Consider the following 46,798-nt stretch of genomic DNA (forward strand, 5'->3'; position numbering starts at 1 on the left):
CAATTGAATCACCAGTTGTCCGGATCAACTGGAAATTCTATCGGAAAGAGCTCTTACTACTAATATACGAGGAGATTAATTATGTCAAAAACTGAACCAAAATATTCTTATCTAGAGCCACCAAATGAGACAGAGGTACCAGAAGAATTGCAAAAAGAATTTGATGTAACAATTGAAACACAATTGAGTCAACAAGGTTTCTTCAATAATTTGTTTAAAATTCTTCCATTAAATGCGAAACAATTTAAAGGATTTTTAGACTTTAAACAGTCCTTATTTGATTCTCAAACGTGTTATCTGAGCAATATTGACAAAGAGATGATAGGGCTCGTCGTTTCCTCTACAAATTCATGTACTTTTTGTCTAACAACACATGGTGATATCCTTCGAGGGTTGACACAAGATCCTGTTTGGGTAGATAAACTAACTTATAATTATCGTTCAGCAGATTTAACCGAAAAGCAAAGAGCGCTGTGTGATTATGCATATCGTGCAACAAAAAATGTCGCTGAATTAACGACAGATGAAGTGGATAAACTTCGAGCAGTTGGTTTCAATGATCATGAAATATTAGAAGCAGCATTCGTTGTAGGATTCTTCAATTATACGAACCGCTGGGTAAGTACAATTGGTGCGATACCTAATCCAGGGCATTATTCACATAATCGATAAAGCTTTAAAAAGTAAATGGGATTAAACTTAAACTGTTATTAAGAAAAGGCGACTTTCGTTCGATGTTGAACTTAAAGTCACCTTTTTTTATTTTTCAGAGGTCTCTTTTATTTAGTTGGAATTTTTTGGGGAATTTCATATTCATCACAGTTTACTACAAAAATCATTCAAACTTATGTATGATTACAAACGAAGGAGTGAACAAATTGCAATTTCATACAACAAAATCATTCGTCTTAGCATCATCCTCACCAAGAAGAAAAGAGCTATTTTCTAGATTACATATCCCTTTTGAAATCATGTCATCTGATGTAGAAGAAACAAGTGTACAAGCATCCACCGTTGATCAATATGTGACAGGAGTCGCGTTATTAAAAGCTCGCGATATTGCCAAAAAAGCACCTGGAAAAGTAATTATTGGTGCCGACACAATTGTAGTAAAAGATAATGTCCTTTTACACAAACCTAAAAACCGTGAAGAAGCACGATCACATCTTTATTCACTTCGTGGAAATTCACACCAAGTATTAACTGCTGTTGCCATTATCGATGAAAATGGCTCAGAAACTACATTCGTAGAGTCAACTAAGGTTATTTTTAAGAATGTTTCAGATCAACTGATCGAAGCCTATATCGCAACTAAAGATCCATTTGACAAGGCAGGCGGTTACGGTATTCAAACGGATGGCGTTTTTCTTGTCGATCGTATTGAAGGGGATTATTTAAATGTTGTGGGCTTACCATTAGCACGTGTTTGTGAAGAACTTTTGAATCAGGAACTTATAACGTTATAATAACAAAGCTAAAAATTCTCTAAAAATTAGCCCTTCCTATAGCCCTATATTGACATACGTTAAATCATAAAGAAGCTACATCTTTCATATGTTTAGTTAGCTGAGAATAATCTATTTATTTAAATCATTTTCTAATAGTTGATTATTATCGAAATATAGTTTTAAATAAATCATCTTTGTAGCTAGGTCATCCACAAAAATAGATTATTTATAGACTAATTGAAGGTAGGTGTATCAATATAATGGATAAATCTCCAAACAATGCTGAAAAGTTAGTGATTGTAGGTGCTGGGGAGTTAGCTGAAATTGCATACGAATATTTTACCTATGATTCCAAATATGAAGTAGTCGCATTTACTGCTGAGAAAGACTACATCAATAGAGACAAGCTTTATGAATTACCAGTTGTTCCTTTTGAAGAGGTACAACAAATTTATCCAGCAAATGAATATAAAGCTTTTGTTGCAATTCCGTATACAAATTTCAATCGATTAAGAACGAGATTATATTATGAAACAAAAAATAAGGGATATGAATTTGTATCTTATGTTAGCTCTAAAGCTTTTGTCTGGAAAAACGTAACAGTTGGAGAAAATTGCTTTATCTTTGAAAACAACGTATTACAACATCATGTTCATGTAGGGAATAACGTTATTTTATGGAGTGGTAACCATATAGGACATCGATCTGTAATTAAGGATCATTGCTTCATATCTTCACATGCAGTTATTGCAGGAAACTGCGAAATTGGCGAAAGCTGTTTTATAGGAATAAATAGTACGATTAATGATGAAATAAAAATAGGAAAGGATTGTTTTATTTCCTCAGGAGCGTTGATCATTAAAAATACTGAAGAAGGAAAAATATATAAAGGCAGCCCCGCAAAGGCATCACCTGTTGATGTTTATAAATATTTTAATATTGACAGAGAGCGTGTCTTTAATAAAAACCATTAAAAATCATCTATTATAATAAAAGGTTACTGTCCATTTGATTAGGATACTGAAATAAACTTTCTAATCATTATTGCGAGCATGAGAACGAATTTTCTCATGCTCGCTTTTTCCGTTTTAAGAAGTAGATTTCCGTTTCAGATAGGCACTACTTCAATACCCTCGTCATTAAAAGATGTGCTCCTATAGAGAGAGAGTTTTTTTAACAAAATAATTTCTTTCTGTAGGGGTTTTTAGCACGAGCTGTTTCTGATGAAGTACTGCCTTCAACTTCAATCAAAATACTTTTTCATAAAGTGAATATTAATCAGTCAAGAAAAGCAAAATCAGGCAGTCCTTATTACCTCCAGTCATTAGGATTCTTTCATAAAAATACTATTTTCATACAACTTTCCTCAGACTAATTAAAAACATCCAAAATCAAAGAATAAAAGAAAAGCTCAAATCATAAGATGCATGTAGATTATCTAATCTTGCCCCAAAAAATCGCGAAAAAATGTAACTTTCTAATCAGAAGTGCATAGCTGCTCACAGGCAAAAGGACTATATTACATATTAAATAACTAACCTTTATTAGCATGTAAAGGATAGTTATCTCCTTTCCGATGGAATATCTTGCAAACTATAGGCGTAACAATTTATATAACTATTTCATCATATATTTAGTCGAATTATCTGAGGTTTAGATAGATTAGTTCAAAATTTATTTAATGATACGACATTTACCACTTTTCAAGTCGATAGAGAATGAACATAAGGGAAAGTATCAATATATATAATCATTTATATCTTAATGTAAAGGATAAAAAGCCGTAAGAGAGAAATTAAAGCAAAGATAAAAATTTCACAACAATGCTTACTGTTGTAGAAATGGTAGGTGTCTGACATAAGGAAGAAGGTTAAGAGATGTATTTGATAATTAAGAGAGTGATTGATATTGTTTTGTCCACTTTAGGTTTAGTTATTCTATCTCCATTATTTATATTGTTAATGATAATGATAAAAATCGATTCAAAAGGGCCGATTCTGTTTAAACAAAATAGAATAGGCATACATCAATCTCAATTCAAAATTTTAAAATTCCGGACAATGAGAATAGATACTCCACAGAATATCCCGACACATCTTTTCGATAATCCTGATCAATATATTACAAGACTAGGTAAGTTCTTAAGAAAAACATCACTTGATGAATTGCCTCAAATTTGGAATATATTTGTTGGACATATGAGCATAATTGGACCGCGTCCAGCACTTTGGAATCAATACGATTTAATTGAAGAAAGAGAAAAATATCGTGCGAATGATATTAAACCGGGTTTAACAGGTTGGGCACAAGTTAATGGAAGAGATGAACTGCCTATTGAACACAAAGCAAAGTTAGATGGGGAATATGTGAGGAAGCTTAATTTTTGGACGGATTGTAAATGTTTTTTCTTAACTATGATAAATGTAGTAAAAAGTGATGGAATTATAGAAGGTGGGCAAGGAGAAAAAGAAGATTTTCAGCATGAAACGAAGAGATTAAAGGCTAAGTAGTTTTAGATATAGGAGGCTTAAGTATAAATGAACTTACTAGTCATTTGCCAATATTACTACCCAGAGCCGTTTCGAATTACTGATATTTGTGAATCACTAGTTGAGAAAGGCCATGATGTGACCGTTTTAACTGGTCTTCCAAATTATCCAGAAGGTAAAATACTTGAAAATTATCGTAGAGGAAAAAAAAGAAATGAAATAATTAATGGTGTAAAAGTTGTTCGAACTTTTGAAATAGGTAGAGGGACCACTAAGTTTCAACTTTTCTTAAACTATATTAGTTATACATTATCAGCCTCTATAAAAGCTTTTAATCTAAAAGAAAAATTTGATGTAGTGTTGGTGAACCAACTTTCGCCAGTCATGATGGCAATTCCGGCAATAGTTTATAAGAAAAAATATAACAGGAAGATTTTACTTTATTGTCTAGATTTATGGCCAGCTAGTTTAATAGCAGGTGGAATAAAAGAAGGTTCAATATTTTATAAGCTATTTTTTATAATATCGAAATGGATTTATAGTTCAGTAGATTCAATAGCAGTTACATCAAGTATGTTTAAAGAATATTTTAAAAGCAAATTATTTATGAATATAGAAAATATACAACATATTCCACAATATGCAGAAGATATATTTGCTGAAATAGAGGAAAAAAAGGAAAATAGAAAATTTAACTTTGTATTTGCTGGAAATATAGGAGAAATGCAAAGTGTAGAAACAATTGTAAAAGCAGCAAATGAAATGAAAGAAAAAAATAACATTATGTTTCATATAGTAGGCGATGGATCAAAATTAGAAGAATGTATTGTACTTAGTAAAAAATTTAAACTGAACAATATTATTTTTTACGGTAGAAAACCTATCAATGAAATGCCCCAATATTACAGCTTTGCAGATGCGATGTTGATAACATTAAAAAATGATAAAACTATTTCGTATACACTACCGGGAAAAGTACAGTCTTATATGGCAGCACATAAACCTATAATTGGTTCGATTAATGGGGAAACGAGACGAGTTATAAAAGAGGCAGGTTGCGGATATTGTTGTGATGCAGATGATTATAAAGAATTATCAAAAATAATCTTGGAATTCTGTGATAGTAATCAACAAAAATTGATGGGGGCAAATGGATACGATTATTACATTAAAAATTATAGCAAAAAGAGTTTTATATCGACTTTAGAAGAATCATTAATAAAATTAGGGGGCTGAAAAATGTTCAAAGGCAAAACATTGTTGATTACGGGTGGTACAGGTTCCTTTGGTAACGCGGTAATGAAACGATTTTTAGAAACTAATATAAAAGAAATCCGTATTTTCTCCAGAGATGAGAAGAAACAAGAGGACATTCGAAAGCAATATAAAAGCGACAAGCTGAAGTTCTACTTAGGTGATGTAAGAGACATAGCGAGTGTGAAAAACGCGATGCATGGAGTAGATTATATTTTTCATGCAGCAGCATTAAAACAAGTACCATCTTGTGAATTTTTCCCTCTTGAAGCAGTAAAAACAAATGTACTAGGAACAGATAATGTTTTGACAGCTGCTATTGAATATGAAGTGGCGAAAGTAATCTGTCTTTCAACAGACAAAGCAGCATATCCCATTAATGCGATGGGAATCTCGAAAGCCATGATGGAAAAAGTATTTGTGGCTAAATCTAAAACAGTAAAACCAGAGAAAACACTCATTTGTGGAACTAGATATGGTAATGTGATGGCTTCGCGAGGATCCGTTATTCCGTTATTTATAGATCAAATTAAAAACGGACAGCCATTAACTTTGACTGACCCTGATATGACAAGATTTTTAATGAACTTAGAGGAGGCAGTCGAACTAGTTGTCTTTGCATTCCAACATGCAGCTGCGGGAGATATCATGGTTCAAAAATCACCAGCGAGTACTATTAGAGATTTAGCACAAGCCATAAAAGAACTTTTTAATGTTGACAACGATATCAAAATAATCGGTACCCGACATGGTGAGAAGCAATACGAAACACTTTTGACCAAGGAAGAATATGTAGTTGCGGAAGACTTAGGGGGATTTTTTAGAGTTCCAGCAGATCAACGAAATTTAAACTATGATAAATACTTTATTGAAGGTAGTAAAAAGCTAACGAAAATAGAAGAATACAACTCTAATAATACACATATTTTAAACATTGAAGAAATAAAAGAAAGACTGTTAAACCTAGACTATGTACAAAATGAACTCAAAAAGTGGAATAATGAAATTCATTTACTCAGATAAAGGTGGAATGATTATATGAAGATTCTTGTCACAGGTGCTAAGGGATTCATAGGAAAAAATCTAATTGCTGAGTTAAAAAATAAGGGCTATAACGATATATTACAAGTTACTAGAGAAAGTGATAGTACTTATCTTGAACAATGTACGAAAGAATGTGATTTTGTTTTCCATCTAGCAGGTGTGAATAGACCCAAAAATAAGCAAGAATTTATAGAAGGAAATTTATATTTAACTGCCCAATTAATAGAATTGTTGAAAAAACATAAAAACAAAGCACCTATTCTTTTCACCTCTTCCATTCAGGCTGAAATAGATAATCTTTATGGCAAAAGTAAGAGAGCTACTGAAGAGCTACTACTAGAATACTCTGAGAATGAAGGAGCGGAAGTTTTTATTTTCCGTTTAGCAAATGTATTCGGTAAATGGAGTAAACCAAACTACAACACAGTGGTTGCAACATTCTGCCATAACATATCTAGAAATATAGATATTGAGATTACGAATCCTGAAGCGGAGCTAACTCTATGTTATATAGATGATGTAATAGATGAATTCTTGAAAATACTAAAAGATACGAATACTGTTCAAGATAATTATTGCGTGATCCCTGTAACGTATAAAGTTAAACTTGGAAAACTAGCAGATCTTATAAGAAGTTTTAAAGAAAGTAGAACGAATTTGACGATTCCTAATATGGAAGACGCATTAACGAAAAAGCTTTACAGTACGTATTTAAGCTTTTTACCAGAAAAAGAATTTTCTTATAATTTAAAGATGAATACGGATCATCGTGGAGCATTTATAGAATTTTTAAGAACACCTGAAAGAGGTCAGGTCTCTGTTAATGTTACAAAACCGGGAATAACAAAAGGCAATCACTGGCATCATACAAAAAACGAAAAATTTTTAGTTGTTAGTGGAAATGGATTGATTCGTTTTAGAAAATTAGATTCACAAGAAATCATTGAATATCGAGTAAGTGGAGAAAAACCAGAAGTTGTAGATATTCCTGTTGGGTATACACATTCAATTGTTAATGTAGGAGACAGTGACTTAGTAACCATTATGTGGGTAAATGAATGCTTTGAACCTGATAAACCTGATACGTATTTTTTGGAGGTTTAGCTGATGAAAAAATTAAAAGTTATGACCGTCGTTGGAACTAGACCTGAAATCATTAGACTATCATCCGTTATTTGTAAATTAAATGAATCAAAAGCAATTGAACATACGCTTATACACACAGGACAAAACTATGATTATGAATTAAATGACGTTTTCTTTCACGATTTCAACTTAAAAAAGCCGGATTTTTTCTTAAATGCTGCTACAGGAACAGCTGTTGAAACAATCGGCAATATATTAGTGAAAATTGATCCCATCTTAGAAGCAGTAAATCCAGATGCTCTTTTGGTATTAGGTGATACCAACAGCTGCTTATGTGCTATAGCAGCAAAAAGAAGACATATCCCAATTTTCCATATGGAAGCAGGAAACAGATGTTTTGACCAAAGAGTACCTGAAGAAACCAATCGGAAAATTGTCGACCATATTGCTGACATTAACCTAACCTACAGTGATATTGCGAGAGAATATTTACTAAGAGAAGGGCTGCCAGCAGATAGAATCATCAAAACAGGAAGTCCTATGTTTGAAGTGCTTCACTCAAGAAAAGAGGATATTGAAAAATCAAATGTCCTCGAAAAGTTAGATATTGAAGAAGGAAAATATTTTGTAGTATCAGCCCACAGAGAAGAAAATATCAATTCAGAAACAAACTTCACGGATTTAGTAGAAACCATCAATGCAGTTGCAGAAAACTATCGCTTACCAATCATCATCAGCACACACCCCAGAACAAGAAATAAGATGCAGGAAAAAGAAATTGAATTTCATCCATTCGTTAAAGTCTTAAAACCACTAGGGTTTAATGATTATGTCAAACTTCAAACAAAAGCAAAAGCAGTACTTAGCGATAGCGGAACCATTAGTGAAGAATCATCCATCTTAGGTTTCAAAGCCCTTAATATAAGACAAGCACATGAAAGACCAGAAGCAATGGAAGAAGCTTCTGTGATGATGGTTGGGCTAAAGAAAGAACGAATCTTACAAGGATTAGAGATACTAGAACAACAAAACATAAATACATTTCGACCAGTTAGTGACTACAGTATGCCGAATGTATCAGAGAAAGTGTTAAGAATCGTTTTATCGTATACAGATTATGTGAATCGGGTTGTATGGGGTAAAAATTTATGAAAGTATTACAGATAAACTCAGTTTGTGGGATAGGGAGTACTGGAAGGATTGCAACGGATATCCATCATATTTTGTTAGAACAAGGACATGAAAGTTATATCGCGTATGGTAGAGGGCAAGCGATAAATTGCGAAAATGCTATTCGAATTGGGACTGAATTTGATAATTATACTCATGTTGCTTTAACACGGTTATCTGATAAACATGGATTTGGATCGAAGAAAGCAACTAAGGAGTTTATAAAGAAGGTTGAAAAAATTAATCCAGATGTAATTCATCTACATAACATTCATGGATATTACATCAATATAGGAGTGTTATTTGATTATCTAAAAAAGGTTGATAAACCTGTTATTTGGACATTACATGATTGTTGGGCATTTACAGGGCACTGCTCTCATTTTGATTTTATTCAATGTGATAAGTGGAAGAAGGGATGTCATTTATGCCCACAAAAAAGCGAATATCCATCTAGTTTTTTATTAGATCGTTCAAATTTGAATTATAAAAAGAAAATGGAGATATTTACAGGTGTAAAAAATCTTACCATCATAACTCCATCTAAATGGCTTGCTAATTTAGCAAAAGGTTCTTTCTTAAAAGAATATCCAGTGAAAGTTATAAATAATGGTATAGATTTGGAGATTTTTAGAAATAGGGATAGTAATTTTAGAGAAAGACATAAGCTAAAAAATAAGTTTGTCATATTGGGGGTAGCAAATATTTGGGAGAAAAAAAAGGGTCTCGATTATTTTATAGAATTATCAAAGAAAATACAAACAAATGAAGCTATTGTTTTAGTTGGATTAACTGAATCACAAAAAAGAAAATGTCCAAATAATATTGTTGGAATTAATAGAACAAACAATATTAAAGAATTAGCTGAAATTTATTCGGCTTCAGATGTTTTTGTTAATCCTACATTGGAAGATACCTTTCCAACTACAAATTTAGAAGCATTAGCTTGTGGGACACCTGTTATTACATTCAACACAGGAGGAAGTATTGAAAGTATAGATGAAAGTTGCGGAATAGTCGTTGAAAAAGGAAATATTTTAGAATTAAGTAATGCTATTAAACTAATTAAAAGGACTAAGAATTCTATAGAAAATTGCCTTACACGTTCAAAAAAATATGAAAAAAGAGAAAAGTATAATGAGTATCTAGGAATTTATAACTATATATAATCGATTGGTGGAAAATAATGAAAAAAAAGGTGCTATATTTGATTTATCAGTTAGTAGGCGGTGGGGCAGAAAAGATTTTAGTTGATATAGTAAATCATATGGATGAACTCCTCTATGATATTACAGTTATGACAATTGTAGATTGTTCAAGAGATGCCCATGTTTTAAATAGCAATATAAAATATAAATATATATTTAATGGAAAGTATAAAGAAGACAGACTTTTTTTTAAGTTCTTTAATAATGCACAGCCACATTTTTTACATGAAAAATTAATCAGGGAAAAATATGATATTGAAATTGCTGCATTGGAAGGTATTCCTGCAAAAATTATTAGTGGTTGCAAAAGTTCCAGTACGAAGAAAATAGCAATTATTCATGCTGATGCAAGTAATATTGCTTGGCCCAAGAAACGATATAAAAATTTCAATCAAGAATATGAAAGTTATAATAATTTCGATAAATTAATATTTGTTTCTAATAATACGCTTAATCGATTTATTGAAAAGTTTAATATAGATTTGGAAAAAACAGTAGTAATGTATAATCCTTTTGATATAAAAAATATAAAAAAGAAATCAAAGGAATCATTGAATGATTTTCATAGAAAGCAAGATATTTTATTCTGTGCTATTGGTAGATTAGAAAAAGTTAAAGGTTTTGATAGATTAATTGAAGCGTTTAATGTAATACAAAAAAAATATAAAGACATAGAGTTATTAATAATTGGTGAAGGTGATGAGAAAAATAAACTTGCTAAAATGATAGCAAATTATGATTTGACTAATAGAATTACACTTTTAGGATATCGTACTAATCCATATAAATACTTGAAGAATTCAGATTGTTATATTTGTTCTTCTAGATCTGAAGGATTAAGCACAACCGTGATTGAATCTATGATATTAGATGTACCTATAATATCTACAGATTGTGGAGGCATGGACGACTTATTAAATAGTTACTCAAAATCAATCATTTGTGCTAATAATATTGAAGGTTTAGTTCGAGGATTGGAAGAATTTCTTTACTTTACTGAAACAGATTTACTAAATAAAGAATTTATAAAAGTTAATCTGGATAAGTTTTCTTTTAGAAATTATTTTGAAAAATTCATAAAAATAATTGAATAATTGTTATGAGGAGGCCAAATGAATATTAGAGTACTAAATTTTAATAGTAGATCTAGTTTTAAAAGAGTAGCGATATTAATATGGCCATTTTTAAGTAGTATATGCTTTTTTTTATATTGGATGGAACACGATAAGATATTCTCATATATAGGCTTATTATTTTATTTTGCTCCTGTATTTTTTTTGAATATATATAATTGTCTTAGTGTATATTATTTCATACTACCAAATATTCCAATGTTCAAACTAAATACTGATTCAATAGCATTATCATCATTTTTTTTAATTATTGTGTTTTTTAAAATGCTATTGCACAAAAATTTAAGAATAAATTTACCCTTTTTATTTTTACTTTTATTATACTTTACTACAAGCATGTTAACTTATTATTTTGCGCAAAATAGCTTAGGAGTATTAACCCAAGAAATTAGGGTAGTAATAGATATTTTTATGGTTATTTGTGTTTTAGAAATATATAAGGATAATCTAAGTGAATTTTATAATTCTGTATCTAATTCGTATATATATGGATGTTTGGTTGCTTCTATAATAAGTTTATTATTCCCACTTTTACAAGGTAATAAGATTAGTGGCTATAGAATCGAAGCTATCAATGGAGACCCTAATTACTTTTCATTGTGTTTAGCTTTTGGAATTTCGCTATTATTATTAGAAATCTATCAAAAAGGATTCACTAGTATTTATTTAATTATATTCATAATGCTTTTATTTTCTGGACTAATGTCTATGTCACGAGGTTTCTTAATGTCTATGGTAGCGAATATTATACTTTTCTGTTATTTATTCTGTTTTAAGATTAAGTACAGTGCTTTCAAAAAACTAATTGTAATTCTAATATTTGTAACCATTATTATTATATTAAATGATTTTTTGAGTTTACTGATTAAAAATTATGAAAATAGAATCTTTTCAGAAGAAACAAGTGGTGGAAGCGGAAGAATTGAAATATGGAAAATGTATTTAAATGATGCTTTTTCAAGTTTAGTAAAGTTATTCTTTGGGTCAGGAGTTCCTGATTTAATTTCTCCAATAACGGGTGAGATCCATGTTCAACATAATATTTATTTAGAATTATTTACTGGAAAGGGTTTTATAGGTACGGTGGTAATAATTTTAATTTATATGAATTTATTTAGAATAACAAAAAAACTTGTTGGAAATAAAATTAATAGTATTGTTTCTTTAATTCCTGTTTTTACATTAGCAATAGGATTCATGTTTCTTAATGGATTAGTCTCTGATGTTGGTATTATGACTATATTTTTAAGCTTTTTTGCAACAAATATAAAGAGTAAAATCTTTGCTCCAATGTCTAATTGAACTAGATAGAGCATTATATTAGATTCGCATAGATTTAATTGGAGGAGTAGGTAAAATGGACATTTTAGTTAGTATTCACTGCATCACCTATAACCATGAAAAATATATATCAGATGCAATCGATAGTTTTTTAATGCAAAAAACAAATTTTAGATATGAAATACTAATTCATGATGATGCATCTACAGATTGTACTGCAAAAATCATTAAAGAATACGAAAAGAAATATCCAGATTTGATCAAGCCAATTTATCAAACCGTAAATCAATATTCTAAAGGAATTCATTTTGAAGATTTTAACTACAATCGAGCCGAAGGAAAATATATTGCATTCTGTGAAGGTGACGACTTTTGGACAGATTCATACAAGTTACAAAAACAAGTAGATTTTATGGAGAGTCATCCTGAATGTAGTCTTTGTGTCCATGCAGGTACAATTGTAAATGCACATGACAAAAATACCCTTTCTTACAACCGTCCACACAAGGGAAGTAAAATATTTAGTGTCTCTGAGGTTATAGAAGGTGGTGGTGGTCTATTCCTTACCAATTCTATGTTGTGTTTGACCAAATATATAAAAAATAGTCCTGATTTTGTGAAGAATTCGCCAGTTTCTGATTATCCCAATGTAATTAATCTTTCACTTTTAGGAAAAGTATATTATTTGGATGAATTTATGTCATCTTACCGAGTTGGGGGTAGTGGTTCATGGACAAATAGAATTTATTTGGATATAGAAAAAAGAAAGCAACATTATAACGAAATCGCAGAAATGCTTAATGAAATTAATATATATACAAATTATGAATATGATGATGTAATTACTAAAACTATATTTCAAAATCAACTTAGTATTTTATTAGAAGAAAGAAAATTTAAAGAAATTAAAACTGGGAAAAATAAAGCTTATTATATGAGATTAGGTTTAAAAAGAAAATTAATTATCATGTTAACTCAGTATTATCCGAATACATTAGAATTCTTGAGATTGGCAAAAAGGAAGCTGGTTAGATGAACAGTGACATAACAAAAACGAAAGTCCTTTCGTCATTAATATGGAAACTAATGGAGCGCGGTGGAACTCAAGGTATCCAATTTATTGTAACTATTGTGTTAGCTAGACTTCTGGTACCGGAAGAATTTGGCTTAATCGTTTTAGCTACAATAGTAATTACCATTGCAAAAATTTTTGTGGAAACAGGATTTAATACAGCGTTAATTCAGAAGAAAGAAGCAGATGAGATTGATTTTTCATCTGTCTTTTATTTGAGTATTTTGGTTGCAGGATTATTATACTTATGTCTTTTTTTATCGGCACCATATATTGCTTTCTTTTTCAATCAACCTGAATTTACAAATGTACTTAAAGTTTTATCATTAATTTTGTTTTTTGGTGCAATAAACTCAATTCAAATAGCGATTATTTCAAGAAACTTGCAGTTTAAGAAATTATTTGTTAGCAGTTTAGGTGCAGTCGTATCATCTGGAATAGTAGGTATTGTTATGGCATATGCTAATTTTGGTATATGGGCTTTAGTAAGTCAGCAACTAACAAATCAAATCGTAATTACGATAATATTGTGGTTTACCGTGAAATGGAGACCATTATTTGTCTTTTCAATCACAAGAGTAAAAAGATTATTTTCCTTTGGATGGAAATTACTGGTTTCCGGAATGCTAGACACACTTACTTCTAATTTAACCAATCTATTAGTAGGTAAAATATACAGTCCAACAGCTCTGGGGTTTTATAATCGAGGGGAGCAATTACCTAGTTTAATCGTAAATAATGTTGATGGATCTATACAATCTGTCATGTTACCGACTTTGTCTAAATATCAAGAGAATACCCAAAGAGTGAAAGAAATTGCACGAAGATCTATTGTAACAAGCTCATTTATTATTTTTCCGATGATGGTAGGATTAGCTGTGATAGCAGAACCCTTAATAGAACTTTTATTTACTGAAAAATGGCTTTCTGCAGTTCCTTTTTTACAAATATCTTGTGCTGTTTATGCATTGTGGCCAATTCATACGATGAACTTACAAGTTATGAATGCTTTAGGTAGAAGTGATCTTTTTTTGAAGTTAGAAATTGTTAAGAAAATACTGAGCGTAGCTATTTTAATAATCAGCTTGCAATTTGGCATTTATGCTTTAGTTTGGGGAGGATTTATAAGTAGTGTTCTTTCAACATTTATTAACGCATATCCTAATAGAAAGTTAATAAAATATAGTTTTGCAGAACAGTGGAGAGACTTAGTTCCTTCTCTTTTGTTATCGCTTGTAATGGGGTTTATCGTTTATACAATTCATTGGTTTGAATTGTATAAATTATTAACACTAATTATTCAAATCGTTTTAGGAATAATTATTTACGTAGGATTAGCTAAGATATTTAAGCTCGAGTGTTATTCATATTTAATAATGACAATTAAAGAGATGAAAAAAAAATCATAAAGGACTGATGATAAATAGTGAGGTGCAATAAATGAAAAAAATATTAATACTTGGAGGATCACATTCACAAATACCAGCTATAAAAACTGCGAAAGAAATGGGACACTACGTTATTACCTGTGACTACTTAGAAAACAATCCAGGCCATCAACTTGCGCACGAATATCATAATGTTAGTACAACAGATAAGGAAGCTGTTTTATCATTAGCAAAGTCATTAAAAGTTGATGGTATTGTATGCTATGCGACAGATTCTTCCGCACCAACTGCAGCCTATGTTTCAGAGAGATTAGGCTTACCTACACATCCATATAAATCTATTGAAATCTTAACAAATAAAGAGCTATTTAGAGATTTTCAAAGAAAGCATAATTTCCATGTTCCGAAGGCTAAAGGATATGAAACAATAGAAGATGCCTATTCTGATTTTAATAATTTTAAAATGCCTGTAATGATCAAACCAGTAGATTCATCTGGAAGCAGAGGGGTAGCGAAAATCAATAGAATTGAAGAACTTAAAGGCAAGGCCGAAAATGCATTAAGATTTTCAAATGTTAGACGATTTATTATCGAAGAATATATAGAAAATTCCGGATATCATGTAGGGGGAGATGGATTTTCTATTGATGGTAGATTAATTTTTAGAGCTTTTTGTAATGAACATTTTCCAAGTAATGAATCCTCAAATCCTTTCGTCCCAATTGGTTCAAGTTGGCCTTGCACAATGTCAGAATCTATACAAACGAAAATTCATGATGAAGTTCAAAGAATATTACGTTTACTTAATATGAAAACAGGTTCTTACAATTTCGATATTCGAGTAGATGACAAGGAAAATATTTATATTATTGAAATTGGTCCAAGAAATGGTGGAGACTTACTACCAGAAGCTATTAACTATGCAACTGGGATTAATTTAATTGAATATACAATTAAAGCTTCATTGGGGGAAGACTGTAATGATTTATTAATGGCTCCTACAGAGGGCTATTGGTCAAGCTATATATTGAATAGTCAAAAAGATGGGGTTTTTAAAGAAGTGGAAATAAAAAAAGAATTACAAGAACTTAATATAGTTGAAGAAGAATTACTAATTAATGTTGGTGAATCAATTACAGCATTAAGTGGTGCAAATGACAAAATAGGAACAATCATTCTGAAATTTGCTTCAATGGATGAGATGCTAGAGAAGATGGAAAATATGGAAGACTGGGTAAATATAATTATAGATGAATCTTATTCTCCCAACGGATTAGGAGTGAAATAGGTGGTCGTTTCAAATTTAAAAATTATACTCATAACAATGGAATTTTCAGAAACAGTAAAGTCTATAATAGATTCTTCTATTAAAATAGTGGGTATTATAGAGTCTAGAAGAAAAAATCCATCAAATAGATCTTTAGAATTAGAAACCTATTGTAATCAAAAGAATGTACCATTTTATTATATGAATAGTGGTTGTGATATCAATTTAGAGAACTGGGTTAAAACTATAAAACCAGATTTAATAATAGTAAATGGAATGTCTGAGTTGTTAAAGAAAAATATTTTAGATATTCCTAAAAAAGGGTGTATAAATCTTCATCCTACTTTGTTGCCCAACTATAGAGGGGGATATCCTATTTTTTGGACTTTTTATGATCAAACAATTCAACCAGGAGTAACAATACATTATCTCGATGAAGGGGAAGATACTGGTGATATTATTTATCAGGAAAGTTTTGAACTACCATTAGGTTCGACAGAGGAAGAATTTATAGATTATTCAGAGAATAAGTTAGGCGTAAAGCTATTATTAAAGGCAATAATGGACATTGAGAATAATTGTGAACCACGAATCAAACAACCAAAAGCAAGCACCACTGTTAGGGCGAGGCAGATTAAGCCTGTTGAATATAAAGAAATTGTCGATTGGAAGGATTGGGAAATAGAACGAATTTGGCATTTGCTAAGGGGGACTCAGAATTGGTTGAATGTATTTGATTTTTCTCAAATTCAAGGGGATGTTAGAAGATGGAGAATATTAGATTATGAAAAAAGCAGAGCTCCAGTAGTATCAGCTAAATTAGGTACAGTATATAAACAAAGAAATGATTACTTTGTCTATTGCTCAAATGGAAAAATTTATATGGAACTAGATTTTGAAACTAAATAATTTTATCTCGCCTTAAATATTAAATCGTAGCAAAAGAAAGGTCTGATAATTTGAAAATCGCATTAATGCAACCATATTTCTTCCCGTATCTAGGTTATTATCAGCTTATTCAATCAGTGGATGAGTTTGTTATTTTTGATCAGGCTCAATTTATTAGGCGAAGTTGGATTACAAGAAATCGTATTTTAAACGCTCATAAAGAAACGGTTTATATTAATGTCCCAGTTTGCAAAGCTCCAAGAGAAACAAGAATAAAAGATATCCGTATTGATCATGAGGCTAATTGGAAAGAAAAAATGGTTCAGCAATTACTTTATTATAAAGCTGCCCCTAATTTTAGAAATGTCGAGAAATTTGTGAAGGAGATATTAAGCGTTAAATTTGATCATATTGGCGAATTAAATACATTCCTTATTAAAGAAACTTGTAAACTTTTCGACATCAAAACTGAAATAACTGTTTTATCAGAAAAATACCCTGAAATTATAGAGGCAAACGAAGCAGATGAATGGGGAATTAAAGTGGCCAATGCATTGAATGCTACGACTTATATTAATGCAATTGGTGGCAAAGAGTTTTATGATCAACAAAAATATGCTGATCATAATTTGGATATTCAATTTGTCAAACCGCAACTAGAATCGTATCAACAATTTAATCATCCATTTGTATCTGGACTCTCAATTATTGATGTAATGATGTTCAATGAAATTGATACTATTAAAGAAATGATAAATGTACACGAACTAATTAAATAGCTATAGTTTTCAATGAACGGGCAGAGCATATTTGTTCGTTTTTTTTGTTATTTATTTTACACGTAGTTTAAACAAAAAAATCGCCACCTTAGTTTAAATTGCTCATATTTAATTTAAGCAAAAATTACTAAGTTACTTGTTCTGATTGTTTACCTCAATACATACTATATGTAAGAATCTATTAAAAGAACGAGGAATATAGAATGAGAGGGAAAAGTATGAGCCAATCAATTCAAGTAACAAAATCCTCAATTCCACCTTTTGAAGAATATATAGAAGAAATTAAAGATTTATGGGAGACCCATTGGCTGACGAATAGGGGCACTAAACACCAAAGACTAGAACAGGAACTGACAAAATATTTAGATACGCCAAATATCTCTCTTTTTTCTAACGGTCATCTAGCATTAGAAACTGCACTTTCCGCATTTAATTTAAAAGGAGAAGTTATCACGACACCTTTCACCTTTGCCTCTACAACACACGCTATCGTAAGAAATGGTTTGCAACCAGTATTTTGTGATATCAACCTCGAAGATTACACAATCCAAACAGATCAACTAGAAAGTTTAATAACTGAAAACACATCAGCAATTGTTCCAGTTCATGTTTATGGGAATATTTGTAATTTTGAGGAGATAGAAAGAATTGCAGGAAAATACAATTTGAAGGTCATCTATGATGCTGCACATGCATTCGGGATTACCGTTAATGGAGAAAGTGTTGCTAATTTTGGTGATGCCTCTATGTTTAGTTTCCATGCAACAAAAGTGTTCAACACCATTGAAGGAGGGGCGTTAACTTTTAAGGACCCTCAATTAGCATCAGTGTTGAATGCATATAAAAACTTTGGAATAACAGGACCAGAATCTGTTGAATATGTTGGCGGCAATGCAAAAATGAATGAATTTCAAGCTGCAATGGGGCTTTGTAATCTCCGGAATATGGACACTGAAATTGAAAAAAGAAAATTAATTTATGAAAGATATATAGAGCAGCTAAGTGAAATAAAAGGAATTAAATTACCTTTTATTCAACAAAGTGTAAAAAGTAATTATGCTTATTTTCCTGTCGTCTTTGACAATTATAAATTTTCTAGAGATGAAGTATGTCAGTTTTTAAATGAACAAAATATTTTTGCTAGAAAATATTTTTACCCACTTACAAATCAATATGAATGTTATCAAAAAAGGTTTAGTTCACAAGAAACACCTATTGCAAAGTATATTGCTCAACGAGTTCTTACATTACCACTTTATGCAGATTTAGCTTTAGAAGATGTTGATCGAATTTGTAGAATCATAAAAGGGGGAAGTACTAGGTGAAAGGGATTATATTAGCAGGCGGATCAGGTACAAGACTTTATCCTTTGACAAAGGCTGTATCGAAACAAATGCTTCCTATATATGATAAACCAATGATTTATTATCCCTTATCGGTTCTTATGTTAGCTGGTATTACAGACATTTTAATTATTTCAACTCCTCGAGATATCGTTAGTTTCCAAGAACTTTTAGGAGATGGCACATCACTAGGTATCAACTTGACTTATGAAGTGCAGACAGAACCAAATGGCTTGGCTGAGGCATTTATTATTGGGGAAAAGTTTATAGGTAATTCACCAGTAGCATTAGTCTTAGGTGACAATATATTTTATGGCTCAGATTTTGGTAATCGACTTCAAAGAGTATCAACATTAACAACTGGTGCCGTTATATTTGGCTGTCATGTAAAAGATCCAAGTGCTTATGGTGTAGTTGAAGTAGATAAAGATAGAAATCCTATTTCAATAGAAGAAAAACCTGAATTTCCAAAATCCTCTTATGCGGTGCCAGGATTATATTTCTTCGATAATGATGTAGTGAGTATTGCAAAAAATGTACAACCATCGGCCAGAGGTGAAAAGGAAATTACGTCAATTATTGAGCATTATTTAAAAAGTCAAAAGTTAAAAGTAGAGGTTTTAGGAAGAGGACTTGCTTGGTTGGATACAGGTACTCACGAATCTCTTCAACAAGCATCTAATTATGTGGAAGCTATTCAAAAAAGACAAGGAATGTACATTGCGTGTATTGAGGAAATTGCTTATAGAAGAGGGTATATTACGCAAGAACAATTACTTGCGCTTGCAAAACCCCTTATGAAAACAGAGTACGGACAATATTTAGAAGAGATTGCACTGCAATCATCTGGAAAAATATTAGCATAAGCATAAGCCGTTTAATCGGAGGTGGATTTGATGAGAAAAAAAATACTCATTACTGGCGGTGCAGGATTTATCGGTGGAAATTTTGTACAATATATGGTTAATAAATATCCTGAATATGAAATCTACAATTTAGATTTAATGACTTATGCAGGAGACTTAACAAAGCATCAATCCATTGAGAAAATGGGAAATTACCATTTTGTTAAAGCTGATATTACAGACGTAGATACAATTATTCCTCTATTTGAAAAAGAGAAATTTGATTATGTCGTTCATTTTGCAGCAGAAAGTCATGTGGACCGGTCGATAAAGAATCCAGGAATTTTTGTTCAAACAAATGTAGTGGGAACTCATGTTTTACTAGAGGCAGCAAAAGAGACAAAAGTTCAGAAATTTGTTCATATATCCACAGATGAAGTATATGGGCAGTTAGACTTGAATCCCACATCATATTTCACAGAAGATACGCCTTTACAACCTAATAGTCCATATAGTGCCAGTAAAGCTTCATCAGATTTGCTAGTACGTTCTTATCACGAAACATATGATTTACCGATAAATATTACACGTTGTTCTAATAATTATGGACCGTTTCATTTCCCAGAAAAGCTTATTCCATTGACAATTACTCGAGTATTGAACGATCAAAAAGTTCCCATATACGGAGTAGGAAATCATATTAGAGATTGGTTACATGTATATGATCATTGTAAAGCGATTGAGCTAGTTTTGCATAAAGGCATCAATGGAGAAGTTTATAATATCGGTGGTCATAATGAACGAACAAATTTAGAAGTGGCAAAAACGATTATCCATAAGCTTGGAAAATCAGAAAAGTTAATAGAATTTGCGCCAGACCGGTTAGGGCACGATCTACGTTATGCAATAGACCCCCAAAAAATAGAAAGACTTGGATGGAAACCGACATATACATTTGAGTCAGGTATACAACAAACGATTAACTGGTATTTAGAACACAAATACTGGTGGCAGAAAATTATAAGTGGAGATTATCGTAACTATTTTGATAGGCAATATTCTTTATAAATGAGTGTGGAATATAGAAAAGTAAGTAATAATACAAATTTCATTTAAAATAGTGTAAAATCATTACATTGCTATATTAGAATAATTAAGGAGAAAAAAGCATGACAGGAAATACTCACATCTTAGGCGGAATTGCATCAAGTCTTGCTTTTGTACAAATTACAAATTATGATCCAATAATATTAGTTGGTGCAAGTGTATTTGGCGCGTTACTTCCAGATATTTGTCATACAGGCAGTAAAATAGGAAGGACATTTCCTATCATTTCAAAAATTGTAAACACACTATTTGGTCACAGATCTATTACGCATAGTTTACTTTTTTTGATTCTTATAATATTGCTGATGACAAGATATATTTCAAACGATTCAATTATAGCGGGGATTTTAATTGGTATGGTCAGTCACTATATTTTAGATATGTTCACCAAAAAAGGGATTATGTTATTGTTCCCACTGAACATAATGGTGCGATTTCCAATAACAACACGTACAGGAAGTAAAACAGAAAATGTTGTTGCTTTTCTATTATCTCTACTTTGTCTATATTTAGGGTTTGAAACGATAAAACATTCAATTTAATCCAGTTTGTTAAAGATTCAAATGAGATTCATCTAAAATAATCAATGAAAAATTGCTAATCAAAAAGACATTTTTACTTAGTTTAAAGTGTCTTGAGATTTAGCTTTTTTTATGGAAACTATTACTCTATTAAAAGTAAGTGAATACTTACTTTTTTATTGACTTTTAAAGGAGAAAATAGTAATAATAAAATTGTAATGATAATATGCGTTCAAAAGGAGATCATTTATATGAATTTCAAAAATGTAACTGTAGCAGGTAGTGGTGTTCTAGGAAGTCAAATTGCTTTTCAAACTGCATTTCATGGCTATAATGTAAGTGTTTATGATATTAATGATGCTGCATTAGAAAAAGCAAAAGAACGTCTAACTGGTTTAAAAGATACTTATGCAACATATTTCAATGATGCAAAAAAAGCAGCAGAAGCACTTGAACGTTTTACATTTAGTTCAAATTTAAAAGAAGCTGTCAAAGATGCAGATTTAATCATCGAAGCAATTCCAGAATTAGAAAAGATTAAAATTAAATTCTATCAAGATTTAGCAACTGTTGCGCCAGAAAAAACAGTCTTTGCTTCTAACTCATCAACAATGGTTCCTAGTCAATTTGCTGAATATACTGGTCGCCCAGAAAAATTCTTAGCATTACATTTTGCGAACGAAGTATGGAAAAACAATACTGCTGAAGTAATGGGACATCCAGGAACAGACAAAAAATACGAACAAGAAGTGATTGATTTTGCAAAATCAATTGGTATGATTCCTCTTCATATTCTTAAAGAACAACCTGGCTATATTTTAAATTCTTTATTGGTTCCATTTTTAAGCGCTGGTCAAGCATTGTTAGCGAAAGGTGTGGCTGATCCTGAAACAATAGATAAGACATGGATGCTAGCAACAGGAGCACCATTAGGACCTTTTGCTATTCTAGATGTTGTTGGATTACAAACTGCATATAATATTGTTGCTACAGAAGCAAAGCATAATCCAGCAGTACAACCTATAGCTGATATGTTGAAAACTCAATTTATCGATAAAGGGAAAATGGGAAAAGCTACAGGGGAAGGTTTCTACAAATATCCAAACCCAGCATATTTAGATCCGGATTTCTTAAAAGCATAAGATTTGAATTTGTTAGAGCATAATATTAGCCATTTGATAAAGTATTTACTTTATTAAATGGCTTTTTTACATAATGGGAGACTGAATTCAGATTCTACTAAAAGATCATTGAAAAATTTCTCTTCGAAATATCGAAAATATTTCCTAGGGAATAATTATTATTAAAATTCAGAAAAATGAAGTATTTTGTCAAAATGCGTACATTGTTGTCGTAAGGGTGTTTGAATACTAAGACACTTCGAAAAACAAATCAATACTCAGCTGTAACTATAAGGGGATAAGACCTGAACTTTATGATTGGTTCAACTGACACACAATGGATGAAGACGAAATATCCACTGTGTGATGTTTTATTCTTAAATATGCATTTATAAGGGGAAATTATTTATTTTAATAAAAGCATTGCTTTAGAACGTGAATTGACACCTAATTTACTATATATATTTGTTAAATATACACGAACAGTACCTTCAGAAAGATAAAGCTGATTGGCGATTTCTTTATTTGTTGCACCTTTAGATAGTAAAGTTAATATTTCCATCTCGCGCGATGTAAGTGATTCAAATCGATGATCTGATGAATCAGAACTTTCAAGCAAATAATTTACGTATGAAAGAGGCACCTTATTCTCATTTATACTTTCCGTTGTTTGTCGCATTTTTAAATATTCTTTTAATATGGGCAAACAGTCTTTTTCATCTAAAAAAGAACGAATATAATTATTAGCTAAACCATATTTTAGCGCTTCATGTATAGCTACGAAAGAAGCTTCAACATTTCCAAGAGCTTTTTCACAAATAGATTCTAGTATAAAGGCTTCAATAATAGTTGAGATTTGTCCTTCTTGCAATGCTTTAGCCTTAACAGGTAATATCATATTCAAAGCATCATTAGTTTGAGATTTGGCCATTAACAAATTTAGAAGTGGCAAGCTCTTTTTCTGCTTGAAGAAGGTTTCCTTCAAGTATAAAACACTTTGCATTCATAGTTTGTAATATATGAATCCAATGTTTTTCTTGTACAAGTTCCATTGCGTTTGTCAATAATAGATGTGCAGAAGAAAAGTTATTGTTCTTTATATATATTTGTGCTTTTAGGAGATACATAGGTATAAATAGTCCAGGATCATTATTGCGAAGACCAGATTCTAGAGCAATTTCTAATTCTTCAGATGCTAATTCAATAGCATTGACTTCATACATAGTCTCAGCTGACAAACCATAGCCAAAAACAGTCATATGCTGATCTTTAAACTCAGATTCTCTCATTAAGTTTGAAAAAGCAATGGCATCGTCATTTATTTGAATCTTTCCTTTTGCACCGATACTTGTTCGTAAAATTTTGTGTTCAAAAGTATTATATTGAATCCGTATATTGTCCCATCTTGAACTTACTAACCCTTTTTTCAATTGCCTTTGAATAATCGCTAACGCTTGTTTAACATCACCTGCTGACGAAATGATCGCATAAGCTTTCACTGTTTCGAAAATACTAGCAACTCCTAGATTTTCTTCTTGTTCCATCCAATTTTCGATTTGTTGTCTCATCTCTAGTTCAATTATTAATATGGCAGCTTCTTCATATTGAAAAGCAGAAATAAGTGCTATTATATCCATTACAAGAATTTCAATCGGAATAGAGTAATTGTTGTTTTTCATAATCCGTACCCAGTTAACAAGAGTAGATGTTTGTCCCAAAGTAAAAATATCAACAAGATATTCTATAATCCACGTTGAAGCTAACGAAAAGTTATTATTTTTTAATAATAATTCAATAGCAGAGATGTAATATCCATTGCGATATAAAATGTCGGCAGCATGTTGAATTATCGTTTGGATTTTTTCTTCAGTATACCTTTTTTTAAACTCTATTTGTAATGCTTCTGCAAATAAATGATGGTATCGAAAAACAGGAGGGTCAGCGTTTAAACGCACGATGAAAAGACCCATCTTTTCTAAATCTGAAAGTATGTTCAAGCTATTCGTTTGATTGGTAAAATTATTACAAACATTCGGGTCTAAAGAATCTAAAATTGAAGTTTGTAAGATAAAATCTTGTAAGTCCTCTGGAAGACTTTTTAAAATATCATCCAATAGATAATCGAATATATATGGATTAGCACCAGTAAAATCATCAAACTTTATTTCATTTGATGAAGAGCTCCTCATTGAAAGTTCAGCTAATTGTATTCCAGCTATCCAGCCTTCTGTCTTTTTTAAAATTATCGGTAAAATAGATGAATTGGTCATCAATAATTTTTTCTTCTCATAAAATTGTTGTAGTTCTTCATAATTAAAACGAAGAAGTTCCATCCCAATTTCTCTGTACCATGGCTTGGTCGTCCATCTAGCTATAGGAAGATGAGGGATCTTTGATCTAGTTGTTATAAAAACATGAACATTTTCAGGCAAATACTCGATGAATTGTGTTAGCATCGAATGAATAGTCTCATTTTTAATTAGATGATAATCATCGAGAATCATGGAGATTTTTTGATTAATATTGCTAATTTCACTTATAAAAGAATCTATTAAGGACTCTAAATTGGATGGATCTTGAGAAGATAATAGTGAGGAGAGTTCTAAATTGATATCAGTTTGTGTAACTTCAGAAAGCGTATTAATAATATATTGCCAAAATCGCATGGGGTCATTATCTGCTGAATCAATCGATAACCACGCTATGGTTGTATTAGTTTTGCGTAACCATTGACTTAATATTGTTGTCTTTCCATATCCTGCAGGTGCGCGTAGTATTGTCAGTTTTTTTGCATAATCATTATTAAGTATTTTATATAATCTATCACGATCAACAGCGTCTTCAAGTGGGGTAGGCATAGTTGTTTTAGACCTTAACCAGATCATCTGCATAAAGGTTCCTCCTAAAATTTGGCTGAGTTATAAATATATATGTTTTTACTATATTCAAATTAATAATATATTTTTTACCACTAAAATACAATAAATTACATATAAATATTTGTAAATTTAGTAGAATGTTGTCGAATAAATGAGGCCTTTATGAGTATGCTAATCTGTTAATAATGTTTGAAATTCTATATTATAATTTTGAATTATTTCATAATTATTGGAGATTTAATACAGCACTATTCTATTTTAGTTTTTCTCTTATAAAATATTTTCATAGGGCGTTCTAGAGGGGTAATGTTGATAATGAAGTAGCTGATGATGAGCAATAATATAACAAATGCATAAAGAAGCATACTTTTTGCATCCGAATGGTCAATAATTACAAGTCGAATCATTGCAGTTATACCGATATAGATGAAATACCGTAGTGGGAAGTGATAGTCCTCTTTGAAGTATTTAACAATCATGGTGATAAACTCAAAGTAGAGAAAGAAGATTAAGATGTTCGCAAAAAAGACCTCATGTTCGTGAGTGGTCTTATGATGACTGAAAAGTATTTCGAAAAAAACAATAAGTTCTTTAACCATTAAAATGGCTAAAAATAAGGCTAATATGATCAAACAAATATTGAGAAACCATTGGAGTATTCTTGGAACTAGATGTTGCATTTTTAACATAATCTCCTTAGACTTTTCCATTCGCATCCCCCGTTTCGATTAATAATCTCTTAGAATCTACTATTGAAGTTATTACCTTATATGTTAATTATACAAAATTATTCTAAAAGGAAAAAGGATTATATATAAATACCACGAAAAATAACCCAAATTTGCTTTTGGCTCATTGGGTTATATAAATAATTAAAAAGATATGCGAAAAAGTGAATTTTTATACTTCTCTATCCCAAAATCGTCCTTTTGCAATACCATTAATAAATGGATTAATCTTTAGGCTGGTTAAATCATAAACGCCTGGGGAATTTAATTTTACACGACTGAATTCGATAGATTTTGGGTGACTTAGTGATAAGGCAATGGGCTTATAATGCTTATATGCAGTATCAATAAATTCTAATGCTCGTGTATCGATATTTGAATCACTACTTATTAATAGCACTGCATCAAATAGGGTTGGGTCTGCAATATCATATGTTTCAGAAATTTTCCCTATTTGATTTAACTCATAAATTTTTTTATCGACTAAACAATAATTTACTTTATTCTCTAATAACTTCATCATCCATTCTCTTAATAAAGTTTCATCTGGTGTTCCGTTAAGTAAAATGGCGACCTTTTTTGTATCCGCTTTAAAAATTGTATTGGCCATGCTAAGGGCAGAAGATTTTTTAGTTGAATCCACTTCATGATTTTCCTTAGGTAAAGGAACACCAATCGTATTGGCCACTTCTTCAGCCATTTGTCGATCAATCTGATTTAAAATAGCTACTGCATTGATCTTTACCATCTCAGTTTTACATTTTCCAATTTCAAAACATAGGGCATTTAATAAATGCTCTTTTTCATACGTAGCAAGAGAATTGTAGAATAATTTTGCTTGGGAGAAGAAATCTAAGAAGCTTTCACTTCTACCTCTAATTTGTCGTCCATCCACTTTTTCTTGATAATGCTCATAGCCACCTTCTTCTGGTGGTACTGGAGCTGGTTGATTGTAGTTTAAGGCATTTCTATGATAGCTAGTTTGACCTTTGTGGATGATCATTTGATGCATTCCGTCGCGCTGATTATTCGTAAATGGACATACAGGTCGGTTAATAGGGATTTGATGAAAGTTTGGTCCACCTAGACGTGAGAGTTGCGTGTCCGTATAAGAAAATAACCGTCCCTGTAAAAGTGGATCATTCGTAAAATCAATCCCTGGAACTACATGCCCTGGATGAAAAGCAATTTGTTCTGTTTCTGCGAAGAAATTATCGACATTTCGATTTAACGTTAATTTTCCAACCAGTTTTACAGGTACATCCTCTTCTGGCCATAATTTTGTTGGATCTAAAATGTCAAAATCAAATTGATGTTCATTTTCTTCAGGAATAATTTGTAATCCTAACTCCCATTCTGGATATTCACCTTGATCGATGGCATCGTACAAATCTTGTCGATGAAAGTCTGGGTTTTTGCCGGATATTCTTTGTGCTTCATCCCAAACTAATGAATGTAGACCTAGTTTTGGCTTCCAATGAAATTTTACAAAATGTGCTTTGCCATTCTGATTTATAAGACGAAAAGTATGAACGCCAAAGCCTTCAATCATTCTTAGACTTCGAGGAATGGCGCGATCACTCATAATCCACATGACCATATGTGCAGTTTCTGGATTTTGTCCAACAAAGTCCCAAAAAGTGTCATGGGCACTGGCACCTTGAGGAATATCTGTGTTCGGCTCTGGTTTCACAGCATGCACAAAATCAGGGAATTTTATCGCATCTTGAATAAAGAATACCGGCATATTATTTCCGACTAAATCAAAGTTACCCTCGTCAGTATAAAACTTAGTTGCAAAACCACGAACATCTCGCACTGTATCAGCTGATCCTTTCGAACCTTGTACAGTGGAAAAACGAACAAAAACTGGCGTGATTTTTGACGTATCTGTTAGAAAATTAGCCTTTGTATAATCTTCTAATGATTCGTATAGTTGGAAAATACCGTGTGCACCTACACCACGTGCATGAACAATACGTTCTGGAATACGCTCATGATCAAAATGAGTCATCTTTTCACGAAAATGAAAGTCCTCCATTAGCGTAGGACCACGCAAACCTGCTTTCAAAGAAAATTCATCTTCCGTCATTTTTAAACCTTGATTTGTTGTTAAGGGAGATTCATTTTCATTATTGATTGTAAATCTCTTTAATTGCTCATCCTTACTATTAGACATATGATTTCCTCCAAATTATTCGACATAATATATTTATGGCCTTATTTGTCTGTTATAAAACGTTTTGGTATATGTAAATAATGTGTCTAAAAAGGACCACACAGATTCAAATTCAATTGAATACAATATTTAAGCAAAATATATAAGAGGTGGGTGTTCGATAAGTTTGTGATGAAAAAAAGGATGTTCGGTTTATTATTAACATGCTCAATTGGTTTAGCAGGATGTTTTGGAAAGTCGGTAAATGATGAAGGAGTAGATAAAAAGATATCAGAAGATGAGCAACAAGTTGAGGTAATAGCAGAAGGAATTGATAAGAAAGTCGAAGTAAATAATTCTAATGATATTAAAATTGTAGATCCAAATACTTCAGAAGTGATCAGAACCTTTTCTCCTGATGAGATATGGTTTGATACTAATTATGAAGAGTATGTGAATGAGGTAAAGGATATAGCAAAAGAAATAGCAAGGGGTACCGAAACAACAAAAGGGTATGACCAAAGGATGAAACTTGATAAAATAGGTGAAGATGAAAGCATTTTAAAAGGAAATCCTTTTGTTATTCTAAAAGAAAATGAACTAGTAGATAGGATTTTGAAGACATCTGTTATTGGTGGTGTCGTAGAATTACCGATTTATGTAACACATAGTAATTATAATCCAGATGAGGTATCAACATTTAGTGAAGTTGCAGTTGCTTCCTATACAACCTATTTTAATCGTACAAAAGAAAAGAGAAACAAAAATATAGAGCTTTCTGCAAAAGCTTTAAACAATATCATTGTTGGAAATGGAGATCATTTTTCATTTAACCTGATGGTTGGACCGAGGGACCAAGCGAGTGGATATCAACCCGCACCTGAAATTATTAATAAAAAACTGGTAATGGGAATTGGGGGAGGAGTTTGCCAAACATCCTCAACGCTTTTTAATGCAATAGATAAAATAAATGTAAAATATATAGAAAGACACCATCATTCAATCGATATTGGATACGTTCCAAAAGGAAGAGATGCAACGGTTTCATATGGTGCTTTAGATTTTAGATTTCAGAATAACAGCGGTGTTCCGTTCTTAATCAAAACATATTATGGAAACAGCTCACTAACAGTTGAAATAAGAACTTCAAAAAAATATGCGGAGCAATTGTTATTAAATGAATAATGTTATTAGCATTTGTTAAGCGTTTATGAAGCTGCTGTCATTTATGTCTTCAAACAATAAAGTCAATATAAATAAGAGGCTGCCCAGTTGTTAAACCAGGGGAGCCTTCTTCAATATCGAATAACAGCTTATAAATCATAGCTTCCAATTGTAAATCAATATTGCCTTATGTTGATGCAAAGGAGAGTCTAAAAGGAATCTCTCAGACACTCCTTCATCTAGGACGCTATTGATATATGATGGCTATACTTTTGTATTTCCTAAAACTTGATCTAAATAGGCAATAATTTCATCTTTTCCACCAGATACAGATTGAGCCCGAGCTTCATCTTTTTCGAGTTTATTTAGTGATTTTTGTATAACATCATGAACTTGAGTTTGAGGAATAACAACTACACCGTCGGCATCGCCAACGATAAAATCTCCAGGTTGCACACTCATTCCACCGACTGCAATTGGAACTTGAATAACACCACCACCAAATTTATTCCCTGCGGCAATCGTTGTACCTAAGCTGAAAACAGGGAAGTCTAATTCCCGAATTGCTTGAATATCGCGAATTACGCCATCAACAACAAGTCCTTGAATGTCCATTCCTTTCATTAAGGAGATAACGAAATCACCTGCAACCGCACGATTTGTATCTCCTTTGGCATCAACAACTAAAATTGCACCGGGTTGAGCGATGCGAATCGCTTCTAATAATGCACCATTTTCTCCGATTGGTAAGCGTACAGTTACTGCACGTCCGGCAATATGAAAGTGATCTTGTAAAGGCTTTATAGCAGCATTTAAATTAGTCGTACCAGCAAGTGCGTCAGAAATAGCGGTAGTTGGTAAAGTATGTAATAATTCATCGATATTAGTCATGTCAAATCCTCCTATGAAATATTGGTTTATATTTTATAGGAGCAGATTATAGGTGGCAATAGTTGGTAGATGAAACTGAGGATTTTAAAGATGAATGAGGATTATAGAAGGATGGATTAAAATTTAGAAAACTTAAATCATAATCAAAGTTGCGTTTAATTGAAAAATTTGAAATGAATTCTTTTCAAAAATTAGTAGAACCACTTTTCTTTCAGTCCCATATGTATATATGGAGGAGGGATAAAAATGGTTTCTACAGAGACATTAATTATTCAAGGGCATTCGTTCACTGCGGTTTCTGTTTTTTTGCCAAAGACAACGTTACTCACTATTTCTAATGACAAAGGGTATATTATGTGTGGAGCTTTAGATGTGGGACTTTTGAATATTAGATTAGCTGACCGTAAAATTGTTGCGGGTAGAGCTGTTGGTGTCAAAACAATTGAGGAATTATTATACGCTCCTTTAGAATCTGTTACGTTTGAAGCAGAAGAACTTGGGATTACAAAAGGCATGATTGGTGAAGAAGCTTTATTGAAGATGATATAAGATACTTACTAAAAAAACAATGCATTCGATAATCGAAAGTGATCCTATTTTAAAGAGGTTTTTGATTAAATACACACTTTTTTGTACAGTCTGACAAAAAAGGAGTGTTAGTAAATGAAAAAAATTCTTTTAATCATTGCAACAATTAGTTTAATAGCAGGATGTTCGGCATCAAAAGAAGGTAGTGAAATGAAAGCTGTTAATGGGGAAAAAAGTGTTACAGCAAAAGCTGATTTTATCAATTCTGAGGGAAAAGATATTGGAACTGCAAATTTAACACAGACTGACCAAGGAGTAAAGATTGACTTAAAATTAAAAGATTTATCTCCAGGTACTCATGGCATTCATATTCATGAAGTAGGTATTTGTGAAAAACCAAAGTTCGAATCAGCTGGTGCACACTTTAATCCAACACAAAAACAGCACGGATATAATAATCCAAAAGGCTATCATCTAGGGGATTTGCCAAATATTCAGGTGGAGGAAGATGGAACTGTAGATGTAGAATTTACAACGAAAGATTTCACGATTGAAAAAGGAGCAGAGCATTCATTATTTGACGATAATGGTAGTGCATTTATCATTCATGCAGACAAAGATGATTATATTACAGATCCGAGTGGAAACTCAGGAGATCGTATAGCTTGTGGTGTAATTAAATAGTAAGGAAAAGGTGTAATGTGTGAATAAGCGTTACACCTTTTCTTATTGATTTTTAATTTTGATCAAAAATAACAGAATTAATAATATGAATAGAGTCCCAATCACCAGATGAGAATTTTGTAATCGCGTATTTTTGGGGGAATAGTTGCTTTTGAATTTCCTTAATAGTAAAACCGCTCTTATGAAGTGTTAAAATTTTATGTTGAATTTCTTCTAAATACTCTTTCTTTGCCGCTAGCATCCTTCGGCCATCCTCTACATATCCTGAGTGTTGACAAAATACATCATCAAATTGATATGCAATTACTTTTTCTAATGATTTGATAATAGTAGGGATACTTTCAGATTGCATGATAACTTTTGTTTTCGGCGTGACATATAGGTCACCTGTAAAAAGTTGTCCCGTTTGGCGATTTAAAAAGGCAAGATGATCCTTAGTATGACCTGGTGTTTCAATAATCTCCCACATGGAATTTCGAGAAGGCATTGTGTCTGAAAAGGGATTAGCGTGAAAACTTTTCCTTCTTCCCCAAAAGAGTTGCCGATATAGGGGATAGTCAGGCTTGTTACTAGCGGCATCCAACGACTTTTTATGAATATAAATAGGAACTTTGATTGTATTCTCTATAAAAGCTGCACCACCTGTATGATCCTCATGATGATGTGTAATCCAAACTTGGTCATAATCTTGTTCCAATAAGAAAGGAGCAAAGTGTTTAAGTAATCTTTTTCCACCAGTATCAATCAGAACCCCATCACTTACAAAACAATGTACATTTAAAATAACCCCTTGAAAAGATAAAACCCCATTAATACTGTTTACACCTTTTGTATTATCCATTTCAATTTTTTTCTTAATTAGCATTTGAAATTTCTCCCTTGTGTTATATGAGATTTTACATAAATCTAAAGGGAATATAAATAATTGTCAAACGAATAGTCAAAACATATAGATTTTTTACATGCAGAACTAAATTAAAATTATATTTATAATAATAAATTACTATAATTTAGGTATTTTAAATGTGATTTGTAAAAAATAGTCTAATAGTAGGTAAAAACTTCAAGGAAAATAATTAAAATGGTCCTGTTGAATTTTGTGAAAAAAGACAAAGGAAAATATAATCCTTTAAAACATGACTTTTGAAATGCTATTTTTGTAAGAAAATTTCTTTAATAAATCTCCCTGTTTCCAAAAAAGGTACTTTTGGGCAATTATTAGAATCATTATAATTTTTATGTGTATATGCTTAATATAACTAGATTTTTACAAATAACAGAAATTATCTCATATTCGAGATTATTATTATACCAAAATATCAAGAATTGACCTTTATAGTTCATTTCACATAAACTTTGTTCGTAAGAAAGTTCCAATGTATTAAAAATAACTTTTAAAATGTAGAGGAGATGGTAATCATGGCAGGACAAATTCGTATGACACCAGAACAACTTAGAAATGATGCGAAAAGATATGGTACAAGTAGTGCTCAAATTGAAGCAATATTAACAGATTTATCTAATTTACAAGATAAATTTCGATCAGAATGGGAAGGTAAAGCATTTGAACAATTTGATGTTCAATTTGAACAATTAAGACCAAAAGTACAACAATTTTCAAAATTATTAGAAGAAATCCAGGGACAACTTCAAACTACTGCAAATGCTGTTGAACAACATGATCTTGAGCTTTCTAGAAACTTTGGGTTACAATAAGTCATTTAGTTTATTCAACGAAGGTTCACAGTCAACACCTTGAAACTCTAGAAACTAGTAAACCTTCTAATATACTTAGAGTAACTTTAGGACCGTTGAATTTACGACGGTCCTATTTTTATAAAAGAAGAACAAATGAGGTGTAGAAATGACTAAAAAAATTAAGTTACCACTTTTTATAGCTCTGGTATTACTTCTTGCAGCAACTATTTCATACATATCTTTTAACTCTGCAACAAAGGAAAAAACAGAAAAAGCAGACTTCAAGATGGATGTTGCTGTCGTTAATCTTGATGAGTCAGTGAACTACAATGGAAAAGAATATAACTTTGGAGACGAATTTAAAAAAAGTTTAGAAAATAATGATGATCATCGATTTCATATAGTAGATGCTGCTGAAGCAGATAGTGGAATTGCCGATAAACGGTATAATATGGCCATTACGATTCCAAATGATTTTACCAAAAAGGCACTTTCAATAGATGATGTATCACCTGAACCTATTAATCTTTTTTATAAATTAAATGAATCAGATAATGAAATAACAAAAGCTCAAGCTCAGAAAATTTCAGGAGACTTATTAAACACTTTCAATCAAAAAGTCATTGATGTTTTCTTTGCAAGTGTTATTGGAAATTTACAATCTGCACAGAAGAACCTAAGTAATATTGTAAAAAAGCAAGATCAATTAGCTGCAAACTATGCATCCAACATCTATGAACCTTTGTATGACTATTCAAGTAATCTAAAAAAAGTAAATGACAGTACTAGTTATACCAAAGATACTTTCAGTGGACTTAACAAAGATTTGAACAATTTCTCAAAGGATGCTCAAAGCAGTCTAGAAGGTGCAACTTCAGTCGATCATACAATGAAAATGATGCAAGAATATCTTTCAGCAGGAAATGACAGTTTTAATAATCTTTTAAGTATTATTGATGAAAATAGTACAGCAGTTGATGCGAATAATGCGGAAGAAACTATACAAATGATAAAAGACCAACAACTTCTATTAAGTAAAAAGCTTGATGAAGACACTACACTTCTAACAACAGAAATTCAAACAAATTTAACAACAACAAACGAGAGCATTTCTCAATATACTACATCATTAAATAATCAAATAAATAATACTATTTCAACAGAAGTCTCTGAATTAGTTACAGATTCTTTAAATGATTCTTTGTCTAATTCAAAGAACAAAGCCAAAATTAATACATTATTACTAGTTCCAAAAAGTAATATTGAAAAGAATATATTACAAACAATCGACCAATTACCATCTTTAGATGAACAACAACTTAGTAATGTAGAAGTATCTCAAACTACAAGGGAGCAATTATCAAAAATTATTTCCGCAGCAAAAAAATATGCGAACGAGATGAATCACCCGGTTTCAACTAGTGGACAATTTTCAATTCAATATTACATTCAGCAGATGAAACAACAACTTATGTATGAAGGTACGATTTTAACAGATGAAGTCAAAATATCAGCTCAAGAAGCAGGAGATAGAACATTTTCCATAAATGCTCCAACTGGTTTTGTGACGAAGAATATTGTATTGACATTACCGAACGGAACGGATTTTACTGTACAACCTGGAACAATCGAATTACCAGCTTTGCCGAAAGGAAAAATTAGGGTGTCCGCAACATTTTCTTTAGTTGATCCAAGTACAGACATTTTGGCACCTGTAAAATGGAGTTGGACATTAGGTAGGCATTACGAAGAAACAGCCCTTTCTAATAATTTGATTACCAAGGTTTCTATCCCAACAAATTCAGTTATTTTAAATGATGAACAGCAAAATTTAGAGACTAAGGAAACCACTGAAGAAAACCAAGCTCAACAAGACGGAAATGAAGTAGATAAAAAAGAAGAAATAGTAAACAACAAAGAAAACTCGATCGAAGAGGAGACTCAAACAACAGAAAATTCAAAACAAAATATTACAAAATCTCCAGGAAAAGATGCTAAAGCAAAAATAAAAACAAAAGAAATTGAAAAGTCATCGGATTCTTCACAAAAAGAAATTACTGTAACAAATGATACTATTCATCATGAAATTGAAACAACACTTGCAACAAAAGATGACATTCCAAATCAAGTTGCTGTTTCTATTTGGAACTATCAACGTTTACAGGCTTTATTTAATTTGTATTTTAATATTGATGTGACAAATCCAGATCAATTTGCTCAGCTTAGCAATAGTACTTTTGAAAAAATAGGAAGTAAGCAACCAGATTCTCTTTATTATGCACTTTCTAATAAAGGTATGAAGGAATTTATCATTTCAATCATTAAACAAACTTTGGTTGATGATATAACGTCTAAGCTTGCAAAAGATATGGGCAATATTAATGATCAGGTAAATAAATACAATGAAGAGTTAAATGAAATAATAGATAGATTTCCAACATTACTGCAACAAATTGATGAAGCAATAATTTCTGCACAACAACAAAATGATGAACTTGATCTACTTTTACCTGCAGCTGAACAGTGGAGAGAAGCAAGTAATAATCTTGTACTGTCGGGTACAGAAATGAGTGACATTAACAATTTATCAGGGCAAGTTAGTATTGATTTGCAGGATGGCATCGGGGATTTATTGGCAGCAAGTAGTTCTGTTGCTGATCGAGCTGAAATAGCTAATTCACAAGCAGATTCTGTTTATGATTCTTTCGACAATATATATCAAACTGCAGAACAAGTGAAAAATGGTAGTTCCATGATTACAACTAAAGCAGATAAGTTAGCTGATGATTTAATCAAGAAAGTTTCAAATGATAACGATTATGCGATGAATTTCAGAAATGTATTAGCAAACAGTAAAATAGGAAATAAGCAAAATGAAGCATTATATGACTTCTTATCAAATCCAATCAGTATGGAAAAATCCTCCGTAGAAAATGTTCGTGATACGCGTACTACTTTTTATCTAATCGTTATAGCATCATTCCTTGCTTTATTTACAGCATATGTAATGTCAAGTTTTAAACAATTCACATTCAAAAAGACTGATTTTGAGAATAGCGAAGAGCAAGGCTTGGTTCGAAGTAATTTACCTATTCTTCTCTTTACAACAGCAGTTGCAATAATTGAAGGATTAATAGTAGGTACATTATCTTTAACAGTTAATAAATTTATATCTGTTTCACCCGTAATTTGGATAGTCATTATAACTTTGTTAATGACGCTATTAGTCCTTTTTACAACTTACTTACTTCGTCAATTGAAAATGATAGGTATGTTCTTGATTTTACTGATTATCAGTATGTATATCTTCTTTACAGAAGCACTAGGATTTGACTTTGAACGTTCTCATATTATTCAAGAATTTTCTAGGTGGTCACCATTACATTATTTAGAAGTTAGCATTTCCAATGTTTTAAATAACGCTAACGGTAGCTTTATAACAATTGCTTTCATGTCAATTGCGACTATATTAGTCTTTACTTTGAATTTATTTGTCATAAGATTTTCACAAAAGAAAGAAGAGGCTGTTTATGAAGCATAAATGGTTGTGTGTCTCTATTTTAACAGGGTCGATAATTCTATCAAATACAACTGTTCTAGCTGAAGAAGATAATGGACAACTCAATATTGATATCAATCGTATTAATGAAGATAAAACAAAAGTTGATACAACTGATAACAATGTAGTAGAAACAGAGGATTTATTTACTGATGAAAGTGATCAATTAGAAATGTATATTAAACAAACCGAAAAGAAAGAAGAGAACAGTACATTAAACTCACTCTTTCAAAAAGACTTCATGAATCAAGAAATTGAATTATCAACAACTCAATTATTTCAAGAAAAAATAAGTGTAAGTAATATCCAGTTGGAAGAAGAAAAGAAGGAGAGTCAGATGAATCGCTGGCTCTTTTTCACAATTCTTTTCATCATTATTACGGGGTTATGCTTTGGCATATTCTTTTTACAGAAAAAGCTAAATGTAGGTGAATCAAATGAATAATCATGTGCGAGTTACAATCGATTTTTCTAAAAGAGGAGGACGGACTTACGATATAGCCATCTCAAAAAAAATGACAGTTAAACAGTTATTAATCGCTTTAGAGACAAATTTACATGAGCAAATTGATTTTAATAGTGTTATAAAAATTCCATTAAAGGGGAAAACGCTTCAACCTGAAGATCAATTATTAGATTGTTACATCTCGAATGGTGAGTTACTGATCATTGAAGGTGAACAAGATTAAAGGGGAATTTACAATGGAAAAAAAACTCAAATTAGGTGACATTGAATTAGATGTGGAAAAGCAAGAGGAATCGCTTGTCTTATCGATACCATTAGCCGAAACAGCTTTACGAACAAAACAAGAATTGAAGCTATTAAATCAGGACACGAGCTATTTCTTACATTCAGATGTAAAAGTAGCTGGTGAAAATATAGAATTTCAATATTCTTTAGAGGGGTTTAAATCATTTAGTTCGATTAATCAGTTAGAGAGGGTGGAACAACTTAGATTATTACATAATGTTGGACGATTTTCGAAACTAATCATTGGCCGATCGACAATTGTATTACATCCTGATAATTTAGTGTTCGATATTAATCTAATGCCGTTTATGGTTTATCGCGGTATAAAAAATGTTCTTCCACCTCTAAAAAATGATCACGATGATTTTTTCAAAGCTTATAAATGTTTAGCAATTTCAACTTTTTCAAATGAGTTTCAATTTATAGACTTAATGAATGGTTCATTAGCACGTGCTAACACAACTGCATTTGAAATAGCTGTTCAAAATACTGAAGATATAGAACAACTTGAAGCATTATTGATGGAATACTACCAAAAAGAGTATCAGAAGTCTGTGGAAAAATTCCAAAAGGTTGCGAAGAATCAATTTAAAGGATTTAAAATTGCGACTCTATCATTGTCTATTGTTTGCATTATTCTTTTATCTTTGGTCCTATATGCGTTCAGTTCTAAGATTCCAATTGAAGAATTATATAACGAGGCCAATGCTTCGTATATTAATGAAAATTATTTAGATGTCAAAGAATTATTAAAAGATCAAGATCTTGATCAACTACCTAAAAGTATTAAAAAAATATATGCAATTTCAAGTGTAAAAACAACTGGGTTATTTGATACGCAAAAAACAAATGCTATAAACTCTATCTCTACAATATCAGATGATCGAATATTAAATTATTGGATTAAAATTGCACGTAACGACTTTAGTGGGAGTTTAAAACTTGCACAAAGTTTAGATGTAAATGATTTGAAAAAATATAGTTTGAGTCTTTACCAAAACCAATTAAAGAAAAATACAACAATGGAACAAGAAAAAAAGAATGCTAAATTAGAAGAAATTGAGAACGAATTAAAAGAAATTGAAGATGAAGAAAGAGCTGCAAAAGAAGCAGCAGAATCAGAAGCTCAAAAATTATTAGAAGAAAAGCAAAAACAACAGCAATTAGCAGAACAACAAAAAGCAGATGCTGAGAAAAAACAAAAAGAACAAAAGAAAAAACAAGATAATAAGAATGAAGAATAGGGGAGCGATGAGATGCAGTATATCTTAACAGTAGTTGAAGAAAATCATTTTCATCGCTACGAATTTAATCCAAATCAGCAAGAAAAAATTACGATCAGTTCGGACATAAAAGCTACGATTACTATCCCATTTATGGAGAATAATCTAATTTGTGTGTGGGATGGTAAACAATTAATGGTTAATAATGACCAGTTAAATATTAACCAAAAAAAAGCATTTGCCAATGTAACATTAACGTTTTTAGAAGTTGAGAATACGTGTTATGACCTTTTAGGTGTTACACATTGGACTCTTGGGAATGAAGTGGAAGATACCATTATTGTAAAAGGAAATACTCCCGTAAAAATCATTATCAATAAAGTAAACCAACATGAATATTCTTATTTTACTGTTGAAGGTCATCTATTTGTTAATAACAAATCAATGCTACAAGGAAGCTTCCAAGATGGAGATTTGCTTTCTATCCAAAATATCATACTTTCTATCAATAATGATCTATTGACAGTTGCAAGTCCAGTCGATGGTTGTCATGTACAATTACAAGAAATACCATTCAAAACATTGGAATTTAAAAATACGTATCATCGTTCACCAAGGGTTCGATACCATCAACCAGATGAGGATAAATTGATTGCTACACCACCTTCAAGGCCTACCAAGCCTAGTGAACAATTAGGTCGAATTATTGTTCCACCATTAGTGATGTTGGCTGCAATGTTATTGGTCTCTATTTTTAGGCCAACTGGAATCTACATTATAGTGATGCTATCAATGACAGTCGTAACAGTTATCTATGCAATCACGGCATACATTCGAAATGTAAAAAAGTACAAAAAAGATATGGAAAATCGTGATGTTAAATATAATGCGTATCTATTGGAAAAATCAAAAGAATTATATGAAGTACAAGAAGAACAATTTAAAGCACTTGGATATCATTATCCAAAGATACTTAACCTTGTAGAATTGTTGCGGAAGCATTCTGCAAGAATGTATGAAAAAACGCCTTTTCATAATGATTTCTTATTTTATCGCTTAGGTAAAGGAACAATTGATGCAAGTTATCCTATCAAATTAAATGTAGAGGAATTCACATTAGAAGAGGATCCCTTAATGGAGAAAGCAATACAGATAGAACAGCAGTATAACCATATACAGGATGCTCCAATTATTGCAGATTTGATGAATGGAGCAGTGGGTTATATAGGAAAACGTCCACTTGTTTTGCAACAACTAAAACAAATGATTGCACAATTAGCTTTTTTCCATAGTTACCATGAAGTTCAATTTGTGATGGTTTTTAAGGAGCAAGAAAAATCCTTATGGGAATGGATGCGTTGGCTACCACATGCCAGTCTACAATCTATCAATGTTCGCTCATTTGTCTACCACGAACGTTCAAAAGAACAAGTTATGAATTCACTTTATCAAATGCTTAAAGAAAGAAAACTACAAATAGAAAAGAAAAATGCAAGAGAATTGAATGTATTTATACCGCAAATTGTTCTTGTAATTACAGATGAAACGATTATTTTAGATCATACCATAATGGAACTGCTACAAGAAGATTGCAGAAATTTAGGAGTATCTGTGATTTATGTACAAGATGTTTTGGAATCCTTACCTGAGCACATTTCAACTGTTATTCGGATAAAAGATTCAACAACAGGGGAACTCTTTATCCAAAATGGCGAATTGAAAAAGCAATTATTTGAGTTGGAATCAGTTGTTTCTGATGATTTACTCGAAGAACTAGCTAGAAGATTAGCTGCCTATGAGCATTTGCAAAATCTCGAAAACCGTATACCTGAAAGTATTACGTATATGGAAATGTATGGCGTTTCAACGGTGCAAGAATTGAAAATAGCATCGAGATGGCAAAATCATAAACCATATAAAAGTCTTGCTGTACCACTCGGTTTGAGAGGAAAAGAAGATATCGTCTATTTAAACTTGCATGAAAAAGCACATGGACCTCATGGTTTAGTTGCCGGCACAACAGGATCAGGAAAATCAGAAATCATTCAATCGTATATTCTATCATTAGCTACAAACTTCCATCCATATGATATTGGCTTCCTTTTAATCGACTACAAGGGTGGAGGAATGGCAAATCTATTCAAAGATTTACCTCATTTACTGGGGGCCATTACAAATTTAGATGGAGCACAATCTTTGCGTGCATTAGCTTCTATAAAAGCAGAACTTAGAAGAAGACAACAAATATTTGGAGAAAATGACATAAATCATATTCATCAATATCAAAAGCTTTACGAAGACCATAAAGTGCAAGAACCTATGCCAGAACTTTTTATTATTTCTGATGAGTTTGCTGAGTTAAAAGCAGAACAACCAGATTTTATGAAAGAGCTTGTGTCAACAGCACGAATTGGTCGATCTCTTGGTATACATTTAATCCTTGCAACGCAAAAACCTAGTGGAGTCGTAGATGATCAAATCTGGTCAAACTCAAAATTTAAGTTGGCATTAAAAGTGCAAAATGAAAGTGATTCGAATGAAGTTCTAAAAACAAAAGACGCCGCAGATATTACACAACCCGGTCGAGCTTATCTACAAGTAGGTAACAATGAAGTGTACGAACTTTTCCAAAGTGCTTGGAGTGGAGCAATCTATAAAGGAAATCAAACAGTTGAGGATGTTGAAGACTTTACCATTTACACCATTAATGAGTTGGGCCAATTTGAAGTTTTAACCGAAGACTTAAGTGGCCTTTCTCAAAAAGTCACCGCAAAACAACAAGTAACAGAACTTGAAGCGGTTATAGAGGAAATTCATGAAACAGCAGTATCTCAAAAAATCCAGTCAATTCCAAGACCTTGGTTGCCACCACTTAAAGAACGAATAAATCGATTCGAACTAAAATCGCAACCTAGAAAGAACAATCATTTAATAGCTCAAATTGGTATGTTGGATTTACCACATGAGCAATTGCAAACACCGTACACCATTGATTTTATAAAGGATGGACATTTAGCAGTTTTTGCAAGCCCTGGTTATGGGAAAAGTACGATGCTCCAAACGATTGCTATGCAAATTGCAAATCATTATACCCCGGAAGAAGTACATTTTTATTTACTTGATTTTGGTACAAACGGTTTACTACCATTACGCAAACTTCCGCATGTAGCGGATATGATTCGTTTAGATGAGGAACAAAAACTTCAAAAATGGATGAAACGTATAAATGGACTGATAAAAACTCGTAAAAAGTTATTGAGTCAATATGGTGTCGCTTCAGCTGCTATGTATAAAGAACTAACACATAAACCATTACCTGATATCGTCATTTTCATAGATGTAATGGATGCGGCAAATGAATCCTTATTAAAAGATGGATTTGATGAATTAATGACGAAGATTGCACGGGATGGTGTAGGGCTAGGTATTTTCCTTGTTATGACAGCAAGTAGACAACTAGCCATTCGAACACCAATTCTTATTAACATTAAAACACAAATTGTGTTATACATGATTGATCAATCAGAAAGCAGAAGCATCATGGGAAAATCAGATGTAACAATTGAAGAAATTCCAGGTCGTGCCTTGATCAAGTTAGATGAAGTAGTTCTAATGCAAGCAGCAATGCCGGCAGAAGGGGAAGATGATTTACAATTATCTGAAAATCTGCGCAACAATATTGAAGAAATTAGCCGCAACTGGAATGGTACAAAACCTGCTTCTATTCCAATGGTTCCAGAACGTGTAACAGAAGAATTTTTCTTAGAATTATTGACAGTTAAAAAGGCATACGCTGAAGATAAAATTCCATTTGCTGTTGATATGGAAAATGTAGAAGCAGTATCTCTAGATTTAAGTATCCAACAACATCTATTAGTCATAGCTGATACGGAAAGAAGATTTATGCAGGCGTATGAAGCTATTTTAAATTCTATGGAAAGGTCAACGTTCAATCCACAGCTACTAATCGTCGATCAAGTAACTGCTTTGTATAGCTCACTTCAAACATATAAAGCACAATATATTCAACAAATTGAAGATATAACAGCTTTAATCGAACAGGTGTTAGAAGCAATGAAAGCTCGACAAGAATCTTTTGTTGAACAAAAGGAAGATGGTATTTCTTCATTACGTGAATTTACGAAGCAATTGAGTCCAATTGTTCTGTTATTTACTGATATGGAAGCCATTAATAGTCAGTTGTCTTCTACCTTACAATCACAACTAGCTAAAGTTATTTCAGATGCAGCACCATACGGTATCCATTTCATCTTTGGTATGAAGAGCCAAATGGCAAGAAGTTATGATGAAGTTTCAACAGCATTGAAAAAATTGAATACAGCTATTTCAATGGTACGTTTAAACGATCAAAATGTGATTGAAGTTCAAAGACCATATCGTGAAAAAGAATTAAATGCATATGAGGCTTATATGATTCAAGGTAATCATACGGAAAAAATGAAAATCTTATCAGCGTTGCAAGTGGAGGTGATCTAAATGACTTGGGAAGATTTGAACATTTTCAATTGGGGATTAAGTAATTATGAAATTAAGGCCAAAAACTATCGTCAGCTATCTCGAGCATTGTCAAACGACAAAGAAAGCTTGCAGGATAGGATTATTGATAACATTGAAAAATCAACCAATGCTTATAAGCAATCACATCCTAATTTGAGTGATGTTGGATTTCCGACTGAATTATATAAAACAAAACAAACGCTAGTTGATCAAAAAATGGAACAATTAATGGACGACTTAAAGAATGAAAAAATTAGCTACACAACAGCCATTACTATTGCCAACGAACGAGCTGGATATTACCAACGTTTAGCAGAAGAGGAAAGACGTAGAGAAGCAGAGGCTCGAGCCAGAGAACGAGAAAAAGCTGCAAAGGGGAAATAATATGTCTCAAAATGTTGAAATAGACGGAACTAGTTTGAGTAAGGCAATTGAGCAAGCCAAAATTATAAATCGTTCTTTACTGGATGCACATGCAAGTGCGGAAGGATTTAGGAGTACATTAAGTAGTTCTCAATGGTCGGGTAGAACAAAAGATGAATTTCAAGCGTTTTTAGATATCCTTATACAATACCATTTTGATCTGTGTGATGCTGCAGATAAAAACTTAAAAGCATTAGAAAATCTAAAAAAGCATATGGATCAACTTATGAATGAACACATAGTCAATGAGGTGGAGGGAATTGGATGACAGCATTATATACAGCTGAAGAATTACTATTATTAGCTTCCGCATTTAAATGTCAAATGTTATTTGGACTCCCAGATCGACAATTGCTTGTGATGAAAAATCCACAAGGCTTTGAACAGGCGAAGCAAAGCCTTATTGATAAGGAAATTATGACGGTTGATGGAAACTTAACAACTGACGGCGGTATGGTCATTCAACTTCTAGAGCAATATGCTATAAGCAATCGTTATATCCGATTAGATAATCTTATGACAGGCTTTGGAAAAAATGGGCATCTGATTACCATTAAATGGTGTGAAGATGGAAAATTTCAATTGTATATGCATGAGGATATAGCTTTATTAAAAAGGATTATGGAAGGATATCCACTTTTTAACCGAGAACCAAAACCAGAGGACACAACCTATTTGAAAAAAATTATTAAGCAAAATGAAGTCGAGGAATATTTTGAACAAGAAAAACCAACTGTTCAACTAGAGTGTTTTAAGATTAACTATGAGGAAAAAACAACATCTGCAGAACAGTGGATTCTCTTTGAAAATAACGGAAAACTTCAAGGAATCGATATCAACCAAGAAACCGCCTATCAACTAAGTCAATATTTTCTTGTAAAGAAAATTTATGATTTTTATCGTTTTCCTTATAAGGAGGCGGATTTACGGTGACTCAAGAAATAAAAATGAATGTAGAAGAGATGATTTCATTTATCCAATACATTCAAAAAATTATAACTGAGCTTGAAGATAAGATGAAACCAGCGATTGAAGCCTTAAATGATATTAACTTTTATCAACAAGGAAAGGCGAAAAAAATAATGGGGACATATGACGAAGCTAATAGTCGAATGCTTGAGTTAAACAATTTATATAGTCGTGCTTTTTCAATAGTCAACGACATTATGAACAGTATGATTGAAGAAGATCAGGCATTAGCAACGGAGATAGCTAAAGGATTGGGGCTGATGGATGAGTGAAGCTTCTGTATGAAGATGAAAAATGGAAGAAAATCGCCTCTGCATTAGAAAATGTCAATGAAGCCCATAAGTATGACAATAAATATGAAGATGCAGATGAATTATTCGAAGATTCAAAAGGCGAAATTGCTGAAAAAGATGTTGATGGTGCCATCTCTTTTAATCCTAAAACCTATCAACCAGAAGCAAAACCGATTCGTCAAAACTATAAAAAACTCTATAATTATGCCAAAGGAATTGGTAAAATTATAGACGAAAAGGTAGATACACCCTTTTATGAGGCAATCGATGAATACATTCAAAAGATGACTGATTTAAATGTCACTGCGTATCAAACAGCCAATACGATTAACGTCCAGGAAGGTTCCTTATTCTCAGGTGCAAAAGATAAAATTACGCTAAATGATCTATACGATACGGATACAATCTACTCAGCCAAACTCAAAACAGAGTTCGAAACTTGGAAAATCCAAAATCCAAGTGAAACAGCATCAGAAGAAGATTATCGTACAGCCGCACTAAACAGCGGCGCATTCGAATACGAAGGAATCCGAGCGGGACAAGAGAAAAAAGAATTTTGGTTTAACCTGATTGCAACAGGTGTGGTAGTCGGTTTGGCTATAGTTTGTCCACCCGCAGGCTTAGCCGCAGGGGTTATTTATACGACCATCGACGCGGTAGGAGCAGTCAAAGGAGAAGACCTCATTTCAGGCAGAAAACTGTCCGATGAAGAAAGAATGATGCGCGGTGCATTTGCGATAGTACCTGGTGCCGGTGGACTAGCGGCAAAGTCATTACTAAAGCACATGCCAGCCCTAGGAACGGTAATGAAAACAGTCTCTAAAACAATGGATGATGCCGTCAAACCAATTAAAACCACAGTGGATAACCTGACTATAACGGGAAAGCAAGCCGTAAAAACAACGGTGGCAAAAACACAACAACAGGCATTGAAAGCTACGGATAGTGTAAAATCGGTCAAACAATCAATGGAAACGTCGTTTAACAAAACATTAGAACACGCCAAACAACTTGGAAAAGCTCATATAGACCAACTGAAATTTGCCCTGACTCATCCTATTATTGCCACAGTGACATCAAAAGAAGGACAAAAGAGCATTCGAGGAACTGCTAAATTTATTGATAACGTATTCCGTCCAGTTGAAGTAAGAACCGTACAAACCACAACAGGTAACAAGGTATTTGCAGGTTTTGAACGAGGCGAATCGTCTGGTAAACTAACAGAGAAAGCTGAAAATTATATAGCCATAAAACAGGCGGAGAAGGATGCTATAAAGGAATCTAAGGGTACGGGTAATACAAAAAAGCATTTAGATGATGTACCTAGAATAAAAGAAATTGAAGTGAATTTTAATAGAAATGTAAAACATGATTCAGAAGAGTTTGCTAGACAATTAAAAGACCAAGAAAAAGGAATGAATGAGTTAACGGTTGATGAGTATCTAAAAAATAGAGAAAGATATATTGCTGAGGGCCGAGCGTTAGAAGGTAATGTTGCTCAACAAACCGCTCGAGAAGAAGCATTTTCTGATAAGCTTGCAGAACTTATGGCTAACGGAAAATCGTTTGATGAAGCAGAAAAAGAAGCTAAAGAATGGCTGAATACCCAAGCAGCACTTCATAATCCAGATCAAATTGCAGGTGGAAAACCAGATAAAATTGGTGGAATGGGGCATAAGGGCATTAATTCTTCAATTGGTTCCCAATGGAGATATAGAATTGATGTTGTTGATGAACAAATAAGAGAAATGGCAAGAAGTATGACACCTGGGCAATTAAAAAACACTTATTTGAATGTAAAACTGACACACTAAGCCCAGGGGTGAAATGTCAATCATAAAAATTATTGAAATTGGAAATTATTAAGCCATTCAACACCTGAAGCTCA

41 protein-coding genes are annotated in these 46,798 nt (G+C 32.1%); 35 read left to right on the top strand and 6 right to left on the bottom strand.

All coding sequences use genetic code 11. The annotated features are described in order from the left end of the window. The first annotated feature begins 81 nt into the window (after positions 1 to 81). The 21 genes from Q0977_RS14040 (at position 82) to Q0977_RS14140 (ending at position 22,465) form a co-directional block, all read left to right on the top strand. Entirely contained in the window at positions 82 to 672 is a 591-nt protein-coding gene (locus tag Q0977_RS14040; RefSeq protein WP_124218796.1) for a peroxidase-related enzyme, read from the top strand. Between the two features lie 179 nt (positions 673 to 851). Next, the gene (locus Q0977_RS14045; protein ID WP_299515206.1) at positions 852 to 1,466 is read left to right on the top strand and encodes a nucleoside triphosphate pyrophosphatase; all 615 of its coding nucleotides are present in this window, start codon (positions 852 to 854) and stop codon (positions 1,464 to 1,466) included. A 242-nt stretch (positions 1,467 to 1,708) separates the two neighbouring features. Further along, entirely contained in the window at positions 1,709 to 2,422 is a 714-nt protein-coding gene (locus Q0977_RS14050; RefSeq protein WP_124218792.1) for an acetyltransferase, read from the top strand. A gap of 903 nt (positions 2,423 to 3,325) precedes the next feature. Continuing rightward, positions 3,326 to 3,958, top strand: a complete 633-nt coding sequence (locus Q0977_RS14055; RefSeq protein WP_299515144.1) for a sugar transferase — start codon at positions 3,326 to 3,328, stop codon at positions 3,956 to 3,958. A 27-nt stretch (positions 3,959 to 3,985) separates the two neighbouring features. Then, a complete protein-coding gene (locus Q0977_RS14060; RefSeq protein ID WP_124218473.1) occupies positions 3,986 to 5,173 on the top strand; it encodes a glycosyltransferase family 4 protein in 1,188 nt (395 codons plus the stop codon). A gap of 3 nt (positions 5,174 to 5,176) precedes the next feature. Next, positions 5,177 to 6,214, top strand: coding sequence for a polysaccharide biosynthesis protein (locus Q0977_RS14065; protein ID WP_299515149.1), 1,038 nt, complete (start codon positions 5,177 to 5,179; stop codon positions 6,212 to 6,214). Between the two features lie 15 nt (positions 6,215 to 6,229). Continuing rightward, positions 6,230 to 7,339, top strand: coding sequence for an NAD-dependent epimerase/dehydratase family protein (locus tag Q0977_RS14070; RefSeq protein ID WP_124218475.1), 1,110 nt, complete (start codon positions 6,230 to 6,232; stop codon positions 7,337 to 7,339). Between the two features lie 3 nt (positions 7,340 to 7,342). Further along, the gene (gene wecB / locus Q0977_RS14075) at positions 7,343 to 8,473 is read left to right on the top strand and encodes a non-hydrolyzing UDP-N-acetylglucosamine 2-epimerase (RefSeq protein WP_124218476.1); all 1,131 of its coding nucleotides are present in this window, start codon (positions 7,343 to 7,345) and stop codon (positions 8,471 to 8,473) included. Further along, positions 8,470 to 9,660 carry a glycosyltransferase gene (locus Q0977_RS14080; RefSeq protein ID WP_299515155.1) on the top strand — a complete coding sequence of 397 codons (1,191 nt, stop codon included), beginning with the start codon at positions 8,470 to 8,472 and terminating at the stop codon, positions 9,658 to 9,660. The genes wecB and Q0977_RS14080 overlap by 4 nt, the downstream gene beginning before the upstream one ends. A 17-nt stretch (positions 9,661 to 9,677) precedes the next feature. Next, positions 9,678 to 10,793, top strand: coding sequence for a glycosyltransferase (locus Q0977_RS14085; RefSeq protein WP_299515157.1), 1,116 nt, complete (start codon positions 9,678 to 9,680; stop codon positions 10,791 to 10,793). An 18-nt stretch (positions 10,794 to 10,811) separates the two neighbouring features. Further along, positions 10,812 to 12,134, top strand: coding sequence for an O-antigen ligase family protein (locus Q0977_RS14090; protein WP_299515159.1), 1,323 nt, complete (start codon positions 10,812 to 10,814; stop codon positions 12,132 to 12,134). Positions 12,135 to 12,189: 55 nt separating this feature from the next. Continuing rightward, positions 12,190 to 13,149, top strand: a complete 960-nt coding sequence (locus Q0977_RS14095) for a glycosyltransferase (RefSeq protein WP_299515161.1) — start codon at positions 12,190 to 12,192, stop codon at positions 13,147 to 13,149. Beyond that, positions 13,146 to 14,594 carry a lipopolysaccharide biosynthesis protein gene (locus tag Q0977_RS14100; RefSeq protein WP_299515163.1) on the top strand — a complete coding sequence of 483 codons (1,449 nt, stop codon included), beginning with the start codon at positions 13,146 to 13,148 and terminating at the stop codon, positions 14,592 to 14,594. Before Q0977_RS14095 ends, Q0977_RS14100 begins: the two co-directional genes overlap by 4 nt. 31 nt (positions 14,595 to 14,625) lie before the next feature. Beyond that, positions 14,626 to 15,861 (top strand): acetyl-CoA carboxylase biotin carboxylase subunit family protein, encoded by a 1,236-nt coding sequence (locus tag Q0977_RS14105; RefSeq protein WP_299515165.1) that lies wholly within the window; start codon positions 14,626 to 14,628, stop codon positions 15,859 to 15,861. After that, positions 15,862 to 16,749 (top strand): methionyl-tRNA formyltransferase, encoded by an 888-nt coding sequence (locus Q0977_RS14110; protein ID WP_299515167.1) that lies wholly within the window; start codon positions 15,862 to 15,864, stop codon positions 16,747 to 16,749. It abuts the gene before it with no gap. Between the two features lie 50 nt (positions 16,750 to 16,799). Then, a complete protein-coding gene (locus tag Q0977_RS14115; RefSeq protein WP_299515169.1) occupies positions 16,800 to 17,507 on the top strand; it encodes a WbqC family protein in 708 nt (235 codons plus the stop codon). A gap of 218 nt (positions 17,508 to 17,725) precedes the next feature. Continuing rightward, positions 17,726 to 18,832, top strand: a complete 1,107-nt coding sequence (locus Q0977_RS14120; RefSeq protein ID WP_299515171.1) for a DegT/DnrJ/EryC1/StrS aminotransferase family protein — start codon at positions 17,726 to 17,728, stop codon at positions 18,830 to 18,832. After that, entirely contained in the window at positions 18,829 to 19,716 is an 888-nt protein-coding gene (rfbA, locus tag Q0977_RS14125; RefSeq protein ID WP_119416725.1) for a glucose-1-phosphate thymidylyltransferase RfbA, read from the top strand. The genes Q0977_RS14120 and rfbA overlap by 4 nt, the downstream gene beginning before the upstream one ends. A gap of 27 nt (positions 19,717 to 19,743) precedes the next feature. Then, on the top strand, positions 19,744 to 20,763 hold the full coding sequence (gene rfbB / locus Q0977_RS14130; RefSeq protein ID WP_299515174.1) for a dTDP-glucose 4,6-dehydratase: 1,020 nt from the start codon (positions 19,744 to 19,746) through the stop codon (positions 20,761 to 20,763). A 101-nt stretch (positions 20,764 to 20,864) separates the two neighbouring features. Further along, positions 20,865 to 21,344 carry a metal-dependent hydrolase gene (locus Q0977_RS14135; RefSeq protein ID WP_299515176.1) on the top strand — a complete coding sequence of 160 codons (480 nt, stop codon included), beginning with the start codon at positions 20,865 to 20,867 and terminating at the stop codon, positions 21,342 to 21,344. A gap of 230 nt (positions 21,345 to 21,574) precedes the next feature. Beyond that, positions 21,575 to 22,465, top strand: coding sequence for a 3-hydroxyacyl-CoA dehydrogenase (locus tag Q0977_RS14140; protein WP_124218481.1), 891 nt, complete (start codon positions 21,575 to 21,577; stop codon positions 22,463 to 22,465). 385 nt (positions 22,466 to 22,850) lie between these two features. Here Q0977_RS14140 and Q0977_RS14145 read toward each other — a convergent pair whose 3' ends face one another. From Q0977_RS14145 to Q0977_RS14160, 4 genes are all read right to left on the bottom strand, one after another. After that, positions 22,851 to 23,396 (bottom strand): response regulator transcription factor, encoded by a 546-nt coding sequence (locus tag Q0977_RS14145; RefSeq protein WP_164489621.1) that lies wholly within the window; start codon positions 23,394 to 23,396, stop codon positions 22,851 to 22,853. Further along, positions 23,356 to 25,335, bottom strand: a complete 1,980-nt coding sequence (locus Q0977_RS14150; RefSeq protein WP_299515179.1) for a hypothetical protein — start codon at positions 25,333 to 25,335, stop codon at positions 23,356 to 23,358. Before Q0977_RS14150 ends, Q0977_RS14145 begins: the two co-directional genes overlap by 41 nt. A 236-nt stretch (positions 25,336 to 25,571) precedes the next feature. Further along, positions 25,572 to 26,033, bottom strand: a complete 462-nt coding sequence (psiE, locus tag Q0977_RS14155) for a phosphate-starvation-inducible protein PsiE (RefSeq protein WP_119416730.1) — start codon at positions 26,031 to 26,033, stop codon at positions 25,572 to 25,574. A 190-nt stretch (positions 26,034 to 26,223) separates the two neighbouring features. Next, positions 26,224 to 28,230, bottom strand: coding sequence for a catalase (locus Q0977_RS14160; protein WP_299515182.1), 2,007 nt, complete (start codon positions 28,228 to 28,230; stop codon positions 26,224 to 26,226). A 171-nt stretch (positions 28,231 to 28,401) separates the two neighbouring features. Here Q0977_RS14160 and Q0977_RS14165 point away from each other — a divergent pair, with 171 nt between their 5' ends. After that, positions 28,402 to 29,394 carry a VanW family protein gene (locus tag Q0977_RS14165; RefSeq protein ID WP_299515208.1) on the top strand — a complete coding sequence of 331 codons (993 nt, stop codon included), beginning with the start codon at positions 28,402 to 28,404 and terminating at the stop codon, positions 29,392 to 29,394. A gap of 243 nt (positions 29,395 to 29,637) precedes the next feature. On the opposite strand, the gene Q0977_RS14170 is transcribed toward Q0977_RS14165, so the two are convergent. Next, positions 29,638 to 30,264, bottom strand: coding sequence for an RraA family protein (locus Q0977_RS14170; protein ID WP_119416732.1), 627 nt, complete (start codon positions 30,262 to 30,264; stop codon positions 29,638 to 29,640). Positions 30,265 to 30,510: 246 nt separating this feature from the next. Here Q0977_RS14170 and Q0977_RS14175 point away from each other — a divergent pair, with 246 nt between their 5' ends. Next, entirely contained in the window at positions 30,511 to 30,813 is a 303-nt protein-coding gene (locus Q0977_RS14175) for a YunC family protein (protein WP_299515184.1), read from the top strand. 114 nt (positions 30,814 to 30,927) lie between these two features. Then, positions 30,928 to 31,476, top strand: a complete 549-nt coding sequence (locus Q0977_RS14180; protein WP_119416734.1) for a superoxide dismutase family protein — start codon at positions 30,928 to 30,930, stop codon at positions 31,474 to 31,476. 52 nt (positions 31,477 to 31,528) lie between these two features. Here Q0977_RS14180 and Q0977_RS14185 read toward each other — a convergent pair whose 3' ends face one another. After that, the gene (locus tag Q0977_RS14185; protein ID WP_299515188.1) at positions 31,529 to 32,341 is read right to left on the bottom strand and encodes an MBL fold metallo-hydrolase; all 813 of its coding nucleotides are present in this window, start codon (positions 32,339 to 32,341) and stop codon (positions 31,529 to 31,531) included. A 554-nt stretch (positions 32,342 to 32,895) separates the two neighbouring features. On the opposite strand from Q0977_RS14185, the gene Q0977_RS14190 reads away from it, so the two are divergent. The 11 genes from Q0977_RS14190 (at position 32,896) to Q0977_RS14240 (ending at position 46,724) form a co-directional block, all read left to right on the top strand. Then, positions 32,896 to 33,192, top strand: a complete 297-nt coding sequence (locus Q0977_RS14190; protein WP_119417128.1) for a WXG100 family type VII secretion target — start codon at positions 32,896 to 32,898, stop codon at positions 33,190 to 33,192. 148 nt (positions 33,193 to 33,340) lie between these two features. After that, positions 33,341 to 36,715, top strand: a complete 3,375-nt coding sequence (gene esaA / locus Q0977_RS14195; RefSeq protein ID WP_299515190.1) for a type VII secretion protein EsaA — start codon at positions 33,341 to 33,343, stop codon at positions 36,713 to 36,715. Next, positions 36,705 to 37,178: a type VII secretion protein EssA gene (gene essA, locus Q0977_RS14200; protein WP_119417126.1), complete on the top strand. Its 474-nt coding sequence runs from the start codon at positions 36,705 to 36,707 to the stop codon at positions 37,176 to 37,178. The genes esaA and essA overlap by 11 nt, the downstream gene beginning before the upstream one ends. After that, on the top strand, positions 37,171 to 37,422 hold the full coding sequence (locus Q0977_RS14205) for an EsaB/YukD family protein (protein ID WP_299515193.1): 252 nt from the start codon (positions 37,171 to 37,173) through the stop codon (positions 37,420 to 37,422). Before essA ends, Q0977_RS14205 begins: the two co-directional genes overlap by 8 nt. Positions 37,423 to 37,435: 13 nt before the next feature. Further along, a complete protein-coding gene (gene essB / locus Q0977_RS14210) occupies positions 37,436 to 38,728 on the top strand; it encodes a type VII secretion protein EssB (protein WP_299515195.1) in 1,293 nt (430 codons plus the stop codon). Positions 38,729 to 38,740: 12 nt separating this feature from the next. Then, positions 38,741 to 43,204: a type VII secretion protein EssC gene (gene essC, locus Q0977_RS14215; RefSeq protein WP_299515197.1), complete on the top strand. Its 4,464-nt coding sequence runs from the start codon at positions 38,741 to 38,743 to the stop codon at positions 43,202 to 43,204. After that, positions 43,205 to 43,609, top strand: a complete 405-nt coding sequence (locus Q0977_RS14220; RefSeq protein WP_299515199.1) for a hypothetical protein — start codon at positions 43,205 to 43,207, stop codon at positions 43,607 to 43,609. It begins immediately after the preceding gene. Position 43,610: 1 nt separating this feature from the next. Next, complete coding sequence (locus tag Q0977_RS14225) at positions 43,611 to 43,916, top strand: WXG100 family type VII secretion target (protein ID WP_299515201.1); 306 nt, start codon at positions 43,611 to 43,613, stop codon at positions 43,914 to 43,916. After that, the gene (locus tag Q0977_RS14230) at positions 43,913 to 44,581 is read left to right on the top strand and encodes a DUF5081 family protein (RefSeq protein ID WP_299515203.1); all 669 of its coding nucleotides are present in this window, start codon (positions 43,913 to 43,915) and stop codon (positions 44,579 to 44,581) included. The genes Q0977_RS14225 and Q0977_RS14230 overlap by 4 nt, the downstream gene beginning before the upstream one ends. Beyond that, a complete protein-coding gene (locus Q0977_RS14235; RefSeq protein ID WP_119417119.1) occupies positions 44,578 to 44,889 on the top strand; it encodes a hypothetical protein in 312 nt (103 codons plus the stop codon). The genes Q0977_RS14230 and Q0977_RS14235 overlap by 4 nt, the downstream gene beginning before the upstream one ends. Beyond that, positions 44,886 to 46,724: a polymorphic toxin type 15 domain-containing protein gene (locus tag Q0977_RS14240; protein ID WP_119417118.1), complete on the top strand. Its 1,839-nt coding sequence runs from the start codon at positions 44,886 to 44,888 to the stop codon at positions 46,722 to 46,724. The genes Q0977_RS14235 and Q0977_RS14240 overlap by 4 nt, the downstream gene beginning before the upstream one ends. The last annotated feature ends 74 nt before the right edge of the window (positions 46,725 to 46,798 follow it).

The sequence above is a fragment of the uncultured Rummeliibacillus sp. genome, from assembly GCF_934216135.1.
GTDB lineage: Bacteria > Bacillota > Bacilli > Bacillales_A > Planococcaceae > Rummeliibacillus.

Bases quoted from the DNA above. Each gene is read 5' to 3' on its own strand.
- essA (WP_119417126.1), top strand. From the start codon at position 36,705: ATGAAGCATAAATGGTTGTGTGTCTCTATTTTAACAGGGTCGATAATT.
- Q0977_RS14165 (WP_299515208.1), top strand. From the start codon at position 28,402: ATGAAAAAAAGGATGTTCGGTTTATTATTAACATGCTCAATTGGTTTA.
- Q0977_RS14185 (WP_299515188.1), bottom strand. From the start codon at position 32,341: ATGCTAATTAAGAAAAAAATTGAAATGGATAATACAAAAGGTGTAAAC.
- Q0977_RS14225 (WP_299515201.1), top strand. From the start codon at position 43,611: ATGTCTCAAAATGTTGAAATAGACGGAACTAGTTTGAGTAAGGCAATT.
- Q0977_RS14085 (WP_299515157.1), top strand. From the start codon at position 9,678: ATGAAAAAAAAGGTGCTATATTTGATTTATCAGTTAGTAGGCGGTGGG.
- esaA (WP_299515190.1), top strand. From the start codon at position 33,341: ATGACTAAAAAAATTAAGTTACCACTTTTTATAGCTCTGGTATTACTT.
- Q0977_RS14095 (WP_299515161.1), top strand. From the start codon at position 12,190: ATGGACATTTTAGTTAGTATTCACTGCATCACCTATAACCATGAAAAA.
- Q0977_RS14070 (WP_124218475.1), top strand. From the start codon at position 6,230: ATGAAGATTCTTGTCACAGGTGCTAAGGGATTCATAGGAAAAAATCTA.
- Q0977_RS14205 (WP_299515193.1), top strand. From the start codon at position 37,171: ATGAATAATCATGTGCGAGTTACAATCGATTTTTCTAAAAGAGGAGGA.
- Q0977_RS14140 (WP_124218481.1), top strand. From the start codon at position 21,575: ATGAATTTCAAAAATGTAACTGTAGCAGGTAGTGGTGTTCTAGGAAGT.
- essB (WP_299515195.1), top strand. From the start codon at position 37,436: ATGGAAAAAAAACTCAAATTAGGTGACATTGAATTAGATGTGGAAAAG.
- Q0977_RS14220 (WP_299515199.1), top strand. From the start codon at position 43,205: ATGACTTGGGAAGATTTGAACATTTTCAATTGGGGATTAAGTAATTAT.
- wecB (WP_124218476.1), top strand. From the start codon at position 7,343: ATGAAAAAATTAAAAGTTATGACCGTCGTTGGAACTAGACCTGAAATC.
- Q0977_RS14105 (WP_299515165.1), top strand. From the start codon at position 14,626: ATGAAAAAAATATTAATACTTGGAGGATCACATTCACAAATACCAGCT.
- Q0977_RS14050 (WP_124218792.1), top strand. From the start codon at position 1,709: ATGGATAAATCTCCAAACAATGCTGAAAAGTTAGTGATTGTAGGTGCT.
- essC (WP_299515197.1), top strand. From the start codon at position 38,741: ATGCAGTATATCTTAACAGTAGTTGAAGAAAATCATTTTCATCGCTAC.
- Q0977_RS14100 (WP_299515163.1), top strand. From the start codon at position 13,146: ATGAACAGTGACATAACAAAAACGAAAGTCCTTTCGTCATTAATATGG.
- Q0977_RS14080 (WP_299515155.1), top strand. From the start codon at position 8,470: ATGAAAGTATTACAGATAAACTCAGTTTGTGGGATAGGGAGTACTGGA.
- Q0977_RS14045 (WP_299515206.1), top strand. From the start codon at position 852: ATGATTACAAACGAAGGAGTGAACAAATTGCAATTTCATACAACAAAA.
- Q0977_RS14160 (WP_299515182.1), bottom strand. From the start codon at position 28,230: ATGTCTAATAGTAAGGATGAGCAATTAAAGAGATTTACAATCAATAAT.
- psiE (WP_119416730.1), bottom strand. From the start codon at position 26,033: ATGGAAAAGTCTAAGGAGATTATGTTAAAAATGCAACATCTAGTTCCA.
- Q0977_RS14040 (WP_124218796.1), top strand. From the start codon at position 82: ATGTCAAAAACTGAACCAAAATATTCTTATCTAGAGCCACCAAATGAG.
- Q0977_RS14230 (WP_299515203.1), top strand. From the start codon at position 43,913: ATGACAGCATTATATACAGCTGAAGAATTACTATTATTAGCTTCCGCA.
- Q0977_RS14190 (WP_119417128.1), top strand. From the start codon at position 32,896: ATGGCAGGACAAATTCGTATGACACCAGAACAACTTAGAAATGATGCG.
- Q0977_RS14180 (WP_119416734.1), top strand. From the start codon at position 30,928: ATGAAAAAAATTCTTTTAATCATTGCAACAATTAGTTTAATAGCAGGA.
- Q0977_RS14150 (WP_299515179.1), bottom strand. From the start codon at position 25,335: ATGCAGATGATCTGGTTAAGGTCTAAAACAACTATGCCTACCCCACTT.
- Q0977_RS14055 (WP_299515144.1), top strand. From the start codon at position 3,326: ATGTATTTGATAATTAAGAGAGTGATTGATATTGTTTTGTCCACTTTA.
- Q0977_RS14090 (WP_299515159.1), top strand. From the start codon at position 10,812: ATGAATATTAGAGTACTAAATTTTAATAGTAGATCTAGTTTTAAAAGA.
- Q0977_RS14065 (WP_299515149.1), top strand. From the start codon at position 5,177: ATGTTCAAAGGCAAAACATTGTTGATTACGGGTGGTACAGGTTCCTTT.
- Q0977_RS14120 (WP_299515171.1), top strand. From the start codon at position 17,726: ATGAGCCAATCAATTCAAGTAACAAAATCCTCAATTCCACCTTTTGAA.
- Q0977_RS14170 (WP_119416732.1), bottom strand. From the start codon at position 30,264: ATGACTAATATCGATGAATTATTACATACTTTACCAACTACCGCTATT.
- Q0977_RS14060 (WP_124218473.1), top strand. From the start codon at position 3,986: ATGAACTTACTAGTCATTTGCCAATATTACTACCCAGAGCCGTTTCGA.
- Q0977_RS14135 (WP_299515176.1), top strand. From the start codon at position 20,865: ATGACAGGAAATACTCACATCTTAGGCGGAATTGCATCAAGTCTTGCT.
- Q0977_RS14175 (WP_299515184.1), top strand. From the start codon at position 30,511: ATGGTTTCTACAGAGACATTAATTATTCAAGGGCATTCGTTCACTGCG.